Origin of the sequence: Leptospira vanthielii serovar Holland str. Waz Holland = ATCC 700522 (assembly GCF_000332455.1) — a bacterium.
GTDB classification, from domain to species: domain Bacteria; phylum Spirochaetota; class Leptospiria; order Leptospirales; family Leptospiraceae; genus Leptospira_A; species Leptospira_A vanthielii.
The window spans coordinates 113,237-170,907 of record NZ_AOGY02000007.1 but is presented as its reverse complement, the minus strand read 5'-3'; the positions used below and the strand labels follow the sequence as shown (position 1 = coordinate 170,907).

Annotated in this window: 50 protein-coding genes and 2 pseudogenes (2 of these 52 running past the window's edge); 44 read left to right on the top strand and 8 right to left on the bottom strand. The window is 38.4% G+C overall.

Going from position 1 to position 57,671, the window contains the following annotated elements; translation table 11 throughout:
• The 15 genes and pseudogenes from LEP1GSC199_RS01400 to LEP1GSC199_RS01330 form a co-directional block, all read left to right on the top strand.
• Positions 1 to 554 carry the 3' portion of a hypothetical protein gene (locus LEP1GSC199_RS01400; RefSeq protein WP_085988076.1) on the top strand. 412 nt of this gene lie to the left of the window's left edge, so 554 of the gene's 966 nt are visible here — the last part of the coding sequence; its start codon lies off the left edge, out of view; it ends in the stop codon at positions 552 to 554.
• Positions 555 to 626: 72 nt separating this feature from the next.
• The gene (locus LEP1GSC199_RS01395; RefSeq protein WP_002976131.1) at positions 627 to 1,841 is read left to right on the top strand and encodes an acetyl-CoA C-acetyltransferase; all 1,215 of its coding nucleotides are present in this window, start codon (positions 627 to 629) and stop codon (positions 1,839 to 1,841) included.
• A 99-nt stretch (positions 1,842 to 1,940) separates the two neighbouring features.
• Positions 1,941 to 2,330, top strand: coding sequence for a hypothetical protein (locus LEP1GSC199_RS01390; RefSeq protein ID WP_002976061.1), 390 nt, complete (start codon positions 1,941 to 1,943; stop codon positions 2,328 to 2,330).
• Positions 2,331 to 2,379: 49 nt separating this feature from the next.
• A pseudogene (locus LEP1GSC199_RS22145) lies at positions 2,380 to 2,714 on the top strand (type II toxin-antitoxin system RelE/ParE family toxin).
• A pseudogene (locus LEP1GSC199_RS01380) lies at positions 2,711 to 3,011 on the top strand (helix-turn-helix domain-containing protein). The pseudogenes LEP1GSC199_RS22145 and LEP1GSC199_RS01380 overlap by 4 nt, the downstream one beginning before the upstream one ends.
• Positions 3,012 to 3,311: 300 nt before the next feature.
• Positions 3,312 to 3,650, top strand: a complete 339-nt coding sequence (locus LEP1GSC199_RS01375) for a type II toxin-antitoxin system RelE/ParE family toxin (RefSeq protein WP_002976057.1) — start codon at positions 3,312 to 3,314, stop codon at positions 3,648 to 3,650.
• Between the two features lies 1 nt (position 3,651).
• Positions 3,652 to 3,981, top strand: coding sequence for a helix-turn-helix domain-containing protein (locus LEP1GSC199_RS01370; RefSeq protein WP_002975989.1), 330 nt, complete (start codon positions 3,652 to 3,654; stop codon positions 3,979 to 3,981).
• 288 nt (positions 3,982 to 4,269) lie between these two features.
• A complete protein-coding gene (locus LEP1GSC199_RS01365; RefSeq protein WP_002976081.1) occupies positions 4,270 to 4,551 on the top strand; it encodes a type II toxin-antitoxin system RelE/ParE family toxin in 282 nt (93 codons plus the stop codon).
• Between the two features lie 16 nt (positions 4,552 to 4,567).
• Complete coding sequence (locus LEP1GSC199_RS01360; protein ID WP_002976056.1) at positions 4,568 to 4,870, top strand: HigA family addiction module antitoxin; 303 nt, start codon at positions 4,568 to 4,570, stop codon at positions 4,868 to 4,870.
• 149 nt (positions 4,871 to 5,019) lie between these two features.
• Entirely contained in the window at positions 5,020 to 5,388 is a 369-nt protein-coding gene (locus LEP1GSC199_RS01355) for a nuclear transport factor 2-like protein (RefSeq protein WP_039925705.1), read from the top strand.
• A gap of 361 nt (positions 5,389 to 5,749) precedes the next feature.
• On the top strand, positions 5,750 to 6,085 hold the full coding sequence (locus tag LEP1GSC199_RS01350; protein ID WP_039925703.1) for a Zn-ribbon domain-containing OB-fold protein: 336 nt from the start codon (positions 5,750 to 5,752) through the stop codon (positions 6,083 to 6,085).
• A 17-nt stretch (positions 6,086 to 6,102) separates the two neighbouring features.
• Positions 6,103 to 6,528, top strand: a complete 426-nt coding sequence (locus tag LEP1GSC199_RS01345) for a hypothetical protein (protein ID WP_002976066.1) — start codon at positions 6,103 to 6,105, stop codon at positions 6,526 to 6,528.
• Positions 6,529 to 6,661: 133 nt separating this feature from the next.
• A complete protein-coding gene (locus tag LEP1GSC199_RS01340; RefSeq protein WP_002976134.1) occupies positions 6,662 to 7,090 on the top strand; it encodes an acyl-CoA thioesterase in 429 nt (142 codons plus the stop codon).
• A 226-nt stretch (positions 7,091 to 7,316) separates the two neighbouring features.
• Positions 7,317 to 9,071, top strand: a complete 1,755-nt coding sequence (locus tag LEP1GSC199_RS01335) for a hypothetical protein (protein ID WP_002975974.1) — start codon at positions 7,317 to 7,319, stop codon at positions 9,069 to 9,071.
• A gap of 55 nt (positions 9,072 to 9,126) precedes the next feature.
• Entirely contained in the window at positions 9,127 to 9,717 is a 591-nt protein-coding gene (locus tag LEP1GSC199_RS01330) for a hypothetical protein (RefSeq protein WP_002976145.1), read from the top strand.
• An 88-nt stretch (positions 9,718 to 9,805) separates the two neighbouring features.
• Here the strand turns inward: LEP1GSC199_RS01330 and LEP1GSC199_RS01325 are convergent, their stop codons facing one another.
• Positions 9,806 to 11,434, bottom strand: coding sequence for a glycoside hydrolase family 13 protein (locus LEP1GSC199_RS01325; RefSeq protein WP_002976068.1), 1,629 nt, complete (start codon positions 11,432 to 11,434; stop codon positions 9,806 to 9,808).
• A 1-nt stretch (position 11,435) separates the two neighbouring features.
• On the bottom strand, positions 11,436 to 13,985 hold the full coding sequence (locus LEP1GSC199_RS01320) for a [protein-PII] uridylyltransferase family protein (protein ID WP_002976011.1): 2,550 nt from the start codon (positions 13,983 to 13,985) through the stop codon (positions 11,436 to 11,438).
• 38 nt (positions 13,986 to 14,023) lie between these two features.
• Here LEP1GSC199_RS01320 and LEP1GSC199_RS01315 point away from each other — a divergent pair, with 38 nt between their 5' ends.
• The 15 genes from LEP1GSC199_RS01315 to LEP1GSC199_RS01245 all read left to right on the top strand — a co-directional run bounded on the left by LEP1GSC199_RS01315 (position 14,024) and on the right by LEP1GSC199_RS01245 (position 33,114).
• Entirely contained in the window at positions 14,024 to 14,497 is a 474-nt protein-coding gene (locus LEP1GSC199_RS01315) for a hypothetical protein (RefSeq protein WP_002976121.1), read from the top strand.
• Positions 14,498 to 14,514: 17 nt separating this feature from the next.
• Positions 14,515 to 15,756, top strand: a complete 1,242-nt coding sequence (locus tag LEP1GSC199_RS01310) for a glycoside hydrolase family 172 protein (protein WP_002975980.1) — start codon at positions 14,515 to 14,517, stop codon at positions 15,754 to 15,756.
• Positions 15,749 to 16,666, top strand: a complete 918-nt coding sequence (locus tag LEP1GSC199_RS01305; RefSeq protein ID WP_002976096.1) for a sensor domain-containing diguanylate cyclase — start codon at positions 15,749 to 15,751, stop codon at positions 16,664 to 16,666. Before LEP1GSC199_RS01310 ends, LEP1GSC199_RS01305 begins: the two co-directional genes overlap by 8 nt.
• A gap of 147 nt (positions 16,667 to 16,813) precedes the next feature.
• Positions 16,814 to 17,845, top strand: coding sequence for a heat-inducible transcriptional repressor HrcA (gene hrcA / locus LEP1GSC199_RS01300; RefSeq protein ID WP_002976032.1), 1,032 nt, complete (start codon positions 16,814 to 16,816; stop codon positions 17,843 to 17,845).
• 11 nt (positions 17,846 to 17,856) lie between these two features.
• Positions 17,857 to 18,429 (top strand): nucleotide exchange factor GrpE, encoded by a 573-nt coding sequence (gene grpE, locus LEP1GSC199_RS01295; RefSeq protein WP_002976043.1) that lies wholly within the window; start codon positions 17,857 to 17,859, stop codon positions 18,427 to 18,429.
• Between the two features lie 22 nt (positions 18,430 to 18,451).
• Positions 18,452 to 20,386, top strand: coding sequence for a molecular chaperone DnaK (gene dnaK / locus LEP1GSC199_RS01290; RefSeq protein ID WP_002976098.1), 1,935 nt, complete (start codon positions 18,452 to 18,454; stop codon positions 20,384 to 20,386).
• Positions 20,387 to 20,409: 23 nt separating this feature from the next.
• Entirely contained in the window at positions 20,410 to 21,540 is a 1,131-nt protein-coding gene (gene dnaJ / locus LEP1GSC199_RS01285) for a molecular chaperone DnaJ (RefSeq protein ID WP_002976044.1), read from the top strand.
• Positions 21,541 to 21,564: 24 nt separating this feature from the next.
• Positions 21,565 to 22,527, top strand: a complete 963-nt coding sequence (locus tag LEP1GSC199_RS01280; protein WP_002976122.1) for a Gfo/Idh/MocA family protein — start codon at positions 21,565 to 21,567, stop codon at positions 22,525 to 22,527.
• Between the two features lie 8 nt (positions 22,528 to 22,535).
• Positions 22,536 to 23,093 (top strand): YqgE/AlgH family protein, encoded by a 558-nt coding sequence (locus LEP1GSC199_RS01275; protein ID WP_198288750.1) that lies wholly within the window; start codon positions 22,536 to 22,538, stop codon positions 23,091 to 23,093.
• Positions 23,094 to 23,114: 21 nt separating this feature from the next.
• Positions 23,115 to 23,864, top strand: coding sequence for an SDR family NAD(P)-dependent oxidoreductase (locus LEP1GSC199_RS01270; RefSeq protein ID WP_002976087.1), 750 nt, complete (start codon positions 23,115 to 23,117; stop codon positions 23,862 to 23,864).
• A 178-nt stretch (positions 23,865 to 24,042) separates the two neighbouring features.
• Positions 24,043 to 25,467 (top strand): circularly permuted type 2 ATP-grasp protein, encoded by a 1,425-nt coding sequence (locus LEP1GSC199_RS01265; RefSeq protein ID WP_002976013.1) that lies wholly within the window; start codon positions 24,043 to 24,045, stop codon positions 25,465 to 25,467.
• A 9-nt stretch (positions 25,468 to 25,476) separates the two neighbouring features.
• Positions 25,477 to 26,445, top strand: a complete 969-nt coding sequence (locus LEP1GSC199_RS01260; protein WP_002976110.1) for an alpha-E domain-containing protein — start codon at positions 25,477 to 25,479, stop codon at positions 26,443 to 26,445.
• A 2-nt stretch (positions 26,446 to 26,447) separates the two neighbouring features.
• Positions 26,448 to 29,705 carry a transglutaminase family protein gene (locus LEP1GSC199_RS01255; RefSeq protein ID WP_002976038.1) on the top strand — a complete coding sequence of 1,086 codons (3,258 nt, stop codon included), beginning with the start codon at positions 26,448 to 26,450 and terminating at the stop codon, positions 29,703 to 29,705.
• A complete protein-coding gene (locus LEP1GSC199_RS01250; protein ID WP_002976126.1) occupies positions 29,706 to 32,240 on the top strand; it encodes a circularly permuted type 2 ATP-grasp protein in 2,535 nt (844 codons plus the stop codon).
• The gene (locus tag LEP1GSC199_RS01245; RefSeq protein ID WP_002976020.1) at positions 32,233 to 33,114 is read left to right on the top strand and encodes a transglutaminase family protein; all 882 of its coding nucleotides are present in this window, start codon (positions 32,233 to 32,235) and stop codon (positions 33,112 to 33,114) included. The genes LEP1GSC199_RS01250 and LEP1GSC199_RS01245 overlap by 8 nt, the downstream gene beginning before the upstream one ends.
• A 134-nt stretch (positions 33,115 to 33,248) precedes the next feature.
• On the opposite strand, the gene LEP1GSC199_RS01240 is transcribed toward LEP1GSC199_RS01245, so the two are convergent.
• Positions 33,249 to 33,611, bottom strand: coding sequence for a Spx/MgsR family RNA polymerase-binding regulatory protein (locus LEP1GSC199_RS01240; protein ID WP_002976065.1), 363 nt, complete (start codon positions 33,609 to 33,611; stop codon positions 33,249 to 33,251).
• A 50-nt stretch (positions 33,612 to 33,661) separates the two neighbouring features.
• Between LEP1GSC199_RS01240 and LEP1GSC199_RS01235 the strand changes: the two genes are divergently transcribed.
• From LEP1GSC199_RS01235 to LEP1GSC199_RS01205, 7 genes are all read left to right on the top strand, one after another.
• Positions 33,662 to 34,747, top strand: a complete 1,086-nt coding sequence (locus LEP1GSC199_RS01235) for a UDP-N-acetylmuramate dehydrogenase (RefSeq protein WP_002976128.1) — start codon at positions 33,662 to 33,664, stop codon at positions 34,745 to 34,747.
• Positions 34,748 to 34,792: 45 nt separating this feature from the next.
• Positions 34,793 to 35,815: an endolytic transglycosylase MltG gene (gene mltG / locus LEP1GSC199_RS01230; RefSeq protein WP_002976004.1), complete on the top strand. Its 1,023-nt coding sequence runs from the start codon at positions 34,793 to 34,795 to the stop codon at positions 35,813 to 35,815.
• 50 nt (positions 35,816 to 35,865) lie between these two features.
• Positions 35,866 to 36,123 (top strand): hypothetical protein, encoded by a 258-nt coding sequence (locus tag LEP1GSC199_RS01225; RefSeq protein WP_002976132.1) that lies wholly within the window; start codon positions 35,866 to 35,868, stop codon positions 36,121 to 36,123.
• Positions 36,124 to 36,282: 159 nt separating this feature from the next.
• Positions 36,283 to 38,097 (top strand): hypothetical protein, encoded by a 1,815-nt coding sequence (locus LEP1GSC199_RS01220; protein ID WP_002975995.1) that lies wholly within the window; start codon positions 36,283 to 36,285, stop codon positions 38,095 to 38,097.
• Between the two features lie 66 nt (positions 38,098 to 38,163).
• Positions 38,164 to 38,760, top strand: a complete 597-nt coding sequence (locus LEP1GSC199_RS01215) for a hypothetical protein (RefSeq protein ID WP_002975977.1) — start codon at positions 38,164 to 38,166, stop codon at positions 38,758 to 38,760.
• 120 nt (positions 38,761 to 38,880) lie between these two features.
• Positions 38,881 to 41,868: a TonB-dependent receptor gene (locus tag LEP1GSC199_RS01210; RefSeq protein WP_002976112.1), complete on the top strand. Its 2,988-nt coding sequence runs from the start codon at positions 38,881 to 38,883 to the stop codon at positions 41,866 to 41,868.
• A gap of 208 nt (positions 41,869 to 42,076) precedes the next feature.
• On the top strand, positions 42,077 to 45,820 hold the full coding sequence (locus tag LEP1GSC199_RS01205) for a beta-propeller fold lactonase family protein (RefSeq protein ID WP_002976045.1): 3,744 nt from the start codon (positions 42,077 to 42,079) through the stop codon (positions 45,818 to 45,820).
• A 123-nt stretch (positions 45,821 to 45,943) separates the two neighbouring features.
• Here LEP1GSC199_RS01205 and LEP1GSC199_RS01200 read toward each other — a convergent pair whose 3' ends face one another.
• Positions 45,944 to 46,774, bottom strand: coding sequence for a prohibitin family protein (locus LEP1GSC199_RS01200; protein ID WP_002976079.1), 831 nt, complete (start codon positions 46,772 to 46,774; stop codon positions 45,944 to 45,946).
• A gap of 24 nt (positions 46,775 to 46,798) precedes the next feature.
• On the opposite strand from LEP1GSC199_RS01200, the gene LEP1GSC199_RS01195 reads away from it, so the two are divergent.
• The 3 genes from LEP1GSC199_RS01195 (at position 46,799) to LEP1GSC199_RS01185 (ending at position 48,056) form a co-directional block, all read left to right on the top strand.
• Positions 46,799 to 47,293 carry an ankyrin repeat domain-containing protein gene (locus tag LEP1GSC199_RS01195; protein WP_002975987.1) on the top strand — a complete coding sequence of 165 codons (495 nt, stop codon included), beginning with the start codon at positions 46,799 to 46,801 and terminating at the stop codon, positions 47,291 to 47,293.
• 176 nt (positions 47,294 to 47,469) lie between these two features.
• Positions 47,470 to 47,670 carry a type II toxin-antitoxin system VapB family antitoxin gene (locus LEP1GSC199_RS01190; RefSeq protein WP_002976033.1) on the top strand — a complete coding sequence of 67 codons (201 nt, stop codon included), beginning with the start codon at positions 47,470 to 47,472 and terminating at the stop codon, positions 47,668 to 47,670.
• The gene (locus tag LEP1GSC199_RS01185; protein WP_002976146.1) at positions 47,667 to 48,056 is read left to right on the top strand and encodes a PIN domain-containing protein; all 390 of its coding nucleotides are present in this window, start codon (positions 47,667 to 47,669) and stop codon (positions 48,054 to 48,056) included. Before LEP1GSC199_RS01190 ends, LEP1GSC199_RS01185 begins: the two co-directional genes overlap by 4 nt.
• A gap of 153 nt (positions 48,057 to 48,209) precedes the next feature.
• On the opposite strand, the gene LEP1GSC199_RS01180 is transcribed toward LEP1GSC199_RS01185, so the two are convergent.
• From LEP1GSC199_RS01180 to LEP1GSC199_RS01170, 3 genes are all read right to left on the bottom strand, one after another.
• Positions 48,210 to 49,649: a M20/M25/M40 family metallo-hydrolase gene (locus tag LEP1GSC199_RS01180; RefSeq protein WP_002975991.1), complete on the bottom strand. Its 1,440-nt coding sequence runs from the start codon at positions 49,647 to 49,649 to the stop codon at positions 48,210 to 48,212.
• Between the two features lie 70 nt (positions 49,650 to 49,719).
• Positions 49,720 to 50,322, bottom strand: a complete 603-nt coding sequence (locus LEP1GSC199_RS01175; protein ID WP_002976070.1) for a class I SAM-dependent methyltransferase — start codon at positions 50,320 to 50,322, stop codon at positions 49,720 to 49,722.
• Between the two features lie 73 nt (positions 50,323 to 50,395).
• Entirely contained in the window at positions 50,396 to 51,088 is a 693-nt protein-coding gene (locus tag LEP1GSC199_RS01170; RefSeq protein WP_002976019.1) for a nitroreductase, read from the bottom strand.
• A 116-nt stretch (positions 51,089 to 51,204) separates the two neighbouring features.
• Between LEP1GSC199_RS01170 and LEP1GSC199_RS01165 the strand changes: the two genes are divergently transcribed.
• The 4 genes from LEP1GSC199_RS01165 (at position 51,205) to ilvD (ending at position 56,833) form a co-directional block, all read left to right on the top strand.
• Complete coding sequence (locus LEP1GSC199_RS01165; protein ID WP_039925729.1) at positions 51,205 to 51,786, top strand: TetR/AcrR family transcriptional regulator; 582 nt, start codon at positions 51,205 to 51,207, stop codon at positions 51,784 to 51,786.
• Entirely contained in the window at positions 51,783 to 54,443 is a 2,661-nt protein-coding gene (locus tag LEP1GSC199_RS01160) for a TonB-dependent receptor plug domain-containing protein (RefSeq protein WP_002975994.1), read from the top strand. Before LEP1GSC199_RS01165 ends, LEP1GSC199_RS01160 begins: the two co-directional genes overlap by 4 nt.
• A complete protein-coding gene (locus LEP1GSC199_RS01155) occupies positions 54,440 to 55,087 on the top strand; it encodes a hypothetical protein (RefSeq protein ID WP_002976073.1) in 648 nt (215 codons plus the stop codon). The genes LEP1GSC199_RS01160 and LEP1GSC199_RS01155 overlap by 4 nt, the downstream gene beginning before the upstream one ends.
• Before the next feature lie 69 nt (positions 55,088 to 55,156).
• Positions 55,157 to 56,833: a dihydroxy-acid dehydratase gene (gene ilvD, locus LEP1GSC199_RS01150; RefSeq protein WP_002976099.1), complete on the top strand. Its 1,677-nt coding sequence runs from the start codon at positions 55,157 to 55,159 to the stop codon at positions 56,831 to 56,833.
• Between the two features lie 25 nt (positions 56,834 to 56,858).
• On the opposite strand, the gene LEP1GSC199_RS01145 is transcribed toward ilvD, so the two are convergent.
• Positions 56,859 to 57,671, bottom strand: the 3' portion of a protein-coding gene (locus tag LEP1GSC199_RS01145) for a pirin family protein (protein ID WP_002976133.1). Its footprint extends 204 nt past the window's final position; only the last 813 of its 1,017 coding nucleotides appear in the window; its start codon lies beyond the right edge, outside the window; the stop codon is at positions 56,859 to 56,861.

The window sequence follows — 57,671 nt, the reverse complement described above, 5'->3', positions numbered from 1 at the left end:
AATACGATCACACTCGTTATATAGAAATCCATATGACGGAAAGGGATCCTTTCCCTTTTGCCTTCAACGAAATTCCTTACCGGTTGGACGACCCAGAATACATTCGGGTCCTCACAAGGATTTACACTCCGAATGAATTTTCACCAGTGATCTTTCGTAGTACCAATTCCGGGCCTGATTTGTTTTATACAGTGGAGGAGATGCGAGAACATTTCCGATCGGTTCTGGATGCAAACCCACACCGAACCATTCTGTACTTCTTCAATCGTTACATTTTCTTTCGAACTCCTTGCGAATCCAAATTCCAACTCCTCGGAACCATCGATGAAAAGGTGGGGGTGAACCACAGTTTCAGTGCTTGGCGTTATGTGGACTGGAACAAACGGGAATTTTCGGAAGCGATTGAACCCAACTTTCGGTACATTCGGATTGCCGAAGAGCGGAATGAAAGCAAAGCAGATCGGCTAGATTCTCTAATTTCGGGCTACAACTGCCAAATCAGAGCAAAAATAAACCACTACCGTCACAAAATCATGAAAACTATGACGAAATGATGATTTTTTTACTTTTCTTGTGGAGCGAACTCTGTACGTTTTTCCTAGAAACACCCAGAGAGAGGTAAACCCATGGGGAATTCCTATATTATTGATGCTGTCCGAACTCCGAGAGGAAAGGGCAAAAAACGCGGGACACTTGCATCCGTCCACCCACAAGAACTAGCTGCCGCCACATTAAAAGCCATCCAATCACGTACCGGAATCGATCCAAAAACGGTTGAAGAAGTTGTAATGGGTTGTGTATCCCAAGTTGCTGACCAAGCTGCATGTATCGCACGTTATGCGGTTATGGCTGCTCATTGGCCAAAAGAAGTTCCAGGTTACACTGTGAACCGATTTTGCGGATCTGGGTTACAAGCCCTCAACAACGTTGCAAACCACGTTGCTTCTGGAGCAATGGAACTGGGCGTTGGTGGTGGAGTTGAATCCATGAGCCGTGTGAAAATGGGTGATGATATGATGGGACGTGATTTTAACGTTGGTAACGATAAAATTGCATCTTACTACAACCTAGTTCCACAAGGTATTTCTGCTGACCTAATCGCAACCAAGTATGATATTTCTCGTGAAGAAGCAGATCGATTTGCTGAATCTTCACAACAAAAAGCACATGCTGCGGTTCAAAACGGGTACTTTAAAAAATCTGTGATCCCAATTACTTTGGATGATGGAACTGTTGTGACTGAAGAAGAGAACCCACGTTTGGAATCTGATTATGCATTCCTTTCTGGCCTTGGACCTGTATTCAAAACCATCGGTGAAAAAGAATTGGATGCCATTGCATTACGTTCTTATCCAGAAGTTACAAAAATCAACCACATCCATACACTTGGAAACTCTTCCGGTATCGTGGATGGTGCTGCTGCGATTCTTGTAACAAATGATGAAGGATTAAAAAAATACGGTTTGAAACCACGAGCAAGAGTTCTTGCAACAGTGGCAACTGGTGAAGATCCAACGATCATGTTGACCGGTCCTGTTTCTGCTTCACAAAAAGCTTTGAAACAAGCAGGTCTTACTGTTAAGGACATTGACCTTTGGGAAATCAACGAAGCATTCGCCTCTGTAGTGTTATATGTAAAGAAAACACTCGGAATTGATGAATCCAAAATCAATGTAAACGGTGGAGCCATTGCTCTTGGACATCCACTCGGAGCAACAGGAGCTATCCTTACTGGAACTGTTCTTGACGAGTTAGAAAGGAGAGACCTTCGTTACGGCCTCATCACTCTTTGTATCGGTGGTGGTATGGGTATTGCTACTATCATTGAAAGATTGAAGTAAATTAAGACAAAGATTTCTTATACAAACGCGTTTAGATTCCTTCGGGGATTTAAACGCGTTTCGTTTATTAGTACGTTATGCGAAATGGCTTAAAAAATAATGAATAGAGGAAAAATCAAAACAAAGAATTTAGTAATATTCTTAATTTTACTCATTGGATTTTCAATAGGAACTGTCTCACATATTATTGATATTGAAAAATTTGGATTTTTCGGATATAAATTTGCACCTTATCCTCTAAATGTCTTTTGGACTTTTTTAGTCATTCTCGATCCTCTTACCATTATTCTCATATTCTTTAAACTTAGATATGCAATATATTTAGCTATATCTATTATGATGCTTGATATTACAATCAATCTATCTTACGGAATAACATCAGGGCAGATTCCTATTCTACTTGGTTTACTTTCCCAGATTCCATTCGGCATTTTTGTATTTTCTATTTCCGTCGATGTTCTTAAATATGATACAATAACTAACTTTTAATCCCAGAAATCGTCTTGACATAGTATACCATATTTGATATACTTATTGTGTGAATTTTAAAATTCTGCTGTTAGGGCGTGCTGAAAATTTTCTTATCAGTTTAGAGAATAAAATAAAGGCGAAAGCATTTAGGACAATCGAGTTATTAAAAGAATTCGGCCCTGAATTAAGAGAACCTTTTTCGAAAAAATTACAGGTTTCACAGGTTTGTTTGAATTGAGAATCAAACAAGGATCAAACATATGCAGATTCCTCTACTTTTTTGAAAAAGACGCCACGTATATCATTACTTCAGGATTTATTAAAAAAGACCAGAAAACCGACCGAGACCAATTGGCCAAAGCCAAATTATTAATGAATCAATATAAGGAAAACAATAAATGAAACTTAAAACTAAAGATTATGATTCAATATTAAAAAAAGAAATTAAGAACAAAGATTTTAAATCTGAGTACGACTCTCTATCAAATGAATTTACTCTTGCAAAAGAAATTATAAAACTAAGGAAAAAGAGACATTTAACTCAAAAAGATTTAGCGTTAAAAATAGGAACATCTCAACCGGCTATCGCCAGATTGGAATCTGGAAATTACAGAAATCTTTCTTTAGCGTTTATTAAATAAACTTGCAAAAGCATTAGATGCAGAGCCTGTAATTCATCTAAAAAGTAAAAGCGCTTAATATATCAAGCCACTTCGCATAACAGCGTGGAAACGCTGCGCTTCGGCACGAGGCCTCGCTTGGGCTGCGCCACATTTCCCTTCTGTCACTCGTTTGCATCCGCAAACTCCGTGCCAGTCCCTAATACGTCCCGTTCCGGGACTCAGGGTCGGGAAACGTCGTCTCCACTAGTTCGTTATGCGAACATTTCCGAGAGCCCATTTAAGAACGGGCGTCCATGCCCGTTAGAGAGATAATAATGGATATAAAGCTACAAAAAAGCCTCTTGACAGATATAACTCCTATGTTATATTACGTCTAGTGTATGAGATTAAGAGAACTGAGGAACTAATACTCTGGATCAAGGAACTAGATAATGACGCAAAAAAGGATATTCTAGTTTCTATTGAAATTCTTAAGGAATTTGGTCCTAGACTTGGACGTCCGCACGTAGATACTATTACTGGATCTAAGATTAAAAACCTTAAGGAACTTAGAGTTAACAGCAAAAATAGACCTTTTCGAATCTTTTTTGTTTTCGACCCTAAAAGAAATGCTATTTTACTCATTGGCGGAAACAAAGCGACTTCGAAAAAGTTTTATCCAATGATGATTAAAAAATCAGAAGAATTATATTCTGAATACTTGGGAGATTTGTAAGATGCTTAAGAAAAAACAAAAAAAAGAATTAAAAAACTTTGATACTGACTTAGCCAAATTTGTTCCGCAAGATATAATTAACCAAGCAAAGGCTGAGGCTCAAAAAGAAATTTTCAAACTAAAACTCGCTGAGTTAAGACAAAACCAAGGTATCAAACAAACCGATGTTGATGGTTTTTCCCAGGTAAGCGTTTCTAGAATTGAGTCTAGATCTGATATTAAAATTTCTACTCTAATCGATTATGTTCATGCTTGTGGCTTTGATGTTGAAATTAAAGCCGTTCCAAGAAGAAACAAGAAAAAAGAGGAATTTGTTCTCTTAAAAGCTTAGTATAAACGCCATCCGTGGCTTAATTTGATTGATTACCTCGGAAACGTCGCATAACAGCGACTTAACGCTACGCTTCGGGACAAGCCCTCGCTCGGCCTACGGTACATTCCTCTTCTGTCACTCGCTTGCATACGCAAGCTACGTGCCAGTCCCTAACGTCCCGTTCGGGACTCAGGGTCGAGGAACGTCGTTAAGTCTAGTTCGTTAGTTGCAATTGGGTTAAATTTAAGATTAACTATTACAAATTAAATGATTGACTACTATATCTGCAGTAGAGATATAGTAGGAATGATTCTTTCTTTCGGAGACAAAGAAACAGAGAAAATATTTAACCAAATATTCTCAAAAAGGATTCCTCCGGAAATTCAAAAAAAAGCTCTTACGAAACTTATCTTAATTGATAATGCAGAAAAAGAGGAAGATCTAAAATCACCTCCCTCTAATAGATTAGAGGGTTTAAAAGGTGATTTATCTGGATTTTATTCTATTAGAATCAATGATCAGTGGAGAATAGTTTTTAAATTTGATCAAGGAAATTGTAAGCAAGTCTCTGTTACTGACTACCATTAGAGGATAATACTAGAAGATGAAAAATAACAGAATCCCGACTCCTACTGTTGCAGAAATTTTAAAAGAAGAATTTCTTGAACCTATGCAAATCACTCCTTACAAATTATCAAAGGAACTTCATGTTTCAACTTCTACTATCTTAGACATTTTACATGGAAAAAGAAAAATAACCGTCGATATGTCTTTACGATTATCCAAGTTTTTTGGTATGTCTGAAAAATTTTGGATAAATTTGCAAACTGATCTTGATATTAGAGAAAAGAAAGAAAAATTAAAGACTAAATTAGATTCTATAAGAACTCTAAAATTATCTGCTTAGTCAAAAACCCAACTGCAACTAACAGCGGCTTACCGCTACGCTTCGGGACTTCGCCCTCGCTCGGGCTACGCCAAATTCCCCTTGAAGTCATATCCATCTTATCTAGTTTTAAAAAAATACGAAAACTAATATAAAAAGAGGAATTTAAAATGCCAACTATTGAGACAGTCGAAAAATTTATTTCACGAGTTGAAGAAAATGATCATGATAATGTTATTGAAGAGTTCTATATAGAAACAGCTTCGATGCAAGAAAATCAAGATAATCCTAGGGTTGGTCGAAAACTACTCATTGCAAATGAGCGTAAAGTTTTAGCAAAATCTGAATCGGTTACATCAAAATGCATTAAGCCATTTTTTATAAATGGAGATTATGTTATTATTCGATGGGTTTTCAATTTCACATGGAAAGACGGTACTAAAACACAAATAGAAGAAATCGCATATCAAAGATGGGAGTCTCAAAAAATTGCAGAAGAAACTTTCTTTTACGATCCAATTCAGAGAATTCCTAAGTAATTCTTTAATTTTATAATTTACATGACTTTTTATGAAAAACCGCAGATAACTTCGGTAAGTTTAGTTCGTTATACGAGACGCTGGTAAGGGATATATTTATTTACTAGCTGAACTAAAAAGCTATCAACTGTAAAATTTAATAGAAATTGGATGACTACTATCCAATCTGTTCAAACTTACTTAGAATCAATGTCTTTGAATCGTTCTGTTCAGAAAGCAATAAAGAATGAAATTAAAGAAGAAAAAGCTCGTGCCATATAACATTGCCTTGGGTTCTGTGCCTTCCATAAACAGTGATTTTACCCTACCCGGAAGATTTTTACGTATTGCGTTTATTTCACGAAAATATGAGTAATGTTCTATGAACGTAACAGAAACTTTGCCCGGCACACACTGCAAACAATGTAACTTTAAAGTGGCAGAGGTAACAGAAGGTTGTCCATCCTGTGGGAGTGAATCCGTAGAAATGGTAGATTTAAAACAGAACGGTATCATCCATTCATTTACAGTTGTGCATGTTGGTTTTGGTGTTATGGCCGACCGTGCTCCTTACGTTTTGGCGATTGTTCAAACAGAAGAAAATGTAAAACTCACGACTGTGATTGAAGATGTAACGGATTTTCATACGGTAAAAATTGGCGATAAAGTTCGATTCAAAAATGTGGATCCAAAAATAGGACCTATATTTCAATATTAGGATTTCCATAGGCCGTTATGAAAGCCAAACAAAAATATCCTATCCTTTCGGAATCACTCTCCTCTTACTATTTCAATTTAACACCCGTAATGCTAGATAAGGTTATGGAAATTCGCAATTGGGTTTACGAACTGTCCCGTGCTGATACACGAATCGGAGAGATTGAAGAATGTATCAAATGGGGCCAACCTAGTTTTCTAACACCAAAAACAAAATCGGGATCCACCATTCGGATTGGCAAGGTGAGTGATACGGAATATGCGCTCTATTTTAATTGTAAAACCACCATCGCAGAGGAAATTGCGATTGAATTTCCGGAATGGAACTGTGATGGGAAAAGGGCTTTGTACTTTACAGTAGACCAAAAACTTTCTAAAACTAAAGTTATTGTTTGTTTGAAGAAAGCCTTGTTGTATCATAAAAGAAAATCCGATATTCTTTAGTTAGGTGTAAGTTTTCCAGTTTAAAACGATATGAAACAAATGAGTATAACTACCATCCTTCTTATTTTACTTTTCAATTGTGCTGATTCGGAAAGACAAAACTGTCGGGAAAATTTGGAGTAACTGACTTTCAATGAAATCAAAGGAATATTCTTTCCAGTACTCGTTCCGAGTTCGGTATTCTGAAGTAGATTCCCAAGGGATTGTGTTTAATGCAAATTATCTGAACTATTTGGATGTAGCCATAACCGAATACTTTCGAGCAATGGGAATATCTTATTCAGAATTCATAAATCGTTACAAGCTCGATTTTCATGTCGTACAATCGTTAATTGATTACCGCAATGGTGCTAAGTTTGATGATAAACTAGATGTTTTTATAAGTCCGAGTTACAAATCATCCAAAATATATTGGTCATTTCAAATGAAATGTGAAGATAAAAAAAATTGTTCGGGAATACTTACCTATATTACGGTAAGTCATCTGACAAAGAAGATTGTATCATTGCCGGAAGAGGTTTGTGAGTTGTTAGAGATTCGAGAAATTCAAAATAACAAGTAAGATTAATTTTAACCTCCATTCTATTATATTCAAAAAAAAAGCATTCATAATCGAATCGTGTATCCATACAAAAAAAAGAATACTCTCATCTAAATACGAAAGATGGTCCTCAATCATAAATATACTAATTGGTATATAGGACAAACTGTTCAAAAATTGTTTTTGAGTTGACTAGTCAATTTATTTCACTAAAAATTCCTGACACTCCATTCATAGTAGGAAACCAATGATTCCCAATAATTCTATAGTTCGATTTTCTTATATCATTTTGATTTTAGGCTTTGCACTTAGCAATTGTGCTAAAAAGAAAGTGAAACCCTTGGAACCACCCATGCGATTCTATTTTTACAATTCGAAATCAGAATTAGAAATCCTTCAGGATACAAAACTTCCTGGAAAGATGATTGGTAAGTTAAATGCAAAAGACAATGTGGAAGTAACTGCTGTTATCGAAGTAACAGAAAAAGATTCTACTTTGTCCTACTTTGAAGTGTTATGCCCTGAAAGATTAAAATCGGCATGTGATGATGGAAAAGCATATTTTCAAAGTAAATTTCGGTTACATTCGGATTCAATTGTTTATACTGTGAATGAAGGCCATGCTGTTTTTCCAGACATAACAGTTGGAACCATAATAGCAAAATCGGATTTTGATACATTGAATTCTTTGAGAGATTGGTTGCGTAGTCCTGATAAAATCAAATCAATCGACTTAACGAAGGTGAATTACAATTTATTGAATACTGCTCTAGGTATCGAATTTCAAAAGGTTGATGATCGATTAAAGGTCATCAATGAATTGTTACTGTTGCCAAGTTTAATGACAAATCCAAACCCAAAAGACCCAAGAATGCAGGCAATTGCTAAGCGCTACATTGGGTTGAAAGAAAAATCAAATGGGATTACATTAGCATCAAATTCTTCTGCAGAAATATTTGATCACCTTAAAGAGCAACAGGACAAAATATTAACGCAATTGTTTGTAGAATATCCAGTTCGGGCCGATTCATACAAAGGTTTAGTTTCCCAATTTAATAAGTATAAAAGTCATTACCTTGTGACGGAAAAATTATTCCAACTCATTTCAAAAAACGGAGCTTATTCGGCGAAAGGTCTTCCTTTCCAATACTTTTCCTATTCTGAATCAAGCCAATCGGCAATGGACATTGTTAAAAAATTTCAACCAAACCTAGATTCTACGGCTATAGTCGCCAATGGTAAGTTAGTTTTCAAAGAAAATGATGGAGTTTTTTTTGAAATCACACAAATGGATGTGAGTGGTAATGCAGGTTCAGATGAATCTCTAGAGGTTATCTCCATATCTGCGGAAGAATCAGGAAAATCGATTGGATTTCGTATCAAATTAGCATCGGGTGAATTGATTCTAACTCCTTTAGCTCCTACAGATCTATTGTTAACTTCAGGACAGGGATTCAAAGAGTTTTTAGCAACAATACCAAAAGATTACAAAGAAATTTTAAAAACAAATCCTTATGAAAAAGCATTGGTGCTAATTGCCGCAAAATTCGGCGAAGGTGGATATGATGAAACAATCGGAGAGATGCAATATAGATTATACACAACCGATCGTTATTGGTTGATTTACGAAGTTGTTCGGTCCCATCCAAATATCAAACGTGATAAAGAATCAAGTGGATCTTTTGTGACAAATCATGGTAGTGCAGAAGATGGTTCATGTTACGAAGATTTTCAATGGAGACAACCAAAAGGTGAGTTTTATGTGTCCGGAATTTATTCCGGATGTCAAGGTGAAGGTGGCTCAGGACCAAACCGATCAGAAGAATTATGTTTTAGTGAATCGAGTGGTGATTTACTTTTGATTACGTTTTCGGCTAAAGATTTAAGGTCTGATAAACCAAAAGTAGATTTATTACTCGAAAATAATGGTAGTCTTTGCCAGTACATAAATCGATTGGTATTCGATTCAAAACGTTTCAAAGGTGAGAGTAGTGGTGAATGATTGGAATGATAAAATTTGAATGGATAAATAATAGATAGTAACAAAGGAGAAATGTATGAAGGAATCTATTTTTAGAAATTTGAAAATCCTTTTGATTGTAAGTTTTGCAGTGATGTTGATGACGATCCAATGTAAAAAAGAACCAGAGGGTCCAACAGAAGCAGAGAAAGCTGAAGCGTTACGAGCCAAAGAAGAGGAGCTTAAAAGAAAAGATTCTATCATTGCAGGTTTAAAGAAATCAAATGAACCGATCAATTTTGAGAGTATTGAAGACAACTTAGGTGGAATTACAATTACCAATTGGGGAAGTGTTACAATAGAAGAAGTACAACCTTTTCCTTATTTTTGTGAATCATCTCCTACAAATTTTGGTATCAAATTGTATGCTGACTTTACTGCTACTTCCCAAAGTGATTACAACGTTCCGGAATTAAAGGGGGAGTGGAAAGTGTTGTCAAAATCGAAGGCATCCTTTGACTTAAATGATGGAACGGGAAAAACTTTCGTTGAACTTACAGAAAAACCACAAGTGTTAAAATTTTCTTATAAATACAAAGGTGAAGACTATGTTCGATTTCATACTTTTTGTTATGAGGAAAATAATAAATTTGCACAGGAAGTTGTAATACCAAAACTTTCTTTGTAAATTTATGAAGCGAAAAGCGGGGTCGTTATACTTTGAGATTGGGAAACCTCGAACCGATTCGAGGCGCCCATTCTTACATCATAAAACTTTAATTTCCAAAAATGACAGCTTCGTTGGGGAATAATACTAAACCGCCAGTGTCCAATTCCTTTTCTAGATCAAACGAGGACGTTCTGTTTGCTGTGCTGAATAGAATTTGATTGAGAATCCATTTTCTTGGATAGGAAACATTGACTGGTTTTGAGGAAAAGTTTAAAAATATATAGGTTTCTTCTTTTCCATCTCTTCTTCGATAGTATAGCGCTTGTTTGTCGTCGGAAATTAATATTTTTAACTTACCTTTTCGTAAAGATTTTCTGTCCTTTCTAATTTGGATCAGTTTTTTATAAGTGAAAAATAGAGAATCGGGATCTGCTTTTTGAGCTTCCACATTCACAGTGTTTGCTTCTTCGTACAAAGGAAGCCATGCTTTTCCAGTAGTGAAACCTGTGGTTTCGGATCCATCCCAAGGCATCGGAATTCGTTCAGGATCACGACCGGGATGAAAAGGCCAATATCGTTTTCCCACAGGATCTTGGATTTTTTTGTAGGGAACTTTTTGGCGTTTCATACCAATCTCTTCACCATAGTAGAGGAAAGGTGTTCCACGAAGCGTTAACATCATGCAGGCGGCAAGCCCAGCACGGGCTTTAGTATCGGCACCTTTTTCATAACGAGTGATGTGGCGTGGAAAGTCGTGGTTAGACAGAGTGTAGTTGGGCCAATTGTCTTCGCCGAGTGCTGATTCAAAGTCTTTGACGATTTGAAAGAATCGTTCCGCTTTCCATGGAGAAAAGAGAAACATAAAGTTGAATGCAAGATGTAGTTCGTCGTTACGGCCACAATAGGTTGCCGGAAGGAGGACGTTTCCTGGGAAGTCTTGCATAATTTCACCAACAAACATACGTTTATCGGAATAAGAATCGAGTAATTTACGCATTCTCCGTAAGATTCCATGCATTTCAGGGCGATCACGATCATAAGCATGTACTTGTTTGTCGTAAGGCCTTGGGCCTTTCATAAAGTAGGAGGCATTGTTTCGGAGGAATTCATCTTTTACATATAAGTTGACCACATCAAGTCGAAACCCATCGACTCCCATATCCAACCAATACTTCATCATTTTGAATATGGCATCTTCGACATCGGGATTACGCCAGTTGAGGTCAGGTTGTTCTTTCAGAAAAGAATGGAAATAGTATTCGCCAGTTCGTTTGTCGTATTCCCATCCTGATCCACCGAAGGCACCAAGCCAATTGTTAGGTGGTCCAACATGAGTTGGTTCTTTCCAAATATACCAATCTCTTTTGGGGCTATTGACTGAGGATCTGGATTCGATAAACCAGGGATGCAGATGAGAAGTATGGTTGACCACGAGATCCATAATGATTCGGATTCCCCGTTTATGGGCTTCCTTTAACAACCGTTTGAAGATTTGGGTATCACCATAAACCGGATCAATTTCTTCATAGTTGGAAATGTCATAACCAAAATCAAACATGGGAGAAGGATATACTGGTGATAACCAAATGGCATCAATCCCGAGTGAATCTTTGGAGCCGGCAAGATAATCCAATCTTTCGATGATTCCTTCTAAATCACCAATGCCATCACCATCGGAATCTTGAAAACTACGTGGGTAAATTTGATAGATTACTGCTTCTTTCCACCAGACCATATTAAAAATTAATCTCCATGATTCCTTGATTTTCTTTCACTCGAGCCACCGAGAGGATCTTTTCTTTGATTGCCAGTAGTATGCCTGTGTCTTCAATCTTTTTGCCATTTTTGGTTTGTATATGGAAGGAGTCATAAGCAAAATCCGCACTGGTTGAGATCCTAACAAAAATCACTTCGAGTTCAAAGTCGAGTAATGTTTTTAAGATTCGATACACAAGTCCAATGGAATCGGGAACTCTGACCTCTAAAACAGAATAAGATTCAGAAAGGTCGTTCGCAAATTTGACCAACTCTTCTACCATTCCATCGGGAATCTCTGGTAGTGTTTTCCAGATATTAGTTGTGGAGGCCAAATCTTCGATATTGGTTTTTCCTTCAATACAATCGGCGAGTGTAGATTCAATGTCGGTGATTTGTTCTTCGGCGATTTCACCACTTCCAAATTCATCGGTGATTTGTGCCTGTAAGATGAGTTGGTTTTCTTCGGTTCTAAATAAACGGAGTCCCACTAAATTCAGTCCCAACGAGGAGATGGTTCCCGATAGGTAGAGTAACATTTGTTTGTCGGAGTTGGCAAAGATGGATAAAGTGACAAAGGCAGGTTCCCTTTCGGTAATCATTCGGAATGGCAATCCAGAGCTTTTCCAATCATAAAGTAAAATAAAATGTTGGTACACTCTTCTCGGCGTATTGTAATTTAAATAGGAAGAGGGTCTTATCTGCATTCCAAACTCAACGATGCGTTCCGATTGTTCGGCAGTTAGTCCTTCTTTTTCGATTAAGTAGGTTTCTAGAGTGGATTCAATCCGTTCTTGGGTATCAGCAAGATTTCCTTTTTGTAGATAAGCCAAAGTGGAAGTGAATAGGAAATGCAGGATTTCTTTTTTCCAGTTCGTTAGGATTCCTTGTCCTACGGACTTTGTATCAATGATGGTAAGTACATATAACAATCGCAAAGTGTTTTCATTCGAAAACTGTTTTGCAAAAGAGGCGATGAGTTTGGGATCATAAATATCTCTTTTGGAAGAAAGTTCCGACATCACAATGTGTTCGGCCACGAGGAATCGTAAAAGTTCCGTATCCTCTTCTGATAAACGAAACCGTTCTGCAATGATCAGTGCCAGTTCTGCACCATATTGGCTATGGTCTCCCTCTTTTACCTTTCCTGCATCATGGATGAGAATTGCTAGAGCCAAAATTTCAATTTTTTCACAAACATTGAATACTTCTTGGATTTGCCTGTCTTCCCATAAATCGGCAATGAGAACATCAAGTTCCCTTAAGATAAGAAGCGTATGTTCGTCCACTGTGTATTGGTGGTGGTAACTAAAAAGAGGAAAGTTTGTACAAGCTCCAAATTCAGGAATCAATTTTCCTAAGATATTACACTCATGCATAAGAGTGAGGGTATGCCCAACACGTTTTTTTTGTCGTAACATACCAAGAAAAGTATCTAATACTGATTTTTGGTTTTTGAAGTCATCATCTAAGAAGTGTGATGCGAATCGGATTTCATTTAAATCAATTCGAGATGGTTCTTCTTCGTTTAATTGGGATTCTGCAAAGAATTGTATGATGTCATCATACAAACTATCAGGATTGGAAAGTTCTCTTTGGATTCTTTTTTTGTTTCGATTGGTTTTTTCATCCAAATATGTTCCAATATAAAAATACACTTCCTTTTGAGCTTTGTAAAATTGGCTCATAAAGGATTCGAGAGTTTTGATTTCATTTTTTGGTCCAAAACCTAAAAACTCTGCCACTTCTGCCTGCAAACCCAAATCCAAGCGATCATTTTTACGGCCGCTAACGATGTGCAGTGCTGATCTTGTTAAAAGTAAAAAATCGTAAGCTGACAATAGAGTTAAACTATCACCGATCAAATAAAAATCAAAAATGCCACCATCAGCGGAGTCGGCCAAAGGATTTGTTTTTTCAATCCAATACATATGTTGAATATCACGAAGGCCTAATGGATCGTTTTTGATATTAGGTTCAGAAAGTAGGATGGGATTGTAAGAATTGATGATCCTTTCTCGAAGGTAAGACAATTTCCAGTCGTTAAAAACTTTGATGGTTTTTTCAGGAATTTTTCCGAGGAACTCTGTTTTGTATTTTTGGAAAAGAACTTCTGATCCTACAAGAAACCGAGAATCAAGGACGGCATGGAAGGTTTCGATTTGGTCCAAATATAAAAAAGATTCTTTGATCGTGCGGCAAGAATGCCCCACTTCCTTTTCATTGTTATATAAGAAGGTATTGATTTTAGAAATGATTTCGCTAAGAAGTTTGTCGGAAAGTTTTCCATCATGAAGATAGAGAAGATCGATATCAGAATAGGGAGCCAGTTCCCGACGTCCATACCCACCAACAGCAATCAGACAAAGATGGTCTTTTAATGGGATCCCCTCTGAGACTTCACTAAAAAGAGTCCGAATGGACTCATCGACAAGATTACTCAATTGGCGTGTAAAGAGCCTACCGGAGGCAACTGTTTTGGCTTTTGGAAATGTCCGTTGCAGTTTTGCCTTGAGTTCTGATTTCATCATGTTAAGATGGATCTCCTACCTAATTGGACAACTTTAACATGAATCCGAAGATTAAAATCACAATTCAGTTTATTTTCAGCCATCTTTCCGCTTATCTCCTGGTTTCGATTCCCTACTTCCAGTTGGTGATGAAGGATTATTATGAAGGGGACAGTGCCGTTTTCCCATTGTTTCTCATCACAGCAAACGATGGTGCCGCTTGGTCAAGAGCAATGACTTGGTTATTTCCTGCTTTAATAATGCAGGCAATCCTAATGGTGAGTTTTATCATTGTGATCTGGGACTGGTTTTGTACGCAGTCCTTCGGCAAACAAATGTTTGTTTTGGTTTGGATGAGAACTGTCCTTGGTGGGCTTGCTGCCATCTCTCCTGCTGTGGGAAGTTTGGAAGGGATGGTATTCTTAATTCCAGAAGTATCAATTTCCATCCACTTGTATGTGGTATTTGAAATCTTTTTACAATCACTTGTCCAAGCAGGAATTTTCCTCGGACTAGTGAAACGTTTCAAATAGTTCAGAAAATAATATCTATGTATTTTAAGTATTCTAAATCATTCACAAAACCAAGGCGGAAGGAAAAGATTTCAGTTTTGGTGAGTTATTTCTTTTTTTATTTTCTTGGATTTGCCATTTTTATTTCCACCAATGTATTGTTTGCTGATGGATGGGAATCGTCGATTTGGAAGGATAAAACCTATCGCAACCAAAGGGTTTCCAGTGCAGATCCTACCAATGGGAACGATGATTTTATTAAAATTCCAAAAAAGAAAACGATCACAATCGCTGAGATTAAAACCAGAGGGGTCATCAAACATATTTGGATGACACTTGCGAGTAAAGATGTAATGGCTCGTAAAAATGCAGTCATTCGTATCTATTGGGACAACCACAAATATCCTTCCGTAGAAGTTCCGTTAGGTGAATTTTTTGGTCAAGGTTGGGGCGAAGAATACATTTTAAATTCGGCTCCTCTCGTAGCGGCTCCCAAAAAAGGAAAGTCGATGAATTCTTACTTTCCGATGCCCTTTGAAACAGGAGCAAAAATTGAAATTGAAAATGAATCTGAGGAAGATATCAGTAATTTTTATTTTTATATCGATTATGAAGAATGGAAAGAACCTCTAGGTTCTAATTTACGTTTCCATGCAGAGTGGAATCGAAGCACCACCCAACCTAACACGGCAAATGGGAAGGAAAATGAATGGGCCCTTCTTGGAGAAACAGAAAAGACAGTTTATAAAAAAGAAAATTTCTTCACAGTTCTCGAAACAGAAGGCAAAGGCCAATTCATCGGACTCAATTTGTATGTAGATTCTCCCACTCCTCTTTGGTATGGGGAAGGGGATGATTTGATTTTCATTGATGGGAACCAAACAGAAGCCAACCTAAAAGGAACAGGAACCGAAGATGTTTTTAACACAGCTTGGTCACCAAAAGAAATCTTTATGCATCCATACTTCGGATATCCACGAGTTTCTGAATCTGTAGGATGGCTTGGTAGAACTCATTTGTATCGATTTTGGGTGGAATCCCCCATAAGGTTTGAAAGAAATTTCCTATTCCTTTTAGAGCACGGTCATGCAAATTCCTTGACCTTAGATTTAACCTCTGTTGCTTATTGGTATCAGAGTCTGAATTCAAAACCAATGAAGGTTTTGCCGAAAAAAGAATTCCGTACAAACAAACCGGAAATAAATTTTCGTCACATCCATAAGTGGCGGGATTCATTCCGAAGCGAAAAAGGTAATGGGGAAATTTGGGGAAATGAATGAGATTAATACAAATGTGTTTGCTAGAGAAATTGTTTCCCAATCCATCGATGCCATCGTTGTTTTAGATACTAATAGTAAAATACTTTTTAGTAACTTAGCCTTGCAGTCGTTAACTGGTTTTTCGAAAGATGAATTAGACCAAAAAACGTTTTCTTTTCTTTTTCCTCCGAATGAGAAGGGGGAACAAAATTCCATAGAAACCTTTGTTAGTTCCAAAGATTCCCATTATATTGCTGGGTTTTTAAAAGAATTGGAACTTGTCACAAAACCAAAAGGTACCATTCCTGTGGAAATTCGGGCTTTTACTATCCATAATGAAAATCAAATGTTCTATGCTGCGATCATTCGTGATGTGCGTGAACGCAGAAGATTAGAAGAACAAAAGAATGTTCTTATCAATAGTTTGAAACGATTGGCTTACATGGATGAACTCACCATGTTACCGAACCGACGTTCCTTTTCTGAAAGTTTACAAAAAACTGTCGCAACAGTCAAACGCCGCAACCGCGAATCGGTTCTTGCAGTCCTCGACATCGATCATTTTAAAGTCATCAACGATACCTATGGCCACGACATCGGGGATTTGGTTTTGAAAAAAATGGCCAATATCTTTGTGGATTGCCTCCGGGAAGAGGACACGATCGGCAGGATTGGGGGAGAAGAGTTTGGTTGTATCCTACCTGACACAACGACGGCAGGAGCCACCATCGTTCTTGACCGTTTGCGAGAATCAGTGGCAAACCACAGATTTTTCATTTTTGATAATTATTACCTTAATATCACGCTAAGCATAGGTTTTACAAAGGTGCACCCCATCCAAAAACCAGAAGAGATTTTGAAGTTGGCGGACATCGCTCTCTACCAAGCCAAAAATCATGGTCGGAATCAGATCCAAGTTTATCCTGTGTGACATAATTTTAGCAGATTCTTAGAAACTCTGCTAAAATTCCAGGCTCCAACCTTCTTCCTGCTTGACGAAAAAATACCAAATCCGTAAACTTTAAGCATAGATTAGCACTCTAATCATCAGAGTGCTAAAGGAAGTGCCAAGAAGGATATGGATCTTTCGCCTAGACATCGTTCTATTTTGAAAGCTTTGGTTGAGGAATTTGTATCGGACAACAAACCGGTCGGATCCAAAACCCTTTCTGAAAAATACGATATCGGAGTCTCACCCGCTACCATTCGGTCCTGCCTGGCAGAACTAGAGGAGATGGGTTTTATAGTGGCACGCCATACCTCGGGCGGTCGGGTTCCGACAGAACGGGGGTATCGGCTGTATGTGGATAGTTTGGTAACTCTTTTTGAGCTTACCATGCGAGAGAAACAAAGGATCCAGGAAGAGTATCTTAGGATGCAATTTCGATTGGACCAAGTGCTCATCGCCACATCCAAAGTATTGGCTTCCCTTTCGCAATCTGCGAGTGTGGTTCTCGGTCCGGAAGGGTCACTTGACACACTCAAACATATTGAACTCATCCATGTAAATGGTGGAGAGGTTCTTATGATACTTGTTATGCGGTCAGGAACAGTGCTCAATCGAAATATTTTTTTCGATTATCACATCTCACAAGAGACTCTGTACCAAATTTCAAGATATTTGAATGATAACGTCAAAGGTTTTGATGTTCATGAAATTCAAAGTAATCTGATTCCTCAGATGATGATAAAAAAGGAAGGTCCAGAAGGATTTTCTTTATTTGCGCCTTCGATTGCAAGAGCAATGGGGTCAGACAGTTTATCTGTTGATAATTTATATATCGATGGATTGAAAAACTTATATGAAAACTTTAAGGATGAAGAGGAACAATTAGAAAACATCCTGCATCTCTTTGATGAAAAGCAGTTCCTCAAAGAGTTTTTTAGCGATTATGTTCCGATAGATGGTGTTTATACCATTATTGGAAAAGACGGTAACGAGAAGTTAGGTGGTGTGACCATCATAACAACAAATTACCGTATGGGTGAAAAGAGGATTGGTTCCATGGGAATCATTGGTCCTCAGAGGATGAATTACAACAAAGCATTACCTTTGATTGAATTCACCTCAAAGTTAGTTTCAGAAATGATAACGAAATTGAGTAGATAGTAGGAGGAAAAATGGCAGAAGAAACAAACGGGTCCGTGGATGAACAAAATGTGTCAGTCGAAGAAGGACAGGCCATTACGGATGAAGCCATTGAACAAGCAGTAGAAGGTGCCGAGAAAGAACTCGATAACGCTAAAAAAGAAATCGAGACTTTAAAAGATTCTTGGCTAAGGGAACGTGCGGAGTTTCAAAACTACAAACGTCGAACTGCGAATGACTTGTTAAATGCAAGAAAAGAATCCATTAAAAAGTTTGCGGAAGGCCTAACAGGTGCTTTAGACAACTTGGAGCGAGTATCCAACGTTCCTAACCAAACTCCGGAAGTCGTAGCATTTGTCGAAGGGATCAAGATGGTTCAAAAGGAATTTTATTCCGTATTGGAAAAAGAAGGAATCAAACGATTAGATCCGAAAGGAATGCCGTTTGATCCAATGCTCATGGAAGCAATTGCTTCCGAAGAAAGTGCAGAGTTTACCGAAGAGACAGTTGTGGAAACTTACCAAGCTGGTTTTTACCATGAAGAAGGTGAGAACAAACAGTCCATTCGACCTGCACGTGTAAAAGTGGGAAAACCACAAAGTTAATATAAGTAAGAAGGAGAAGATTATGTCTAAGGAAAAAATTATAGGTATCGATTTAGGAACCACTAACTCTTGTGTGGCGGTTATGGAAGGTGGAGACCCTGTTGTCATTCAAAACTCAGAAGGGGCAAGAACCACTCCTTCGATTGTTGCCTTTACCGCAAAGGGTGAAACCATTGTGGGTCAGTTCGCAAAGAACCAGGCAATTACGAATGCAGTTAATACAATTCGTTCGGCGAAACGTTTTATCGGTCGTCGTTTTAACGAAGCTGGTGACGAATCCAAGATGGTGTCTTACAAAGTGATCCGTGCTGGAAATGACGGTGTGAAATTTGAAACTGTTTCTGGTGAATTCACTCCACAAGAGATTGCGGCTCGTGTTCTCCAAAAAATGAAAAAAACTGCAGAGGACTTTCTTGGTTATGAAGTAAAAAAAGCAGTGGTGACTGTCCCTGCCTACTTTAATGACGAACAAAGACAAGCAACAAAAGATGCAGGTCGAATTGCGGGTCTTGAAGTAGAACGAATCATTAACGAACCAACGGCTGCGGCTCTTGCTTACGGTTTTGATAAGAAAAAAACCAGTGCCAAAATCGCCGTATACGACTTAGGTGGTGGAACATTTGACGTTTCTATCCTTGAGCTTGGCGACGGTGTATTTGAAGTAAAATCCACAAATGGGGACACTCATCTTGGTGGTGACGACTTTGATAACGTTGTGATGCAGTGGATGATTGATGAGTTTAAAAAACAAACTGGGATTGATATCTCTGGAGATAAAAACACAGTACAACGATTGAAAGAAGCTGCTGAAAAAGCTAAAATCGAGTTGTCTGGAACCTCTTCCACTCAAATCAATCTACCGTTCATCACAGCTGATGCTTCTGGTCCAAAACATTTGGATATGACACTCACCAAAGCAAAGTTTGATGAAATCACAAGATCACTTGTAGAAAGAACTCGCATTCCATGTATCAATGCATTGAAGGATGCCGGCCTTACTGCGAGCGAAATTGATGAAGTCATCCTTGTGGGTGGATCCATTCGTATCCCTGCGGTGCAAGCACTTGTAAAAGAAATTTTCGGTAAAGAACCAAACAAATCGGTAAACCCAGACGAAGTTGTGGCAGTAGGTGCTGCGATCCAAGGGGGAGTTCTTGCAGGTGATGTCACTGATGTATTGTTACTCGATGTAACTCCACTTTCACTTGGTATCGAAACTTTGGGTGGTGTGATGACAAAACTCATCGAAAGAAATACAACCATTCCTACAAGAAAGTCACAAGTGTTCTCTACTGCAGCGGATAGCCAAACCACAGTTTCGGTTCATGTATTGCAAGGGGAACGTGAGATGGCAAGTGCCAATAGAACCCTCGGTCGTTTTGACTTAGTGGGAATTCCATCGGCGCCAAGAGGAGTACCTCAAGTCGAAGTAACTTTTGATATTGATGCGAACGGAATCGTTCATGTATCTGCAAAAGACTTAGGAACAGGAAAAGAACAAAAGATTCGTATTGAATCTTCTTCTGGATTGTCTGAAGAAGAAATCAAAAAGATGGTTAAGGATGCAGAAGCACACGCAGAAGAAGATAAAAAACTTCGCGAAGCCGCTGATACTAAAAACGAATTGGAAGCCATTGTTTACCAATTAGAAAAAACCATCGGAGAATCTGCTGACAAACTCGACGAAACAGAAAAACAACGAGCTCAGGACGAAATCAAACGCGGCCGTGAAGCAATGGAATCTGGTGATGTCGAACGTATGAAAGCTTCTCGTGATTCCATCCAAGAAGTGGCAATGCAAATTGGTCAAAAGATTTATTCACAAGCAGGCCCTGAAGCAGGTGCTCCAGGTGCGGATCCTAGTGCAAACGCAGGTCAAGGTGCAAGTGAATCTTCTGCCGGTGGTGAAAAGGTCGTCGATGCGGATTACACCGTAGTCGATGAGGACAAAAAATAAATAGAGAAGAAAGAAGTAAAACTATGAGCGACCGTGGTTACTACGAAGTATTAGGCGTTTCGAAAGGTGCCTCTGATGATGAGATCAAGAGCGCCTATCGTAAGTTAGCCATCAAATATCACCCTGATAAAAATAAGGGTGATAAAGAAGCGGAAGAAAAATTCAAAGAGGCTACCGAAGCCTATGAAGTGTTACGTGATGCACAAAAACGTGCAGCGTATGATCAGTTCGGCAAGGCTGGCGTAAATGCCGGTGCTGGCGGAGGATACGGACAAGGTGCTTATACAGACTTTTCTGATATCTTTGGAGACTTCGGTGATATCTTCAGTGAATTTTTCGGAGGCGCAGGTGGTGGTGGCGGTGGCCGCGGTGGTGGAAGAAGGTCCGGTCCTCAAAGAGGATCGGATTTACGTTATAATTTAGAAGTCAGTTTAGAAGATGCCGCTCTCGGAAAAGAATACAAAATTGAAATCCCACGTTTAGAAACATGTGTGGATTGTTCTGGATCGGGAGCCTCGAAAGGATCTTCACCAACGGTATGTCCCGATTGTTCTGGAACAGGACAAGTCAGAAGGACACAAGGTTTTTTTAGTGTTACAACTACTTGCCCACGTTGTAAAGGAAAAGGAAAAGTCATTTCCAATCCTTGTAAAACTTGTAAGGGTGAAGGCCTAACAGAGAAAAGACGAACTATTCATATTAAAATTCCTGCAGGTGTTGAATCGGGAAGCCGACTCAAAGTTTCTGGAGAAGGAGAGTCTGGGCCAAACGGTGGTCCCAGTGGGGATTTATATGTGGTAACACATATCAAAAAACACCCAACCTTTGAACGCCAAGGGAATGATCTAATTGTTCAAAAAACAATTTCATTGTCCATGGCTTGTCTTGGGGGAGAGATTGAAGTCCCTTCCATTGATGGAAAAACCATCCAACTCAAAATTCCGGAAGGAACTGAAAGTGGACAAATCTTCCGCTTGAAAGGACATGGAATTCCTTACCTTGGTTCTTACGGAAAAGGGGACCAACACGTAATCATCAAAGTCGAAATTCCTAAGAAACTTTCTAAAAAACAGAAAGAATTAATGGAAGAATTTGCCCGCGAGTCCGGAGAAAAGGTGGGCAGTGGCGGAAAATCGAAGTTGTTTTTCCGCTGATCTTTTGGAGTATTGAGAGCATCTATGGAGAAAAAAGTCCGACTCGGAGTCATTGGTACTGGCCACATGGGCCAATACCACGTAAACGTTGCCAAACAGCTTTCTGATGCTGAACTCATCGGGATATTTGATGCCAACTTAGAACGTGCCACTCAAATTGCTGAGAAACACAAAACAAAAGCGTTTCCTACAGTGGAAGAATTGTTAAAGGAAACAGATGCTATTGTCATTGCAGCACCTACTTTCCTTCATCATAAAATCGCAAAACAAGCGTTAACTGAAAAGAAACATGTTTTGGTGGAAAAACCTATTTCACAAACTGTGGAAGAAGCAAAAGAGTTAGTAACACTAGCAAAACAAAACAATCTAATTTTGCAAGTGGGCCACGTGGAAAGATTCAATGGAGCCGTTTTGGAATTGGGCAAAATTGCAGAACACCCACTCCTCATTGAATCCAGAAGGATTGCACCATATAACAGTCGCATCACAGATGTGGGTGTTGTTTTGGATATGATGATCCACGACATTGACATTGTTTTGAACTTGGTAAAGTCTGAAGTAAAAGAAGTAAAAGCAGTTGGTTCTTCGATTGTTTCTAATCATGAGGATATTGCTAGTGTGGTTCTTACTTTTGCTAATGGATGTGTTGCTTCACTCAATGCTTCCCGTGCTTCTCAAGCAAAAATCAGAACTCTCAATATCTCTCAAAAAGATTCTTATGTATTTTTGGATTTTACTAACCAAGAGATTGAGTTACATAGACAAGCAAGTTCAACCACTCAACTCGGAACCGGCGAAATCAAATACAGACAAGAATCTATCGTGGAAAAAATCTTTGTTCATAAAGACAATCCTCTCAAACAGGAACATGAACACTTTGTTAAGTGTATTAAAGGAGAATCCGAACCTATGGTGAAAGGTGATTCAGATATTAGTACATTAGAAGTGGCTTACAAAATCCTGGAAGAAATTCACGGCAAAAAATAATGACACAAATTCCTGATTCAACTCGCGGAAAGTTACTCATTTCCAATTCTAGTGTGATTCAGGATTTTTTTCATAAAACCGTCATCCTTATGGTAGATCATGATGATGACGGTGCTTTTGGTCTGGTTTTAAATAAACCCACTGACCAAACAATGGAATCATTGATTAAAAATCTACCAGAGAGTGCCTATTCCAACAAACAAGTGTTTTCTGGTGGTCCAGTAGACAATATGTTTGTATCCATCATTCACAATGGTAAACAAACAGAAGATCCTGGTGTGGAAATTGTGCCTGGGATTTATATGGCAAGAAGTTTTGATACTATGATTGAAGTACTTTCTTCTGATCAGATTCAGTTTCGAGTTTTGCAAGGTTATGCAGGTTGGTCCTCCGGCCAATTGGAAAGCGAATTCGAAAGATTATCTTGGGTAGTTTCTGATCAAGTGGATGAATCCATTGTTTTTCGGGAAGACGAATCTGAGGTTGTTTGGCGAGAAGCTCTTCGAAACAAAGGTGGAATTTACAAATACTTTGTTGACCACACAAAAGATCCGTCTCTCAATTGAACCACTCTTAGAATCATCAATATGAAACTTGCATCCAAAAAGATTGTGCTGAGTTCAGGTTCCTCTCCTTTAGGAAAAGAACTCCTGCCTCTGCTTCTTGCAGCCGGTGCGCTCGTCGTTGTTGGCGATTCTAATCCAGAAGAAATTCCTAATCACCCCAATTTACAAAAGTATAAAATTGATCCATCCAAACCGGACCAAATGGAACGATTGATTGAATCGGCCATTGAAACCTTAGATAAAATAGATGTTTTTATTTTGAATTCGGAACAAATCACTTATGCAGAAGATGAAAAGGAAGATTGGAATAAATTAAAAATCCTATTCCATTCGAATACACTCGCTCCTATCTATACGGTTCAGCGTTTGACTAATTTAATATCAGTTGGTCTCCACATTATTGTTGTTAGTTCAGATTTAACAAAAATCCCAACTCCTGGTTTTGGATTGTATGGATCTTCCAAGTCCGCTCTCGATTATTTTTGGGATTCCTTTCGTAAACAAATAGGGAGAGAATTCCGATTTTCTCGAGTCATTGCACTCGAGCCAAAACTTTCAGATCCGAAACGGCTGGCAAATCGTGTTTTACAATCGGTGTTACGACCAAAAAAGAGAAGGTATGAGCATTTTTCTCAGCTGGGAAATCGGTTTTTGTTAAAATTTCTACCTTTTTTACGTTTTTTCCAAACCTTGGCATACGCTTTTCGGCTAAAACAAGAGAAAAAGAAGAAAATTTCTCCGAATGATCTTGCTCCATCCACTGAAACCTAATCATTTCGTACTCTTTATACACATACCCATCCTCCCTTTTCCCCCGATGCTTATTTTATAAACAACAATCTCTTTCCCCCTAACCTTGTTATGTCGGATGAGCCTAGAAACCATCCTTTTGGGTCATATCTTCCATTTGGTACAAATATTGCTAACTAAGTAAGCAGAGGGTGCCCCCATGTTTATCGCCGACTATAGTGCAAAGAATATATATGATGAGATGTTTTCCAGTGAAGGTTATCCGCGTAAAAGTTACGACTTTGTAAAAACAAAAATGGAGAGTTTGGGTGGGATTGAACTCGTAAAACGTAGTGGTTCTGCGGAAAGGGCACTCATGTCACTCGGCATCACCTTTACTTTGTATGGTGATGGTGGCGAACAAGAACGGATTATGCCTTTTGATGTGATCCCACGAATTGTGCCCAGTGAAGAATGGGTGAGTTTAGAAAAAGGACTCAAACAAAGAATCCAAGCTCTCAATTTATTTTTAACAGATATTTATGGCGAAGGAAAAATTCTCAAAGATAAAATCATTCCAAGGGACATGATTGAATCTAGTTCTGGATATCTCAAACAGTGTATTGGTTTGAAACCTCCAAAAGATATTTGGATTCATATTACAGGAACGGATTTAGTGCGCGATGGGGCTGGCGCCTTCCATGTGTTAGAAGATAATTTACGTTGTCCTTCCGGCGTGTCTTATGTATTAGAAAATCGTGAAGTGATGAAACGAACTTTTCCTGAACTTTTCGAAAAGTTAAACATTCGCCAAGTTTATGATTATCCTTACCATCTACGTTCCATGTTGGAAAACCTAACGGACGCTGTAGATCCTGTGATTGCGGTTTGGACTCCTGGAGTTTATAATTCGGCTTATTACGAACATAGTTTTTTGGCTCAAAAGATGGGAGTGTACCTTGTAGAAGGATCGGATCTCATTGTAGAAAATCATAAAGTCTTTATGAAAACGACCAAAGGTCTTCGTAAAGTAGATGTGATCTACCGAAGGATCGATGATACATTTATGGACCAATCGAGTTTCCGACCAGATTCTCTGTTGGGAGTAAAAGGAATTTTTGAAGCATTCAAAAGAGGGAATGTGGCTCTCGCCAATGCACCCGGTACCGGTGTCGCTGACGATAAAGTAATTTATTCCTATGTTCCTAAGATCATTAAATACTACTTAGGTGAAGAGCCAATCATTCCAAACGTTCCTACTTACCTTTGTTCCGAAGGTCCAGACTTACAGTTTGTTTTGGACAACATTCATAACTTAGTTGTGAAGGCTGCCAATGGTGCTGGTGGGTATGGAATGATCATTGGCCCAAAATCGACTAAACAAGAGCAGGAAGATTTTAAGGAACTGATCAAAGCAGATCCAAGAAACTATATTGCCCAACCAGTTTTAAACCTTTCGACAGTACCAACGCTCATTGCGGATAAAATTGAATCAAGACACGTTGACCTGAGGCCGTTCATTTTGTACGGTAAGGATATCTATGTGATGCCAGGTGGACTCACTCGGGTGGCTCTTCGAAAAGGCTCCCTAGTGGTCAATTCATCCCAGGGAGGCGGTTCAAAAGACACCTGGGTTCTAGGATAAGGATAGTATATGTTAAGCCGAGTTGCAGAATCAGTTTTTTGGATGAATCGATATATCGAGAGAGCAGAAAACTACTCAAGATTTATCGACGTCAATCATCAGTTGTCTTTGGATTTAAATGAAGAGGTGCCGAACCAATGGTTGCCACTTGTACATACAACAGGTGACATTGAGTTATTTGAGAAAAGATATGCGGAGCCAAGTCCATTGAATGTCATACGGTTTATGACTTTTGATGAAGAAAATCCCAATTCCATATTTCAATGTCTCTCCAGGGCCAGAGAAAATGCTCGCACCATTCGTGAAAATATTTCTACCTCCATGTGGGAAGTATTGAATGAATTTTATCTTTTGATTAAAGACTATCGAAAGGTTTATATGGAATCTTCGGAATTACATGGAGATACTCTTTCCATGGATTTGTCTGAGTTTTTAAGCACTGTAAGAAAGAGCTGCCAAAGTTTTTACGGATGTTCTGATGCAACCATATCTCATGATGAAGTTTGGAATTTTTCACTTCTTGGAAGATTTTTGGAACGTGCGGACAAAACAACGAGAATCTTAGACATGAAGTATTTCATTTTACTTCCTTCTGTCCATGATGTGGGCTCCACCTTAGATTTATTGCAATGGTTATCATTATTAAAATCAGCATCTGCACATGAGATGTACAATCAGAAATACAAACGAGTGGATCCGACAGATATCGCCGAGTTTTTGATTTTAAATGAAACGTTTCCAAGGTCTATATTCTTTTGTTTGCAAGAGATGCAAGAAGCTTTGGAAAAAATCTCTGGCATCAAGGAAGGATTACCCCGTAACTTAGCCCAAGATGCAACCACAGTTTATATGAATCGCCTTCGATCAGAAAATATCAAATCAATTTTTGATAAAGGTCTACATGAGTACCTGGATGATATTCAAATTGAATTGAATCATATCGGCGCCAAAATCGTGGAACGATTTTTTACAAACTAACTATGAGTATACGAGTTGCACTCTCCCATATCACAACCTATCAATATGACAAATCAATTAAACTATCTCCCCATGTAGTAAGATTGAGACCGGCCCCACATACTAAAAATCATATTGTTTCTTATTCATTAAATATACTACCGGAACAAAAATTTCTAAATTGGCAACAAGATCCATTTGGAAATTATTTGGCTCGTTTGGTATTTCCAGAAAAGACCAATATATTACAAGTAGCTGTTGATTTAGTTACTGATTTAAAAGTAATCAATCCGTTTGATTTTTTTGTAGAGGAGTATGCTGAGAACTTCCCATTTACCTATGACAAAGTTTTAAAGAAGGAACTGGCTCCTTATTTAAAAGTTAAAAAACCAGGGAAATTACTCGCATCCTACCTCAAAACAATTGATATAGAATCAAGAAGGATCGTTGAATTTTTAGTAGCGGTGAATGCCAAGGTATACTCTGACGTTGGTTATGTGATCCGGATGGAACCTGGAATCCAACCACCTGAATTGACTTTATCTTCTCGTATGGGCTCGTGTAGAGACTCTGCCTATTTACTCGTCCAGATTCTAAGAAATTTGGGTCTTGCTGCAAGATTTGTATCTGGATATTTGATTCAATTAAAAGCAGATGTTAAATCTTTGGATGGGCCATCAGGTGCTGAATCCGATTTTACAGACTTACATGCTTGGGCGGAAGTTTATATACCAGGGGCTGGATGGGTTGGTCTCGATCCAACTTCAGGTCTTTTTACAGGAGAGGGCCATATACCTTTGGCGGCAACACCTGAACCTGAATCGGCTGGACCTATTTATGGGTTTGCCGAAAAGGCAAAAATAGAATTTTCATTTCACATGAGTGTGGAAAGAGTTTTAGAAACACCTCGTGTCACCTTACCTTATCAAGAAGAAGATTGGAATCGAATCATTCGGTTAGGTGATTCCATTGACAAACGGATTAAAAAAAATGATATCAGGCTTACCATTGGTGGGGAACCTACATTCGTTTCTACTGAAAATAGCGAAGCCCCTGAATGGAATTTTGATGCTTTAGGTTTTGAAAAATATTCCAAATCAGAGCAATTGATCAAGAAGTTAAGCAAACACTTCGCACCCGGTGGACTTCTTCAGTATGGACAAGGAAAGTGGTATCCAGGGGAACCTCTGCCTCGTTGGGCGATGATTTCCTATTGGAGAAAAGATGGAGAGCCAATTTGGAACCATCCTTATTTACTTGCTGACGATCGTTATACGGGATCGGCCACAACAGAAGATGCGAGAAGATTCATTAGTGTACTTGGTGAGTATCTTCGAGTTCCTACAACATCGATCCATACTGCCTACGAAGATAATTTATATTACCTTTGGCAAGAAGCGAATTTACCTGCCGAAACAGAATCTATATTAGATGATTTGAATACTTACGACGAAATGGAACGTAAAAGAATCCTTAAAGTGGTCGATTCTGGTTTACATCGCGAAGTAGGATATACACTTCCTTTAGATTATGATGTAGCCAATCAATCTTGGACATCTGATGAATGGATCTTTCGACGAGGAAAGATGTACTTAATTCCAGGAGATTCACCTATCGGATTAAGACTTCCTTTACATTCCTTAAGTGGGAAAGAATCACCATCATCACCTGAAGACCCTGCCACTCCTAAACCACCTTTACCTAAAGCAAAAGAATTAGGTCAGTCACCATTTCTTACAACTACAGTTAGTTATGTTGCAGCAGAAGAACGAACGCGCACTGCACTTTGTGTAGAACCTAGAAATGGAAACATTCGAGTTTTTTTACCACCAGTCAAGTCATTGGAAGGTTGGCTACGTTTGATTTATGCGATTGAACAAACGGCATTAGGAACTGACATTCCAATTGTCTTAGAAGGGTATGAAGCCCCGCATGATCCAAGATTAAACCGTTTTAAAATCACTCCCGATCCTGGAGTTATTGAAGTTAATTTCCATCCTTCTTCTTCTTTTGGAGAGATCGTAGAAAAAACAAAAATCCTTTATGAAGAAGCGCACCAACTTCGTTTGACTGCAGAAAAATTTTTGATGGATGGTCGTCACTCGGGTACTGGTGGGGGAAACCATATCACTCTAGGTGGTGCCTCTGTGGCTGATAGTCCATTTTTGCGCAAACCTTCGCTTTTACGAAGTTTGGTGGCGTATTGGCAAAATCATCCAGGCCTATCCTATTTATTTTCTGGGATGTTTATTGGTCCTACATCACAATCACCAAGGATTGATGAAGGTAGAAATGATTCCTTACATGAATTGAAAATTGCATTCCAACAAATTGATTCTAAGAAGCATACTTCACCTTGGATGTTAGATCGAGTGTTAAGGAATATCTTAATCGATATCACTGGAAATACACATCGAACAGAAATTTCTATCGATAAACTTTTTGATCCAGGTTCTCCCACGGGAAGACTCGGACTCATTGAAATGCGTGCTTTTGAAATGCCGCCTCATTATCAGATGAGTGTCATCCAACAAGCGTTTATGATGGCTATCATCTGTCGCTTTTGGGAAGATCCTTATTATGGAAATCCAGTCAATTGGAATACAGACTTACATGATCGATTTATGTTGCCATATTTTGTTTATAGAGACTTTAAAGAAGTGATCCAAGATTTACAGAATAGTGGATTTGGATTTTTATCAAAAGACTTTGATCCATTTTTTGAATTTCGATTTCCTCAATATGGAATTTGTTATTTGGATGGTATGGAAATCGAGTTACGTATGGCCTTGGAACCTTGGAACGTTCTCGGGGAAGAGAATACAGCTCAGGGAACTTCACGTGGTGTAGACTCTGCAACAGAACGAGTCCAAGTGAAAGTAAAAGGTTTTCATCCAGAAAGGTATCGATTGAGTTGTAATGGGTACGAGGTTCCGCTACAAGCAACATCCGTTCATAACGAGTATGTTGCTGGTGTTCGTTTCAAAGCATGGTCACCTGTTTTTACTTTACATCCTCACTTGCCTGCCCAACAATCTTTGGTATTCGATGTTTACGATACTTGGAATCACAGAGCACTGGGAGGATGTACTTACCATGTTTCTCATCCGGGAGGATTGTCTTACCAAACAATTCCTATCAATGGATACGAAGCAGAGTCCCGACGAATTTCCCGTTTTTGGACTCATGGTCATAAAATTGGAAAGAGTTTACCACCGGTCCGGTTGGAAAATAAAGCCTTCCCATCAACATTGGATCTTAGGATGGTAACATTCAAATAGATGATGACACAAGATCCTTATCAGTTAATCGGAAATTATAGAACGATTCCTGGGGTTTATGATGAACTCTACGATGCAGATGGTCAAATTCGGAACAAATATAAGTTCTTAGTAAAATCCTTCCAAGAACTTGGACCAACGGAGCTGGTGAATCGACGACGTGATACAGATCGAATCCTTAGAGAGAACGGAGTTACATACAATTTATACCAAACTGATTCACCGGAAGCAAAAGAAAGACCTTGGGATCTGGATTTATTCCCGTTGGTTATGGAAAGTGAAGAATGGAGATTGTTAGAGAGAGGTCTTAACCAACGAGCCGATTTATTAGATGCACTTGTAAGGGATGTTTATTCAAAAAGACGGCTGTTACACGAGAAAAAAATTCCTCCAGAGATATTATTTAACGAAACTTCTTTTTTACGTGCATGTGATGGAATGTACGATTCGAATCACTTTCTTGCTAAGAATCCTGCTCTTTTATTTTTTGTTTGCGATTTGATTCGGGCAGCTGATGGAAACTTTTATGTTTTGAATGATAGAGTCCAAGCTCCCTCTGGTTCAGGATATTCACTCGAAAACCGCATTGTACTCTCTAGAATTTTTCCCAGTATGTACCGTGATGCAATGGTTCATCGAGTTGCCGTTTATTTTCGATCTTTAAGAAAATCCTTAACTCAACTTGCAGGTGTTACTGGACGTGAACCAGTGATTGTATTATTAACTCCTGGTCCATCAAACGAAACTTATTTTGAACATGCTTATCTTGCTGGTTATTTAGGTTACACTCTCGTTCAAGGTGGGGATTTAACCGTTAGAAAAAATAAAGTTTACATGAAGACTGTGGAAGGTTTGCAACAGATCGATTTGATTTTTCGAAGGGTTGATGACAATTTTATGGACCCACTTGAACTAAGAGGAGATTCATTACTTGGAGTTCCAGGTCTTTTAGAATCAGTGCGTTCTGGAAATGTGAAAATTGCCAATCCGATTGGAACGGGTTTTTTGGAAAACCGTGCTTTGTTACCTTTTTATTCCGACTTATGCCGTTTTTATTTAGGTGAAGATTTGATTCTCCCAATGGCCCCAACCTATTGGATGGGAACACCTCACCACTTTCAATTAGTTCTACAAAATCCTGAAAAATATGTTTTTAAAACTGTATCTCGAACTGATGAGGAAAAACCAGTTACCTTTATTGAATTAAGTGGGGACAGAAAAGATTCCTTTTTGCATAAACTAAAGTTATCTCCCAATCGTTTTATTGCACAGGAAATGATTGCTTCTGCCACTGTTCCCGTGTTAGGTGAAAATGGATTTCGTCCGGGCCGTGCTATTATGAGAACCTTTGTTTCTTCTTCTGGATCTGGTTACCAAACAATGGCAGGTGGTCTAGTCAGAGTATCGCCTTCCTTAGATGATTTTTTTATCACTAGCCAAAGAGGAGCCTGGAGTAAGGATTTATGGGTTCTCGCAACGGAAACGCAAAAAGAGGAATCTCTGCTTGTTCCAAAATCAGACCAAGTTTTGATTTCAAGAAAAAGTGCAGGAGTTCCAAGTCGGGTAGCAGACAATTTATTTTGGTTAGCAAGATATTTGGAACGATCTGAAAATCAAACAAGAGTTATACGGGAAGCTACTTTTAAGATTTTGCAAATTGAAGATGGTTATGAAAGAGAATCATTAGAAAATTCGTTAAAACTCGTGACTCATGTAACCAATAGTTATCCTGGATTTATTGGGGATGATGCAAGTGAATTATTTTTAAATCCATTTCCAGAATTGCAGCGATTGACATCAGATCGTCAAGTTGTTGGTAGTTTGGCTTTCCATTTAAGAAGTTTGGTGATTGCTTCTAAATCGGTCCGGGATCGTCTTTCTGAAGATATGAAAAAGATTTTATTACAGTTGGAAGATCAATCTAATCATGAAATTGAATCTTACGATCAGATTATAGATTTTTTACAAAAGATAATAGTGAACCTATCCTCTTTAACTGGATTGTCTTTTGAAAATATGAGTCGGGAAGCTGGTTGGTATTTCCTAAATTTGGGTCGCCGAATTGAAAGATCAATCAATATGATTTTGATGTTACAAGGAATGATTCGATGGGATAGTTTTAGAGATAAGGCTTCTTTTGAGACGTTCTTACGCATTAATGACATACGACTAACATATAATAGACGTTATAGTGGGAAAATAGATCAAGAATCAGTATTGGATATTCTGCTGTTTGATACAACCAATCCAAGGTCATTTGCTTATCAGTTAGAGCAAATCAATTCAGACATCCAGTTTTTACCGGGTAAGGACGAAAAAGTTGTGTATTCGGAAGACCGTGCCGCCTTACAATTGTATACTCACTTTAAGATGAAAGACATATCTATTTTCTTTGAGTCCGAAAATCCACTAGAATCTGTGTCCATTTGGTTAGAAGAATTACATATTTACTTGAAACAATTGTCCGAATCGTTGTCAGCACGATACTTCAACTATACAGAAGAACAAACAAGGATCGGTGATGGGAATGGCTGATTTTAAAGTGATCCACAAAACCAAGTATAGTTATGATGATACAGTTGCTTATTGTCACAACATGGCTCATATGTATCCATTGACATCCCCTCACCAGGATTGTTTTAGAACTCATGTGACCGTAAATCCGAAACCCGTAGTATCTTCCTTTCGAAGAGATTATTTTGGAAACCAGGTATTTTTATTTTCTGTCGAGGATCCTCACCGTTTTTTAGAGGTGGTTGTGGAATCAACGGTTCGTACACATCATTCTTTAGGAATTGACTTATATAAATCCACACCATGGGAAGATATTTATTCACTCATACATGAATCCACATTAGATGCGGATCTTTTATCCATTGAATACATCCAACCTTCTTCGTTCATTGCAGCAAAAGAAAGTTATTCAGAGTTTGCACGAATGTTTTTTACCAATGGCAAACCAGTTTATGCTGCTGCCTTGGAGATGACGAGTTATATTTATCAGACTTTTCAATACGATCCAAAGGCCACAAGTATCAATACCCCCATTGATCAAATTCTTTATGAAAGAAAAGGGGTCTGCCAGGATTTTTCCCATTTGATGATTGCCGCATTACGCTCGCTAAAGATACCAACTCGTTACGTGAGTGGTTACTTGGAAACTTTACCTCCACCTGGCACTCAGAAATTACAAGGAAGTGATGCGACCCATGCTTGGGTTTCTGTTTATTGTCCTACATTTGGATGGATGGATTTTGATCCTACAAACGGAAAGATCATAACGGAAGAGTATATCATAACAGCTGTTGGGCGAGATTATGCAGATGTATCTCCCTTAAAAGGAATTCTATTCGGTGGTGGAAAACATAAACTCAAAGTAGAAGTAGATGTGATTCGCGAACAAATATGAACTTTTAGGTAGAATTTTTCTGAAGATATGAATTTTACTGGAGAGATTCGACTCTTTGTGGTAGAAGGAATGCATTGGGAGGCGGGTCTAGTTCCCCACCCAAAATCAGGGCGGGGATATATATATTCCCACCGCTACCCCAACTTCTCCTTCCACTCCTCTTCCTTAAAGCCCACCAAAAACCAACCATCTCCTACGACGAACGGCCGTTTGACCAAATTTCCGTTTGAGGAAAGTTCTTTATAAATTTGTTCTTCCGTGAGAGTTCCTAACTTTTCCTTCCAATTTCCCTCGCGGTAATCCTTACCCGATGTATTAAAAAGTTTTTTGATATCACCTAAGTATTGTTTAGCTTTTTTCAGCTCAGAAACAGTGGGAGGAGTCTCACGGATTGGAATTTGTTGAAAATCCAGTTTTTTAGATTTCAAATATTTGAGAGCATTGCGACAGGTACTACATCCAGAATATTCATAAACTTTGGGATTGGAACGACTCATAAGACTGATTTTCTTACTTACGATTTTTGCGGAAACTTTTTATTGGAACTATGTTTGTCCAAAATAATATTCCCTTGGCACCACTTTCGACATTGCGTTTGGGTGGTGAGGCAAAATTCTTCATTTCGATTAAAACAACGGAAGACCTGGCGAATGCGTTAGAATTTTGTAAAAAGGAAAACCAAACTTTTTTTATTTTGGGCGGCGGTTCCAATACTATCTTTCGGGATTCTGGTTTTCCTGGCGTTGTCCTTCAGATGCAAATCCCTGGCATTCGTTGTTTGGATGCAAATGACAATCATACGATTTTCCAAGTAGGTGCTGGTGTCACTTGGGATCATTTCGTTGAATACACAGTAAAACAGGGATTAGCTGGAATTGAATGTCTTTCTGGAATCCCGGGTTCTGTTGGTGCATCCCCCATTCAAAACATTGGAGCTTATGGTCAAGAAGTCAAAGATTCTATTTTAAAAGTTGAATGTATGAATACTTCTGGTGAAATCATAACAATCTCAAAGGAAGAATGCAAATTTCGGTATCGAAATAGTGAGTTTAAATCCGGAATCTATAAAAATTTTATTGTTGTATCGGTTACATTTCAATTATCTAAATCGACACCTCCTTGTTTGCGATATCCAGAAGTGCAAAAAGCATGGGATATTTTCAATGAAGAGAACCCTTCAAAAGAGATACCTGACTCGGAACGGCGCAATTTTCAAATGGAGGCCATTAGGAATTTGGTCATCCAACTGAGAAAGAAAAAATCAATGGTGTTGGATGAAAATGACCCAAACACTCGTTCTGCGGGATCTTTTTTTACAAACCCCATTTTAACGGAAACTCAAACCAACGAGTTCTTGAAAACCGCCAAAAACCTTGGTTTTGAAAATCCACCTGTGTATCCAGAATCACCGGGATTCAAAAAACTCTCTGCCGCATGGCTGATTGATAACTCCGGAATCCAAAAAGGAAGGAAATATCCTGGAGGTGTGGGTATCTCAGAAAACCATTGTTTAGGTCTAATCAATATAGCGGGAACAACATCCGCACTTTTGGATATGGCGGAATCGGTCAGAAAAAGTGTATTTGAAAAATTTTCCGTTCAATTAGAAATGGAACCGGTCGTAATACCCTAAAAAAGATTTGGTAATTGTCGATATAACAAAGAGAATGGGGATGGAATGAACTCGAAACTTAAAAAATACCTGATTCTATCAGGACTTGGTGTTTCCTTACTGCTGGTTTTGGCCTTAATTGGTTTTTTCGTTGTCGACGAAATTAAAGGGGGAGCTGTCGGTGATGGTCAAAATAAATACGAACTCATCATTGATTCAGGGGAACCATCCTCGAGTGTAGTGCGCGAGTTAGCTGCTGCAGGAATGATTAAATCCTCCGTATACTTCAATTATCTAATGAAGTTCACAAGAGCTGGAAACAAAATAAAACAAGGTGTCTATGATATCAATGATGGTATGAGTTCCCGTAAAATTCTAGATGTCATCATCTCAGGAAAAGTAAAACTCGTAAACTTCACCGTACCAGAAGGATATAACAACCGTCAGATTGGAGATTTATTGGTTTCAAAAAAACTCGCTATTTCTCGAGAAGAATTTTTGAAAGTGGCCCAAAGCCCCGCATTACTTACAAAATACAATATCCCTGCAAAAACATTAGAAGGTTATTTATTTCCAGAAACTTATTCGGTTCCTTTAAATTATCCTTTGGAACGAATCACTGAGATGATGATCAAACGATTCTATAAAAAACTAGAATCCATTCCAGAAGCAAAAGGCATCAAACCTGCAGACCTTCATTTTCGTGTAGTTCTTGGATCGATTGTGGAACGAGAAGCAGTAAGAAAAGAAGAAAGGCCTATGATGGCAGGTGTGTTTCTAACTCGCATTGAAAAAAATATCAATTTGGAATCTTGCGCCACCATCCAGTATTTATTTGATAAACCGAAAAAAAGACTCTTTGAATCGGATCTAAAAATTGTATCCCCATACAATACATATATCAATGGTGGTTGGCCGCCGGGACCTATTTCTAATCCCGGCTTACCGGCGTTAGAAGCCTCTTTCAAACCAATGAAATCTGATAAATTATTTTTTCTATTAAAACCAGATGGTTCCCATTATTTTTCCGCAACTTTCAAAGAACATCTGGATGCAAAAAAGAAATTTATAGATGTTTTGTACCAGTAAGAATATAAATTTAGTGACCAAATTATTTAATGAATCGAGTTTTTTAGCTAATGGATGAAAATATCGTTGAACTCAATATAACAATCGGTGGGATTTCTAAGGAACTTTTAGATGTACAAAAAGCCTTAGATGCCTACCGAGAAAAACAAAAACGTAAAGAAGCCGTAGACGACGAAGCCATGACTTTTGTGACCAAAGCTGAACTTGTCATCGAAAAAGCTGAAAATGGAGGGCTCCAACTAACCTCAGACCAAATCCGTCGGATCAAAAGTAACCTCGTGAAAATTTTACAAAGAATCCAGAAATAGCCCCTTAACCAAACCTTCATAGAACCTTCACCGGCTTGTCATTCCTCTGTAACATATAAGGCGCATATTTATCTGTAGCTAGAGGGAGAATTTTTGCGAATCCCTTTCGGGAAGACCCGCTGGCCAAACAAATTCGAGTTTTTCGAAAGAGGATTTAAAATGAAAAAAATAATCAATAAAGGCCTGGTGTTGGCTCTCATCGCAATGATGGGTTTTGCATCAGTAGATTGCCAAAAGAAAAAGACTGATAATACTGGCTTATTGCTAGCTGCATTGTTTTTCTTGAACCAACCAGAATACACTGTAGTTCTTACTGGAACATTGAAAGGGGCAGATAACTTGCCTATGAAAGATGGAAAAGTGTCCATTTCAGATGCAGAAGGAAGTTCTTTTTTATCAGGTGGGCAGGGAACTATTTCTGACTTTACTTCTTGTTTTACGGCTGGTGCTCCACCTGCTAGTGGAACAGTGGATGGAGAATTTACGCTTCTATTTAAAACTCCGTCTCTTAACGGAAAATTAGCATTTGCTCCAACTGATGCAGCTTCCGCTACGAATGCAAATGGTTGTTCTAGTGGTACAGCCCCATTTATCAATAGTCTTGCTTCAAGTGATTTTACAAACGTTACCGGCGCACCTGGTATACTATCTGTGAATTTAAAACTGGAAGACAGACAAAACATTGATCAGGTAGGATTGAGTGGAAATTCAGGATATTCCATTACCGTCAAATCAATCAACGTATTTGTAAAAGGTGAATACACTCTACAAAGCCCTACAGTTGGGGAAAACGTTTGCGATGGTCGTAGGTTAGGTGGAGGCCCAAGAATTGTATCTGGTTCCTTAACTGGATCAGAGACTTGGAACGGAGGAATTTTATTACAGGGAACTGTTTTTGTTGAGTCTGGAGTTACAATTAATGTTGCACCTGGAACTGCAATTTTTGGTCAAAGAGGTTCCTCTATCTTTTTTAAACGTGGTTCTAAATTAGTCGCTAATGGAACAGCTGCCGATCCAATTTGTTGGTCGTCCGCAAGTTCACTTGGTTCTCGTTTTCCTGGAGATTGGGGTGGAATCGTTACCATTGGAGATAGTGGAGCAACTCGAGGTTCCAATTCAGAGGGAACAAGTCCTCAACCTTATGGTGGAACAGGTTCATTACCAGGAACAAGTAATTTAGAGATGTCTTATAACATCGTTGAGTTTGGTGGAAATGAGGTAGCTCCAGGAGATGAGTTAAACAACTTAAGTTTATACGCTTCAAATACAACTTTAAACCATGTTCAAGCTCATAGAGGTCTCGATGATCAAATTGAAGCTTGGGGTGGAACAGGTTCTTGGAATAACATCCTAGCTACTGGTGGATTGGACGATGACTTAGACTTGGACGAAGGGTTTGGTGGTCCAACACTTGGTTCTGGCGCAACAATTACGAATTTCATTTCCCACAAATATCCTGCTGCCTGTGGTGGTTCAGTTTCTACAGATCCTCACGGTTTGGAATGGGATGGGATTCATAGTGATGGTGGGGTAGCATGTAATTCACCTGGTGCAGGTCTAATTGCTCGTTGTACTACTGCTACTTTAAATAAGTTTACTCTAATTGGAGCAGGAATTTCAGGCGGACAAGCAGGAAGACTTAGAGAAGGTGTGCAAGCTACTTTGACAAACGGCGTTGCTTATGGACACGCTTTAGGATTTCGAGTAGATACTGCAACAGCAGGTACAGCAGCTACAGCTACTTCAGTAAGAGGACAATCCGGTCAGACTACTACGGGAGCTGGAACTCTTTTAACAGTGACTTATGATATAACGTCTCTCCCAATCGTGTCTGATGGTGGTATTAACACTGAGACAAACTGTGGATTTGCGGCAACTAAACCTGATTATACGTTAGTTTCTGGATTTACAGGATTAGGCGGTGCAGTTGATGGAAAATGGTGGGATGGATGGGCTGTTTTTAGAGCTCGATAATCAACCATCTAAATTTGAAAAGAAAGAAACCCTAGCAAAAAAGCTAGGGTTTCTGCATTTGGAACTATGAAACAATTTTACATTATTATATTTTTTTTATTAGCATTCTCCAGCATTTTTTTCACAAGCAATTGCAATGAAAAAGATTGGAGGAATGATCCTAAATACCAGAACAAAGAACTTGAAGCAAAGCTCCAAAGCTCCAAAACAGAAATCCTTTCTAAAAGGAAAGAGAATTATGAGCTAACCTTTGGTTATAATTCAAAACAAGAGGCGATTAAATATTTTTTAGAAGAAATTCAAAAATCAGATAAGTCTACTCCGTTAAAAAGTTTTATTTCTTGGTCAGACCAAGTAGAAGTTATTTTTCCAAATACTTACGGATTTGGGACAGCACTTGATACAAACTCACTCGGAGACTATAAAGTAATTCTATCCGAAAGAGAAAAATTAGGAGTAGAAATGATCCACTCGGTAATATCATTATCAACTTCTTTTGCGATTCAAAATATTGAATGGGAAACACCCCGCATTTACAATGAATTAAAAGCTCATAAGCCAAAAGTTGTGATTCGAACAAAAGCAGGACTTCAAGAGTTAACTCAGATCAAGATGGTTTATGAAATAGGAAATAAATACATAGTAGGTGTTGTAGGGCCTTAGGGCTCTTTATACAATGTTACAATTTTGTAACAAACGATTCATCAATTCGTAACGTATCCAAAACTCCTTTTCGTTTACCCCTTGGCATTTATTCGAATGCTTGCCATTAGCAGGCAATTTATGAACAATTCAAAATTACTTGGAGCCATATTATTCACTCTTTTCTTATGGATTCCAAATATAATTCATGCACAAACATCTGGAACCGTGCGCGGAACAGTTATTGATTCTGAAAACGGAGAAGCAGTATTCGGTGCAACAATCGTTGTCCGATCTGAAAAGAAATTTGCGAAAACAGATTTTGACGGTAAATACAATTTAGAACTTCCAGCAGGTACCTACCAAATAGAATACCAAATGTATGGATATGGACCTCAAACCAAATCTGTGACAATATCAGCAGGAAAGCCAGTTCAGGTGAACGTTACTTTTGGGGCACAGGTATTACAAACCGTTGAAGTAAAAGATAGAGCTATCAATGAATCTGATGCTTCCTTATTGCAACTTCAGAAAAAAACAGCTTCTGTTTCAGATGCGATTGGTGCAGAAGCCATTAAAAAATCTCCAGACTCTTCTGCGAGTGAAGTTGTTCGACGAGTAACAGGTATTACTATTATTGGTGGAAAATATGTTTTTGTCAGAGGATTAGGAGAACGGTATTCTTCAACATTTTTAAATGACGCATTCATTCCTTCGACAGAACCCGACAAACGCGTGGTTCCCCTTGACCTTTTTCCTGCCAATTTAATTAAGAACATTAGGATTATTAAAACTTTTGTTCCAGAAGAATCTGCCGAATTTTCTGGCGGGTTGGTTAAAATCGAAACAAAAGAATATCCAGACGATTTTACAATGACTTTAGGGTTAGGCTTAGGAGCAAACTCCAACACGACTCGAAACAAATGGCTTTCTTTTAAAGGTGGTGATTTCTTAGGCAGAACAACAGAAAACCAAAAATTACCTGATATCGTAAATGCTGTTCCAAATTACCTTCCTTTTGAACCAGGAAGTAGATTTGGAGGTATTGATCCACGATTAGTTAGTTTAGGTGCGGTTACATTTCCTTCGCAATGGACACCTGATCAATCAAAAGCTCCTTATGATAAAAACTTTAATTTTACAGTTGGTAAAACTTTTAAATTAACTGAAACAGGACAAAGGTTAGGTATTATCTTTGGTACAACACACTCTGTTGACTATAGGTTCAGAAGACAAAAAGATGCTCGTTATGTTCCCATAAATTCTGTAGCACCAACGATAAATGAAGCTACTACCTTGAATCCTATTCAAACTCAAGATGCAGATTTGTATGTAGAAGAAAGATTGTTTGGAAACAATTTAAATTTGGCATATGAGCCAAAAGCAGGACAACAATTCTTCTTAAAAAATTTCTACTCTGTATCTTCTGAGAAATCGGTAAGAGATGCCAGCGGTTCAAATAACAGAGATAGTTTTGACTTCTATAGCATAACAAACGATTTTATCAGTCGTCAGCTTTTTAATTCAAGTTTTGGTGGTAAACACGCATTAAACTTAGGTAGTCTAAGCAGACCACATACAGTGGATTGGCAAATGAATTATGGAGAAGCCAAGAGAGATGAACCGAATCTTACACAACAAGTTTGGCGTAGACCTCAAGGAGCTTCACTTGGCACAATACCAACTAGACTTGGAAACAACCCTGATGGTTCGCGATTTTATTCAACATCTGGTGATACAGTTCGAAGTGTAAGTTTTGCTTACGAGATTCCTTTTGACCAATGGAACGGATTAAAATCGTCCTTTAAAGTTGGTGGAAGTGCTCTTGATAGATTTAAAAGTTTTACATTTAGAGAGTTTGGATCAAAATCAAATATTGGTACAACACAATCTGATTTATACCTAGTCCCTGGTGAAATTGTTTATAATCCACTAGAGTATGTTCGAACCAATTCCAATGGAGTTGGTAATAAAACTTTCTCAGAAAGACAAGTTGAGCCGAATGCGTATGATGCATACCAAAAGTTACATAGTTATTTTGGTCAAATTGATATGCCATTAATCCCAAAACTCAGGTTCATTGGTGGTGCAAGATATGAAGATTCGTTCCAAAAAGTTAAAACATTTGTATTAAAAGAACAATTTGATGTAAGGAAACCAGGTTACGGATGTGACTTTGAATCTGAATATGAAAGAATAGCATTAATCAACAACAAAGTTTGCCCTTCAGATAATAATGGTGTTGGTGTGATTCGTACTCGTGATGTTCTTCCGAGTGCCAATTTTGTTTATGAATTTCTTCAGGATCAAAACCTACGGTTCGGTTACACTCAAACTCTTACAAGACCGGATTTTAGAGAGATGTCTCCTTTCGCTTTCACTCCTTACTTTGGTGGTGATAGAATTAGAGGAAATCCAAATTTACAAAGAACATACATTCATAACTTTGATTTTCGCTATGAGTATTTTATGGGTGGCGCAAACTATGTGGCAGCCGGCGTATTTCATAAAGATCTTTCCAATCCCATTGAGTTGATTGGACAACCGGTGGCAGGTCAAATATCTCCATTTTTTACCTATGCAAATGCAAATCGAGCAACGATTCGAGGGGTTGAGCTTGATTTCCGAAGAGAATTTTTTGATAGATTCCGTTTTGAAACTAACGTATTTTTTATTAAATCTTTAGTAAACGTGATCTCTTGGGAACAATTTACTGTCGGAAAAGCTGGATTGTTAGATCCTAATGATAGGGGATTTTCTTATGATCCAACAAATATCCGCAGGCCCTTACAAGGTCAGTCTGACTTTGTTGCTAACTTGAAGTTCGACGTATACTTGAATAAATTAAAAACGACAACTATAGGTCTTTACTATAACTATTTTGGAGATCGGATTTTCATTGTGGGTGCTAATGGTTCACCCGATGCTTATGAACGAGGTGTTGGACTCACGGATATTGTGTTCTCTCACAAAATAGATGAAAAATTGGATTTCAAATTCGCTGCTAAGAACGTAACTGATCAAAGATTTAAAATCTATGTTAAGGACGAACTACTAAACGAAGAAAAACTTTTCCGTTCGTATCGGGAAGGGGTTTCTTTCTCTATGTCTGCTAGTTATAAGTTCTAATTAAAATCTTTCACAGATTTTTACTTAATAGCCCTACCAAAAAAGGTGGGGCTTTTTTATTTATGATTCGAAAAGTTTCAGATTTCAATTGTTACAATAACAGGATGAAGTTTTGTAACGATATTGTAATATAAATATATTGAAACTTTGTAAAAAGCCATTGCTTTTTTGTACCAACTAACTAGTATTCTGCTAGGTGTATGGTCAGATGAAAAAATTAATTGTCTTTAGTTTACTTTTATTACTAAATTGCAACTTCCTATCCTCAAAACGAGGTTTGAACAATTACGTAGCAATCGCTTTGGGCACTTTGAATTTATTTCAAAATGATGGTGAATTACCTGCACCTATTGATATTGTCGCACAACCCACACTGACTTTACCTGCGAACACAATCTTCGACTCTCCAGATCTTTCTGTTTATGTACAAAATTCTAGTATCTCTACTCCTAACCAAATTGGAGGGTTGAACGTTCCCATAGGAAAAGTATATGATGTTGAGGTGGAAATAAAATTTACCGATGAGGTAAATTCGTCCTCCATCAAAACTGTAACCTTTAATGAACCTGTTGTATTAGAGTATCATTACAATAAAAATGAACTTGATAGTGCAGGATTTCTTGAAGAATTTCAAGTTTTCTATTTTAGTAAAATTTCAAATCAGTGGGAGCCGCTACGAGATATAGTAGTGGATCACGAAAATGGAAAAATCCTCGCCAAAACAGATCATTTTACTCCTTTCATTCTTACCGCAGTTCCCAAATTAGCAGGTACAGGCGTGGCTGCGGCACCAACTTGCCTTTCTACTGAAATGCCGATTGAGGGAAGCTCAAACGCTGTATGGACGCGAATTGATGAACATTTCAAATACTATAAGGATAGAAATTATACTCTTAATTCAAATCAAGATTTTTTATCATTAGGATTTCCGGGTTCTTTTGGTATAGCAACATGTAATGGTGGTGAACCTTCACCAGATACACAAAATTGTGGACCTTTTCCGCAACATAAATATTTTGATGGATCAGATTATATTAAATTTACGGCCTCAGAAGATATCAAAGTGTACATTATGTACGATAGCAGGGGTAGCCAAGATGCAACCTGGTTAACATCAGATTCCTGGGTCCTAACAGATAAACAAATAGAATCCACAGATGGTGTTGGTTATTACAAGGTTTATGAAAAACAATTCCTAAAAAATGATGTAGTAAGGTTACATGGAAATAGACTAGGGATTCCGGCAAATGCGGGAGTGGAGACCAATTATTGGGTGGTTGTAAAGCCGGTAACTTTGGCTATTAACACGTGTTTGGGTTCCAATTCTATCGCATCTCAAAATCATTCTGGCTTTCAGGTATCATTAGCGATCGCAGGAAGTGATTCATCCACTTTATTGTGGAAAAATACCATTCTCTCTGGATATGAAAATTTAATCGTCAGACGTAAAAAAAATATCCCACCAACTTCTGTAGAGGATGGAGTGGCTCCAAACGTAAATGAAATTGGAGAGATTGGATTTAGAGAATCTGGACTTGAAACTAATTCCACATACTATTATGCTTTTTTTGGACGAACCTCGGAAGGTTCGATCAGTTTGCCAAATATTGTCAAAGTAGAGACTGGTATGGATTCAGACAATGATGGGATAACAGATACAATTGAGACCAATGGAAATTGTCTGTATCGCACTTGGCACGATTTCAATTGTAATTCTAATCCAACACTAGTAGATACCGACAGCGATGGTTTTAATGATCTAACAGAACTTATCAATAATACAAAATTGGATAGTAATGATACCACACCTCCAGTAATTTCAAAATTTGAACTAATTACCAAACCTACCACTTCCTTTCCCTATGCCATTTTTTCTTACGAATCCTCCGATGAAGTAAATACAAACTATCGGTGGACCTTAACTAGTACGAATCTCAAACCCACTCCGGGCAATAGATGGGCGAAATTTAGAGCTGATAAGATTCTAGAAGATCCATACTTCGCAGACGTTACACAATCTCCAAAGGATTTTTTTCTCTGGATTCGAGATGATTCTGGGAATATATCTAGTCCAGCTGGACCGATTACCATAACTCGAAGTGGGTATACGCTACCGTATGCAATTGCTACAAGTTCCAATTCAAACACTATTAAATTTAGTTTTGTAACTCCGTGGATGTCGTTATGGAATATCATACCCAATCCAATTAATGAACACTTTGGTCAATTTCTCTACCAGCAATCAATCAGTATATCTGGTGCAAGTGAAACGTTTTCAAAGATTCAATTTGGTAAGATTCCGAATATAATTTATGCCCAATCTTATAACCAAAATATTGGAGGTAATATAACTGTGATCAATTTGATGGGAAGCGGGTTTCCTTCCTACAGTTTCGTCCAAAGAATTCCAATATCTGGCCTTGATTCTTTTGTGATTTCGGAAGATGGCAGAAACCTTTATGCATTAAATGCTCTTCAGAGTGATTCTGGGCAAAAGATTAATCTGTATCGTATCCAACCAGATGGTAGCCTAGTTTTTGATAAAAGATCTGGCCCTGTAAATCAAATAAAATATGATAAGTTGGTTGCAGGGAAAAATCAAACGATATATGCAACAAACTATGATTATGCGAATATTACCAGAGTTAATGGGGAAAGTTTGGAACTAATGCCAGTCACTCTTAGGTCGTATGAAACGCACAATCTCCGATTCCATCCCAATGGAAAGTTTTGTTACCAGGTAAACCCAGTTCCTTCCGAACTAACGAAATTAGAAAAATGTTTAGTCAACTCAAGTAATGGTGATTTAACATTTGAAAATAACGTTTTAACAACTAATAATCAATATATACAATTCGAAATTACACCAGATGGAAATTACATGGTTGTGATTATCCATGAAAACTATACAACATCAACCTCATCCATGGTTCTTTATAAAATTGACCCAATTACAGGAAATTTAACGGAAAAAAATCGAATATCAAATGTGAGTTTTAAACCATATTCCGAGTTTAGAATTGATCCAAGTTCTCAGTTTATTTTTTTGAATAACAAGGAGAGTAAACTAATTACATTTATTTTAGATCATAATAACGAAAAAATCGTAAAAACAGAATTACCATTTTTTTCAGATATTGGATTATTTTTTGACATCCAATTCTCTGACTGGTCTCAATATGCAGTGCAAACAAATATTTCGCATACAAACCAACCAGGTTTTGTCCACGGAGTCAATGATGTCAAATATCCACTTCCATTTACAACACTCTTGGGAGGATTTCCGACGGGTACTTTATTATGGAGAGCATACCAAAATCCAATCAGTCTTAATATTCAAAATACAGATTTAGGTTATATGACCTGTGGCAAACAGTTGTCCAATTATGAGGAGACAATTGAAATAAAAAATGACCAAGGAGTGAATCGGATTCAAAGTTCGTTTGGTAATATTTGGAATCGAAGCATTACAATTCAAAATTTAGCTACTGATTTGTCCTTTTCAGGCAGATACAAATTGCAGGACATCTCTTCCAGTTGCCGACCAAATGATCCGCAAGAGTTCGTTGGTATCAACATAACAAAGAAACGATTATCTTCTGTATTCACTAATAAAAAATTACCAGCTGGTCAAAAACCAACGGATTTGGATTCTTTCACCAGTGCAGAACATACGCAATTTAAAGGAAATATACTACCGTTTGTGTATTACACGACGAGATGTACAATTCACGAATACGGATGTAATTTTTTAAAATTAGATAAACCGAAGATTTTCTATTGCGAGTGGATTCATACGAACAAAACATTCAATTATTATAAAAGTAAAGCCGAATGTGCCGAAAAAGAAAAAGGTGTCATGAGATTACACCATCTGACACTAATCACAAATGTCGAATATTCATATGAATCAAATTGGCGGTGGGACAAGTATCAAGTAACGGATCCTTAAAACCACCACCAAACCCCGCATCTGCGGGGTTCGCTACTCTTGTTCATTGCCAAATGCAAACCTGAGAATAAATTATATCTGATAATCTTTTACCTTTTATCTCTTATTCTCTCAATTCCCACCTTACTTCCCTTCCGTATTTACGATAATTGGTAATCCATCTTTTCCATTCGGAACAAAAATCAATTTGTTGTTCGGGTTCTCCATTGCTTTCAACTGAATGTATCTCGGTGTTAATGATTCCGAAATCATCCTTTGCGCCTTTGCTTGTGCTTCCGCTTCAATGATTACAGCCTTTGCTCTACCATCAGCAGAGATTTGTTGGATTTCCGCATCTCGTTTGGCAATATTGATTTCGAACTTCATCTGTTCTTGTTCTTGTTGTTTGGTGAGTTTGCTTTCGATGGCTTTCAGAATCGACGGGCTATACTCCACATCATCAATAATGACATCATCAATTTCGACATGTTTGTCTTTTAATTTTTCGGCGAGAGATTTTTTGATCTGCGCAGACACGTTAGGTGTCTCTTTGGAGATGGATACCATGTTGTAAGCCGAAAGAATATTTCGAATCGCCGTTCGAAATTGAGGTTTGACAACCTTTTCATAATAATCCCGACCAATCTCCATTTCTAGCTCATAAATTTCGTTTTGGATCGGCCGAATGATGATTGCTGCGCTGACTGTAATTGTTAAATCATCCCTCGTTAATACCTCTACTTTCTCTTGGTGGCTCATCCATTGAATCGAATAAACATATACGCTATTCCAAGGCATATATGTTTGTACTCTGGATTCCAGAGGTTTTTGGCTAAGTCCAGTGCTATAGGGCCGCCACATAAGTCCAACTTCTCCTGGACTAATGATGGAGAGGCAGGATACAAAAGAGGAAAGGCTCACACCCAAAATAGTAAGGAACTGGAAACTGTTTGGAAAAATGGATCGACGTTTCATAGTTAAACCATTAGACTAAAACCGATGTTACAATTTCTATCCAGTCGATTTTTAATTCCGACGAAGTTATTTCTAATTTTTTTGACAACCCTCGGACTCGGTGTTTCGTGTGTGGAAGATGAATCCGTCGTAAAAACTCCAATGAGTCCAGAGTTACGTCTTTTCCAAGCTGTAGAAAAAGGAAACTTAGAGCTTGTGAAAGAACTTTTGTCACATGGTGTTTCCATCAACGCCAAGGATTCCTTAGGCAATTCCTCGCTCATAAAAGCAGTGGATGAAGAAGACTTAACAATCGCAAAATTTTTGATCACAAAAGGTGCCAATGTCAATCTTCGCAATACTATGGGAGAAACTGCCCTCTACAGAGCCATCTATCGTGGAAATTTGGAATTAGTCAAATTGCTCGTAACGGCAGGTGCGGAGACCAAAGTCAAAACTGTGGGTGGGATCAGTCTTGTGGATCTTGCTGAAGAACGGGGCGAAGAGGGGATTCTTAAGTATTTAGGTTCTCTAAAATAGGGAATCCAACTAACGAAGTGATTTTACGTCTATAACCAAGTTAAGCGCAATAATTCAAATGTATGCCTCAGGACATGAGTAACAAAAAAAACTGAAAATAGGTCTCTGAAATTCCATTTTTGCATTAAAAAAACAAAAAAACTAACCTTGACTTATGCATAAATTAACAAAATCTTATGCATGCGATGAGAACAACAATTGATATTCCTGAAGAATTAGTTTTAGAAGCAATGAAACTTACTCACATCAAAACAAAAACTGAAGTAATTAAAGAAGGGTTAAATACTTTAATTAGGAAAGAGAAACTAAAAAATTTAAAAAATTTCAAAGGGTCTATAGACCTTGAAGTAAATTTAAATAAATTAAGAAAGAGATGAACCAAGTATTATTAGATTCATCAGTCTGGATCGAATATTTTAGAAACTCGAATTCGCATATATCTTCTGAAGTTGATAAATTAATCGATCTTGGTAATATTTATACCACTGAACTGATTCTAACAGAATTAATACCTTTTCTTAAATTAAAAAAACAAACACAACTGATTCAGATTATGGAATCTCTTGAATCATTTGAGATGTTTATAGATTGGAAGCAAATTATTGAATTCCAAACTACTAACCTAAAAAATGGTATCAATAACATTGGAATTCCAGATTTGATAATCTTACAGAATACAATCCAAAATGAATGTATTTTATTTACTTTGGATAAGCATTTTAAGTTAATGAGTAAAATTCATAAATTAAAACTTTATAACTAGGACACCGCACATATCAGCACGTTTCCCGTTTTTCCTACGAGAAGCTTTGTTTGTATTACGAAGCCGATTTTTTAGGTTTCGAACGCTTCAACTAACAATAGTTTGCCCATATTTCTGGTTACCTATAAATCCAGAAACTAACCCTTTCCCTTTCTACTGATTCATTTCCACTAAAGTTTCAAAAAGAATCTTTGTTCCTAGTTCCAAGTTATCAATGGTCATGTTTTCATTTTTTCCATGCATTCCGTCTATGTCTTCCGATTTGAGAACTGCGGGAATAAGCCCGTAAGCTTTGATCCCCACACGTCGTAAGTAGGAATTGTCCGTTTTTCCTGGCGAAAGAAATGGGGTCACCGTACTGTTGGGAAATTGATTCACCGACACGGCAGCCAAGGTGCTAAAAAACTTTGTATTGATAGGAGATATATCGGTGGGATTGATATCAGTAAAAGTAATCTCTGCTTTGTACTTTTCAGCAATGGTTTTTACCTTATTGGAAAATTCTACTATATCTACTCCCGGTAGAGTTCGTATGTCCAATCGACCAGAGGCTTCTCCTGCAATAACATTTTCTCCTCCCTCACCCTCAGAGGTGCGAAATCCAGTAATGGACTTTGTGTTCGTTGTCATAGCCGTTAGATGACGATTACTTCGAATGGTCGAATGTAATAATGGTTTAATCAAAGGGTTTCTTGCATTTTTTAGGAAGAATGATTTAGGAAAGGAGCTGATAGTCCCAAGTTGATAAAAGAAGGCATCAGTTTCTTCTGTTATGCGAATGTCGGATTCTAATTCTCGAACTTCATTAAAAAATTGGATTAAGGACAATGCTGGGTATTGAGGAGGTGGAGAAGATCCATGTCCACTGGTTCCCTTTATTTTTGCCCGTAACCAAATATTACCTTTCTCCGCATATTGAATGTTAAAGATTGTAGCACCAGGAATTACGATATCCCTTGTTGCCACTCCACCTTCATTGATAGCATACTCGTAACCTTCAAAAACCTGTTTTTGTTTTGAAGTCATATACTTTCCACCTAACTCTGATCCTGATTCTTCATCCGCTAGAGCCAGGTACATAATCTTTCTTGTTCTAGGAATTCCAGATCGTTTGATTTCAAGAAAGGCGAGTAATTCCATTACGGCCATTCCTTTCATATCAATGGCGCCACGTCCCCAAACTCGGCCTTCACTAACAGATCCAGAAAGTGGTGCTACTTTCCATTCTTTAGTATCAAACTCTACTGTATCCAAATGGTTTGCGAGGATGATTCCTGGTTCTGGATTGGGAACGGTTGCTGGTAGTTCGGCAATTAAATTGGGTCTTGCGGGGAATTTGGGATCAAAGACAAAACGAGAAGGGATTCCTTCCTTTGCCAGAACTGCTTGAATGTACTTTGCCACTTGGATTTCATTTCCACGAACAGAGGGGATCTTTAATAGGTCGGATAGGAGTTTGACGGCTTCTGTTCTACGGACTTCCCAATTGACTTTGGGATACGATTGTTTTAGGTCTGCATACTTTACTTTTTGACCGAAGGAACATTGTAAAAAAAATACCGTTACCAATAAAAACGAAATAAATAACTTCATGAAACTATTTCTCCCTCTTCTTCCGAAGAAAGAGAATCATGGATTTCAGAAGTTGAAAGAAAAAACTAACTTAGATTTTTCGTAAAACAAGGCGGACGATGGCGGCCTTACCCCTATGGAACGGACTTTCGTTTAGTTCAATTTCCAATGCTTCTTCGTATTCAATGTTCATTTCAGAAAAGTCCATCCGTAAATCCTTTAGATTACATAACATATCCGGATCTTTGGGGCCTCCAGAGGTATATTGTAACTGTTCAGGGGAGAATGCTTCTAATAACAAAATTCCACCAGGTTTTAAAGTTCTAACACAATTCCTATGTACGGTAGTTCGGATTGATTTATGAAAGTGACAATATATCAAAGCAACCATGTCCATTTGTTCAGGAGCATAAGGATAATTCAAAACATCAGAAATTTCATAATGAAAGGTTACGTTCTTTTCTTTAGCGAGTGCGGTAGCTTTCTGTTTTCCTTCCTCCGATTGGTCAAAGGCAAATACATCCCAACCCAAACCCGCAGCGAACACAGCATTTCTTCCTTCACCCTCACAAGGAAAAAGGATCCTTCCTTTTTTTAAATTTGGCAGACGAGTACGTAAAAAATCGTTTGGGTCCTTCCCGTAAACATAGTCTTCACTCGCATAACGTTCATTCCAGAAAGATTTAGAATACATACTACCCCTGCTTGTTTGTAATTTTTAGTGTCGAATCATCATATACCAAACTTTCCGAATCAGAAATGTTTTTTTAATAGAAACGAATTAAATCTTCGGCTGATTCCCTTGGAGTGTGGAAACGATTGAGTTCGGAATCAGGTTTTGGATACCCAATACTCAATCCCATAATCACTTTTTCTTCTTTTGGTAATTCGAGAGAACCTCTCACAACATCAGGAAAAGCACCTAGTGCCGCTTGGGGACAAGTTCCCAAACCTTCTTCTCTTGCTAAAAGCAAAACGGATTGGACAAAACAACCCAAATCAATACCTACAAAAAAGTTAAGATCAAATTTGGATGTGATAAAAACAGCCGTGGGAGCACCAAAAAATTCAAAGTTACGAAGCATAAATTGGTCTCTTGCTTCTTTATCCTTTCTATCAATTCCAGCCACACCGTAGATTTTCATTCCTAAATCAAACATCCTTTTTTTGGCATCACTCGGATAGGATTCCGGCCAATTGGTTTCTGGATGCGGGGTAGATTCACGTGCCGCTTTTGTTAATTCTGCTGCCAATAGATCTCGTTTTTCCCCGCTGACAATATGAATCTTCCAGGGTTGCGAGTTTTTCCAACTGGGTGTACGTAGGGCTTTTTCGAAGATCCGTTTAAGGGTATCTTCTGGAATCGGTTTGGGCAGATACTCTCGGATGCTGTGTCTGGTTTCCAAGGCTTCGGTGACAGTTGTTGTTATTTCGTGGATGGATATCATTTCAGAGTTCATTTATTTTCTCCTAATCCATATACATACCGGTCGGTATGTTTCGGCAAGAACTTTTCATACAGACCAGTTGGTATATTGTTTGCACGGTTTATGGAATGATGGATTTTGGGGGAGATATGAAAAAAGAACCAACTCGTGTACGTCTCTTACAAGTCAGTCGGAATCTCTTTTTAAAACAAGGATACTCGGAGACGGGACTCAATCAAATTGTCGAGGAAGCAAAAACGGTCAAGGCAAGTTTGTACCAACATTTTTCTTCTAAGGAAATGTTGGGTAAGGAGGTGCTTCGCATTTATTCAGATGAAAATTTAACACTTCTTAGATCCTTAATGAAACGAAATCCGAAGCCATTAGACTTTGTTAAGGCTTGGGTTCGTATTCTTTCTAGGGAGGCAAGGGAATCTCAACTTTATGGATGCGGAATGGCAAATTTCCGGGCTCAGATTGCACCGCACGAATTGGAAATTCTAAAAGAAATTGAGAAAATTGCAAACAATACGATTGATTGTTTGGAAGATTACTTAGAAGAGTCGGTGGAAAATGGCCACCTACCTTCTAAAGTAGATTGTCGTTTACTCGCCAAACATTTATTCTTTGTCTATGAAGGGGTTTTACAAGGATACCGGTTACTTGATGACAGAAGGTCATTGGATGAATTATACCGAATGGCAGAAAGTTTGATCCCAACTCCAAAATGAAACATTCGCACTTACAATTAATTATATTTTTCGTTTTGTTTTGTTGGTATCAACCTACCTTAGCAGATGGTAATATAGAAGTTGTATTTCAAATAGTAAAATCCAATTCAGGAAAACCAGTAACCAACGCCGTAGTCATTTCTAAAAAAGGAAAAACTAGTGGAGTCTCCAATGAAGAGGGAATCGCCAAACTTCGATTTCCCGAACCAGGATACTATGAAATCAAAGTATCCACCGCAGACAGAACCGAATCCGTATTTAGAGAAGTTCGGTTCAAGGGCCAAGTTATTTTGGTTACTATATCGGAATCAAACTTAGCGGGAATTTTAGTCAGTGGAGAAAGGGATAAAACGCCACTTTCAAGGTATGGTCTTGTCCAAGAAGAGATCAAACGCCTTCCCGGTGTTTCTGGCGATTCCTTAAAGGCCCTCCAAACCATCCCTGGTGTTGTGATTGGTGCTCCCGTGGGAATTTTGCCTTCGGTGTTTACAAACATTGGGACCAATTTACTCACAGGAAATCCTTATTCCAATAGTGAAAGAGGGGACTTATCACTTCGCGGTGGTGGTACAAGACAAAACCAATATTACTTCGATGGATTTCCCCTTCCGTATCCTTTCCATTTGGGAAACCAGTCTTCTGTTTTAAATAATAATTTGATTAAATCTTTTGATGTATTTACGGGAGCTTTTCCTGCTAAATATGGTTATGCGACTGGTGGAATTATAGCCATCGAAGGAACCGACCGTGTAGATGAAAACAAAACGATAATTAATACAAATTTGTTTTTATCAGATGTTTATAACCAATCTAAAATCCTTCCAGGGCTTGCCATGATTAGTTCTGGTAGAAAAAACTATCCGAACTTAGTCCTCTTACAAGTTTATCCAAAAGGAATTCCGGAAGATGCAAAATATGCGGAATACCAAGACTACCAATGGAAATTAATTTGGGATATCAATTCGGAACAGCGCCTGTCTATCCAAACTTTTGGTACAAGAGATAGACAAGCTTATACCAAAGCCCAAGCCGATTTGGAAAGGGGAGGGGAAGACCCACGGCCACCCACTGGCCTCGATCGTATGTTTCGAACCGATGCCATTCGTTATACTTGGAAAGGAAAAACCTTTCGAAATACTTTATCTTACTCTCGCACGTCGTTTAATGAATTTTTTGAACTGCGGTTTACCAATCCACTTACAGCTGAGAATATCTTTGGGTTACAGAATCGAACCGCTGATTCGATTACCTATGTTCATAATGCTTTTGAATGGGAACTCTGGGAAGAACATCTCAAATTAGAAGCAGGAGTGCAGGGCCGGTTTCGAGAAACTACTTTAAAGGGTGAGAACATCTCTTCTTACAACCGATTATTCTATAATGTTTTTAATGATCTTTTGAATTCCAATGCGGCTTTCCGATCCGTGATTGATGGGGATAGGATTCGGTATCGTGAAAAATCAGCCTATGCGGAGCTCCCTTTTAAATATGCTGGTTTTCGCCTAACACCTGGTGCACGGGTTGACAATTATTCTGGTAGTAATGAAACCAATTTGGCTCCTCGGATTACGGGAGGATATCTTTTTGAATCTACAAAAACAGGAATCATGGCGGGGCACGGAATCCATTACAATGCTCCGGTTTCCGTGGAAGCTTTGTCTGCCAAGTCTGGAAATCCCAATCTTTTTATGGAACGATCGGAACACAATTCGGTTGGTGTGAGTCAGGAGTTCGCAAACAACTGGCAAATCAAAGTTGAGGGTTTTCGTAATATCTTTCAAAACATCATTGTTCCCGACAATTATATTGTAGATCCCTATGCATTGAATAACGACACACGGATCTTTGTGAACGAAACGGCCAAAGTTCTCGCAAATCCCGTCACGCCTAAAAATCTAAATTACTCCAATGCGGGGTATGGCCATTCGGAAGGGATTGAAATTTTTATCAAAAAAACAAAAGATCCAAGAGAACAGTCAGGGTTATTTGGTTGGATCTCTTATACCAACTCCATCACAAAACGAATCAATAACCAATCTCGGATGAACAGTGATGAGTCTAGAAATAGAACCTTACTCAATAATTCTAGAACCCTTCTCGCGCAAGGGAAGATGGGAACAAATTATATTAATTATTATGATGATAACAACTTGGAAGTGATCTACAATAATGACAAAGAGCAGTTGTATGATTTGGACAGAACACATATTCTCAATATTGTATTTGGTTATAAATTCAATCCAGAGTGGATGGTAGGGGGAAGGTTTCGTTATTTTTCAGGAACTCCTTACACTCCCATTACAAGTGCTACACGGGCAAACCAGGCAGCCACTTTTGGGTTAAACTTATACTTTCCAAACTATTCCGGAAATTATAATAGTGACCGTTTTTTGCCATTCCACCAATTTGATTTGCGTATCGATCGAATTGAAAATTATTCATGGGGTTATATCAATACGTACATCGAATTTGTGAATTTTTATGGTCGCCGCAACCAAGCTGGGTTTGAATTTGATAACACAAAAAATTACCAAAGAAACCAAAACCCCGCACCGACGTATGATACAGTCAACTCTCCATTCATAATTTCCCAAACACCAAATGGAAAAATGGCAATCATTCCTCTAATTAACATTGGAATGGAGGTACGATTTTGAAACGAATTCTTATTGGTGTTAGTTTGATTCTTTTTTTGATCTCTTGTTTTGAGAGTGGAGAGGAAACTCAAAAAAAAGAAGAAAACAAACAAACATTGTATCTCACTACATTATATTTGGTTCGGCAGTCCGGAAATTGTATCAAAACAAATACATCCTTAACTTCAAACAACCAATTTTGTAGCAGACGACCTTTAGGAGTTTGTACTGTGGATCAACTCATCGTCACCCAATCGGAAGTGAATGTGATTTTAAATGAAGTTAAGACCATTCAAACAAAAACTGTCGATTGCCAAGAATCCATTTTTCAGTCAGGAGTTCTACTCTCTAAAGCAACGACTACAGCGGAAATCGATACCTTAAAATCACAATATACATTTCGAGTTGTCGAAAGTTGCGAATTAGAAGGATTCCAAGTAGCAAACGGGACGAGGTTTGCCAATTTTTCTGAGATCCAGTGGTTGGAGTCTGTTCGAGGTAAAATTGCGAAAGCGGCGAAAACCATTTCTGTTAATGTATTTTTACCTCAAGCCTATCGCGATCGTGCTAACAGTTGTTTGAATTTAGAATTTAAAGATTGGGAAAAGGATTTGGCCCAAGGTAATAATGAAAATAAAATCTTGGTCGAAATCACTCATCCATAATTTCAAAATCCGCTTTCCTTAACCTTGGCATCTTTCATTTTGTCTTTAATCCAAAGGAAATTGAATTTTATGACTTTGAATCGTTACAGCCGCACTCTTACACAAGATGAATCCCTCCCTGCTTCGCAAGCCATGATCATTGGATCAGGAGTTCCTTATGAAGATTTAAACAAACCATTCATAGGAATTGGAAGCACGGGGTTTGATGGAAATCCATGTAATATGCACTTAACCACACTATCGGCCTTACAAAAGAAAAGTGTTTTAGATACAAAAGAAATGGTTGGTTTACTCTTTAATACAATCGGTGTGAGTGATGGAATCACCAACGGAAATGATGGAATGCGTTATTCCTTACCTTCTCGGGAGATCATTGCCGATTCCATTGAAACCATTGCCGGAGCTCATTATTATGACGGGCTTTTATTTACAGCAGGTTGCGATAAAAATATGCCCGGGGCCATTATGGCCATGGCACGACTCAATCGTCCGTCTATCATGGTGTATGGCGGAACGATCAATGGCGGAAACTACAAAGGTGAAAAATTAAATATTGTTTCTGCCTTTGAAGCCTACGGAAAAAAAATTAACGGCAAAATCACAGAAGATGATTTTAAAGAAGTGATTAAAAATTCCTGCCCTGGTCCTGGAGCTTGCGGCGGAATGTATACTGCGAACACAATGGCAACGGCCATTGAAGTCATGGGAATGAGTTTGCCGTATAGTTCTTCTTCTCCTGCGCGCAGTGAAGAAAAAAAGAAAGAATGTATGAATATTGGAAAGTATATCTACAATCTTTTAGAAAAGGACATCAAACCTTCTGACATCATCACTCCAAAATCCATTTTGAATGCCCTTCGAGTGGTGACCATTCTTGGGGGATCCACAAACGCGGCTCTCCATATGATTGCCATCGCAAGAACTATGGGAATCCCACTCGACTTAGAACAGATTCAAAAGGTAACAGATACGACCCCACTCCTCGCGGATATGAAACCAAGTGGAAAGTATCTTATGGAAGACCTTCATGCCATCGGTGGAACACCTGCGATCATGAAATTCATGTTAAGCGAAGGTTTGATTGATGGATCTTGTTTGACAGTCACTGGAAAAACAATCGCAGAAAATCTAGAAGGTCTTTCTGACCTTCCGAAAGACCAAGACCTACTTCGCCCTGTAAGTAACCCCATTAAAAAAGAAGGCCATATCCAAGTTCTCTATGGCAACATCGCCAAAAAAGGAGCTGTGGCAAAAATTACAGGCCACGAAGGTGAAATGTTTGAAGGAAAAGCCATCTGTTTTGATTCCGAAGTGGAAGCCAACACCGGAATTCGAGACGGGAAAGTGAAACCGGGTCATGTGGTTGTGATCCGTTATGTGGGCCCCAAAGGGGGACCGGGAATGCCCGAGATGTTAAAACCCACTTCTGCTATCATTGGAGCGGGTCTTGGGGATAATGTGGCTCTCATTACCGACGGCAGGTTTTCTGGGGGAAGTCATGGCTTTGTTGTGGGTCATATCACACCCGAAGCGATGGAAGGTGGAGAATTGGCATTCGTCCAGGATGGGGATACTATCCTTATTGATGCCAGGACAAACAAACTCGAACTCAAAATTTCCCCAGAAGAATTGGAAAAACGTAGAGCCAAATGGGTGAAGCCACCCTACCGCATTACCTCTGGATATCTTTGGAAATACATCCAGATGGTAAAAGATGCCAGTACTGGCTGCCTAACAGACCGTTAGGCGTTCCATCGAAATTCCTACTCGTTTAAGCGGGTAAATCTTCTTTTCCGTCGGCATGTTTGGCAAATCTTCCTTTGCCAACATGGACGGGATCATAGGAATCCCAAGGCCAACCACCAAACTGCGTTTTGCGATAGTCGTCAAAGGCTTGTTGGATCTCTTCTTGTTTGTTCATCACAAAGGGTCCGTACTGCACTACAGGTTCGGCAATGGGTTTTCCTTCTAAAATTAAAATCCGAGCCGGTTCTGATCCATTCTTCAATGTCACTGCAACTTCGGAATCGAGATTGTACATATGTTTGCCAGGAACAACAACATCATCTAAGATCATACCTTCTCCTCGGAAGGAGTATAGGTTTCTGTTGTTTCCTTTGGCACTTCCAGGAATGACAAAACTGACATCAGGATCTAAATCCAAAATATAAATACCCACTTCGTTTTTTGGATCACCTGCCCAAGAATCAGGGGGAGGGTCTAGTGGTTTTTCACCAAACAACGATCCTGCGACAGTTTTGATTTTTACTTTTTTGCCGCCACCATCAGTTACCGTTTTTACAGGAATGTCTTCGTTCCAAAACATTTTGAAATGTGGATCTACAAATTTATTTTTTGCAGGTAGGTTTAGCCAAATTTGAAAAAGCTCCAAAGTATTGTCGCCCGATTCATTCACCAAAGGAAACATTTCCGAATGTTGGATTCCAGCCCCTGCCGTCATCCACTGTACATCACCATCTCCATACCTTCCCGCTGCACCTTGGGAATCCGCATGATCAATGAGGCCTCTTTGGACTACAGTCACTGTTTCAAACCCGCGGTGGGGATGGCCAGGGAATCCAGG

Excerpts from the sequence above, each read along its gene's own strand:
- LEP1GSC199_RS01165 (WP_039925729.1), top strand. The coding sequence starts at position 51,205 with ATGAAAAAAGAACCAACTCGTGTACGTCTCTTACAAGTCAGTCGGAAT.
- dnaK (WP_002976098.1), top strand. The coding sequence starts at position 18,452 with ATGTCTAAGGAAAAAATTATAGGTATCGATTTAGGAACCACTAACTCT.
- LEP1GSC199_RS01190 (WP_002976033.1), top strand. The coding sequence starts at position 47,470 with ATGCATGCGATGAGAACAACAATTGATATTCCTGAAGAATTAGTTTTA.
- LEP1GSC199_RS01240 (WP_002976065.1), bottom strand. The coding sequence starts at position 33,611 with ATGAGTCGTTCCAATCCCAAAGTTTATGAATATTCTGGATGTAGTACC.
- LEP1GSC199_RS01270 (WP_002976087.1), top strand. The coding sequence starts at position 23,115 with ATGAAACTTGCATCCAAAAAGATTGTGCTGAGTTCAGGTTCCTCTCCT.
- LEP1GSC199_RS01320 (WP_002976011.1), bottom strand. The coding sequence starts at position 13,985 with ATGATGAAATCAGAACTCAAGGCAAAACTGCAACGGACATTTCCAAAA.
- LEP1GSC199_RS01260 (WP_002976110.1), top strand. The coding sequence starts at position 25,477 with ATGTTAAGCCGAGTTGCAGAATCAGTTTTTTGGATGAATCGATATATC.
- grpE (WP_002976043.1), top strand. The coding sequence starts at position 17,857 with ATGGCAGAAGAAACAAACGGGTCCGTGGATGAACAAAATGTGTCAGTC.
- LEP1GSC199_RS01235 (WP_002976128.1), top strand. The coding sequence starts at position 33,662 with ATGTTTGTCCAAAATAATATTCCCTTGGCACCACTTTCGACATTGCGT.
- LEP1GSC199_RS01160 (WP_002975994.1), top strand. The coding sequence starts at position 51,783 with ATGAAACATTCGCACTTACAATTAATTATATTTTTCGTTTTGTTTTGT.
- LEP1GSC199_RS01340 (WP_002976134.1), top strand. The coding sequence starts at position 6,662 with ATGAAATCAAAGGAATATTCTTTCCAGTACTCGTTCCGAGTTCGGTAT.
- LEP1GSC199_RS01360 (WP_002976056.1), top strand. The coding sequence starts at position 4,568 with ATGAAAAATAACAGAATCCCGACTCCTACTGTTGCAGAAATTTTAAAA.
- LEP1GSC199_RS01215 (WP_002975977.1), top strand. The coding sequence starts at position 38,164 with ATGAAACAATTTTACATTATTATATTTTTTTTATTAGCATTCTCCAGC.
- LEP1GSC199_RS01175 (WP_002976070.1), bottom strand. The coding sequence starts at position 50,322 with ATGTATTCTAAATCTTTCTGGAATGAACGTTATGCGAGTGAAGACTAT.
- LEP1GSC199_RS01390 (WP_002976061.1), top strand. The coding sequence starts at position 1,941 with ATGAATAGAGGAAAAATCAAAACAAAGAATTTAGTAATATTCTTAATT.
- LEP1GSC199_RS01365 (WP_002976081.1), top strand. The coding sequence starts at position 4,270 with ATGATTCTTTCTTTCGGAGACAAAGAAACAGAGAAAATATTTAACCAA.
- LEP1GSC199_RS01370 (WP_002975989.1), top strand. The coding sequence starts at position 3,652 with ATGCTTAAGAAAAAACAAAAAAAAGAATTAAAAAACTTTGATACTGAC.
- LEP1GSC199_RS01220 (WP_002975995.1), top strand. The coding sequence starts at position 36,283 with ATGAAAAAAATAATCAATAAAGGCCTGGTGTTGGCTCTCATCGCAATG.
- LEP1GSC199_RS01335 (WP_002975974.1), top strand. The coding sequence starts at position 7,317 with ATGATTCCCAATAATTCTATAGTTCGATTTTCTTATATCATTTTGATT.
- LEP1GSC199_RS01200 (WP_002976079.1), bottom strand. The coding sequence starts at position 46,774 with ATGAAACGTCGATCCATTTTTCCAAACAGTTTCCAGTTCCTTACTATT.
- LEP1GSC199_RS01310 (WP_002975980.1), top strand. The coding sequence starts at position 14,515 with ATGTATTTTAAGTATTCTAAATCATTCACAAAACCAAGGCGGAAGGAA.
- LEP1GSC199_RS01250 (WP_002976126.1), top strand. The coding sequence starts at position 29,706 with ATGATGACACAAGATCCTTATCAGTTAATCGGAAATTATAGAACGATT.
- dnaJ (WP_002976044.1), top strand. The coding sequence starts at position 20,410 with ATGAGCGACCGTGGTTACTACGAAGTATTAGGCGTTTCGAAAGGTGCC.
- LEP1GSC199_RS01345 (WP_002976066.1), top strand. The coding sequence starts at position 6,103 with ATGAAAGCCAAACAAAAATATCCTATCCTTTCGGAATCACTCTCCTCT.
- LEP1GSC199_RS01395 (WP_002976131.1), top strand. The coding sequence starts at position 627 with ATGGGGAATTCCTATATTATTGATGCTGTCCGAACTCCGAGAGGAAAG.
- LEP1GSC199_RS01330 (WP_002976145.1), top strand. The coding sequence starts at position 9,127 with ATGAAGGAATCTATTTTTAGAAATTTGAAAATCCTTTTGATTGTAAGT.
- hrcA (WP_002976032.1), top strand. The coding sequence starts at position 16,814 with ATGGATCTTTCGCCTAGACATCGTTCTATTTTGAAAGCTTTGGTTGAG.
- LEP1GSC199_RS01210 (WP_002976112.1), top strand. The coding sequence starts at position 38,881 with ATGAACAATTCAAAATTACTTGGAGCCATATTATTCACTCTTTTCTTA.
- ilvD (WP_002976099.1), top strand. The coding sequence starts at position 55,157 with ATGACTTTGAATCGTTACAGCCGCACTCTTACACAAGATGAATCCCTC.
- LEP1GSC199_RS01305 (WP_002976096.1), top strand. The coding sequence starts at position 15,749 with ATGAATGAGATTAATACAAATGTGTTTGCTAGAGAAATTGTTTCCCAA.
- LEP1GSC199_RS01180 (WP_002975991.1), bottom strand. The coding sequence starts at position 49,649 with ATGAAGTTATTTATTTCGTTTTTATTGGTAACGGTATTTTTTTTACAA.
- LEP1GSC199_RS01255 (WP_002976038.1), top strand. The coding sequence starts at position 26,448 with ATGAGTATACGAGTTGCACTCTCCCATATCACAACCTATCAATATGAC.
- LEP1GSC199_RS01195 (WP_002975987.1), top strand. The coding sequence starts at position 46,799 with ATGTTACAATTTCTATCCAGTCGATTTTTAATTCCGACGAAGTTATTT.
- LEP1GSC199_RS01205 (WP_002976045.1), top strand. The coding sequence starts at position 42,077 with ATGAAAAAATTAATTGTCTTTAGTTTACTTTTATTACTAAATTGCAAC.
- LEP1GSC199_RS01265 (WP_002976013.1), top strand. The coding sequence starts at position 24,043 with ATGTTTATCGCCGACTATAGTGCAAAGAATATATATGATGAGATGTTT.
- LEP1GSC199_RS01350 (WP_039925703.1), top strand. The coding sequence starts at position 5,750 with ATGAACGTAACAGAAACTTTGCCCGGCACACACTGCAAACAATGTAAC.
- LEP1GSC199_RS01315 (WP_002976121.1), top strand. The coding sequence starts at position 14,024 with ATGAATCCGAAGATTAAAATCACAATTCAGTTTATTTTCAGCCATCTT.
- LEP1GSC199_RS01355 (WP_039925705.1), top strand. The coding sequence starts at position 5,020 with ATGCCAACTATTGAGACAGTCGAAAAATTTATTTCACGAGTTGAAGAA.
- LEP1GSC199_RS01185 (WP_002976146.1), top strand. The coding sequence starts at position 47,667 with ATGAACCAAGTATTATTAGATTCATCAGTCTGGATCGAATATTTTAGA.
- LEP1GSC199_RS01325 (WP_002976068.1), bottom strand. The coding sequence starts at position 11,434 with ATGGTCTGGTGGAAAGAAGCAGTAATCTATCAAATTTACCCACGTAGT.
- LEP1GSC199_RS01170 (WP_002976019.1), bottom strand. The coding sequence starts at position 51,088 with ATGAACTCTGAAATGATATCCATCCACGAAATAACAACAACTGTCACC.
- mltG (WP_002976004.1), top strand. The coding sequence starts at position 34,793 with ATGAACTCGAAACTTAAAAAATACCTGATTCTATCAGGACTTGGTGTT.
- LEP1GSC199_RS01245 (WP_002976020.1), top strand. The coding sequence starts at position 32,233 with ATGGCTGATTTTAAAGTGATCCACAAAACCAAGTATAGTTATGATGAT.
- LEP1GSC199_RS01225 (WP_002976132.1), top strand. The coding sequence starts at position 35,866 with ATGGATGAAAATATCGTTGAACTCAATATAACAATCGGTGGGATTTCT.
- LEP1GSC199_RS01280 (WP_002976122.1), top strand. The coding sequence starts at position 21,565 with ATGGAGAAAAAAGTCCGACTCGGAGTCATTGGTACTGGCCACATGGGC.